Origin of the sequence: Empedobacter tilapiae (assembly GCF_004785645.1) — a bacterium.
In the GTDB taxonomy this organism is placed as follows: Bacteria; Bacteroidota; Bacteroidia; order Flavobacteriales; family Weeksellaceae; genus Empedobacter; species Empedobacter tilapiae.
Genome location: NZ_SRPE01000004.1, coordinates 1 through 57,671 on the forward strand (window position 1 = coordinate 1; position 57,671 = coordinate 57,671).

At 31.2% G+C, this 57,671-nt stretch carries 57 protein-coding genes and 1 rRNA gene (1 of these 58 running past the window's edge); 29 read left to right on the forward strand and 29 right to left on the reverse strand.

Features of this window, described 5'->3' with window-relative positions; translation table 11 throughout:
• Positions 1-102 precede the first annotated feature (102 nt).
• Positions 103-211, forward strand: a 5S ribosomal RNA gene (gene rrf / locus E4J94_RS05910).
• 729 nt (positions 212-940) lie between these two features.
• Here rrf and lysS read toward each other — a convergent pair.
• The 12 genes from lysS to ruvX form a co-directional block, all read right to left on the reverse strand.
• Complete coding sequence (gene lysS, locus E4J94_RS05915; protein WP_135834939.1) at positions 941-2,641, reverse strand: lysine--tRNA ligase; 1,701 nt, start codon at positions 2,639-2,641, stop codon at positions 941-943.
• Positions 2,642-2,748: 107 nt separating this feature from the next.
• Entirely contained in the window at positions 2,749-3,729 is a 981-nt protein-coding gene (locus tag E4J94_RS05920; RefSeq protein WP_135834940.1) for a hypothetical protein, read from the reverse strand.
• 76 nt (positions 3,730-3,805) lie between these two features.
• Positions 3,806-4,744 carry a hypothetical protein gene (locus E4J94_RS05925; protein WP_135834941.1) on the reverse strand — a complete coding sequence of 313 codons (939 nt, stop codon included), beginning with the start codon at positions 4,742-4,744 and terminating at the stop codon, positions 3,806-3,808.
• A gap of 31 nt (positions 4,745-4,775) precedes the next feature.
• On the reverse strand, positions 4,776-6,152 hold the full coding sequence (rmuC, locus tag E4J94_RS05930; protein ID WP_135834942.1) for a DNA recombination protein RmuC: 1,377 nt from the start codon (positions 6,150-6,152) through the stop codon (positions 4,776-4,778).
• Positions 6,153-6,257: 105 nt separating this feature from the next.
• A complete protein-coding gene (locus E4J94_RS05935; protein WP_135834943.1) occupies positions 6,258-6,779 on the reverse strand; it encodes a CvpA family protein in 522 nt (173 codons plus the stop codon).
• Positions 6,779-7,939, reverse strand: coding sequence for a cysteine desulfurase family protein (locus E4J94_RS05940; protein ID WP_135834944.1), 1,161 nt, complete (start codon positions 7,937-7,939; stop codon positions 6,779-6,781). The genes E4J94_RS05935 and E4J94_RS05940 overlap by 1 nt, the downstream gene beginning before the upstream one ends.
• 86 nt (positions 7,940-8,025) lie before the next feature.
• Complete coding sequence (locus tag E4J94_RS05945) at positions 8,026-8,835, reverse strand: DUF4846 domain-containing protein (RefSeq protein WP_135834945.1); 810 nt, start codon at positions 8,833-8,835, stop codon at positions 8,026-8,028.
• A 19-nt stretch (positions 8,836-8,854) separates the two neighbouring features.
• Entirely contained in the window at positions 8,855-10,846 is a 1,992-nt protein-coding gene (gene uvrB / locus E4J94_RS05950) for an excinuclease ABC subunit UvrB (protein ID WP_135834946.1), read from the reverse strand.
• A gap of 337 nt (positions 10,847-11,183) precedes the next feature.
• Entirely contained in the window at positions 11,184-11,948 is a 765-nt protein-coding gene (mazG, locus tag E4J94_RS05955) for a nucleoside triphosphate pyrophosphohydrolase (protein ID WP_135834947.1), read from the reverse strand.
• A gap of 11 nt (positions 11,949-11,959) precedes the next feature.
• Positions 11,960-12,556: a DUF5606 family protein gene (locus tag E4J94_RS05960; protein ID WP_135834948.1), complete on the reverse strand. Its 597-nt coding sequence runs from the start codon at positions 12,554-12,556 to the stop codon at positions 11,960-11,962.
• Between the two features lie 20 nt (positions 12,557-12,576).
• Positions 12,577-13,152 (reverse strand): peptide deformylase, encoded by a 576-nt coding sequence (gene def, locus E4J94_RS05965; protein WP_135834949.1) that lies wholly within the window; start codon positions 13,150-13,152, stop codon positions 12,577-12,579.
• A gap of 43 nt (positions 13,153-13,195) precedes the next feature.
• The gene (gene ruvX, locus E4J94_RS05970) at positions 13,196-13,609 is read right to left on the reverse strand and encodes a Holliday junction resolvase RuvX (protein ID WP_135834950.1); all 414 of its coding nucleotides are present in this window, start codon (positions 13,607-13,609) and stop codon (positions 13,196-13,198) included.
• A gap of 91 nt (positions 13,610-13,700) precedes the next feature.
• Here ruvX and E4J94_RS05975 point away from each other — a divergent pair, with 91 nt between their 5' ends.
• Together E4J94_RS05975 and E4J94_RS05980 are read left to right on the forward strand one after the other, a co-directional pair.
• Positions 13,701-14,516: a 2,3,4,5-tetrahydropyridine-2,6-dicarboxylate N-succinyltransferase gene (locus tag E4J94_RS05975; RefSeq protein ID WP_135834951.1), complete on the forward strand. Its 816-nt coding sequence runs from the start codon at positions 13,701-13,703 to the stop codon at positions 14,514-14,516.
• Positions 14,517-14,642: 126 nt separating this feature from the next.
• On the forward strand, positions 14,643-16,496 hold the full coding sequence (locus tag E4J94_RS05980) for an LTA synthase family protein (RefSeq protein WP_135834952.1): 1,854 nt from the start codon (positions 14,643-14,645) through the stop codon (positions 16,494-16,496).
• Between the two features lie 52 nt (positions 16,497-16,548).
• Here E4J94_RS05980 and E4J94_RS05985 read toward each other — a convergent pair whose 3' ends face one another.
• From E4J94_RS05985 to E4J94_RS05995, 3 genes are read right to left on the reverse strand one after another with little or no spacing between them, the layout of a single operon-like run.
• Positions 16,549-16,935, reverse strand: coding sequence for a hypothetical protein (locus tag E4J94_RS05985; protein WP_135834953.1), 387 nt, complete (start codon positions 16,933-16,935; stop codon positions 16,549-16,551).
• A complete protein-coding gene (locus tag E4J94_RS05990; RefSeq protein WP_038332359.1) occupies positions 16,935-17,156 on the reverse strand; it encodes a VF530 family protein in 222 nt (73 codons plus the stop codon). Before E4J94_RS05990 ends, E4J94_RS05985 begins: the two co-directional genes overlap by 1 nt.
• Before the next feature lie 51 nt (positions 17,157-17,207).
• The gene (locus E4J94_RS05995; RefSeq protein ID WP_135834954.1) at positions 17,208-18,152 is read right to left on the reverse strand and encodes an ADP-ribosylglycohydrolase family protein; all 945 of its coding nucleotides are present in this window, start codon (positions 18,150-18,152) and stop codon (positions 17,208-17,210) included.
• Positions 18,153-18,361: 209 nt separating this feature from the next.
• Between E4J94_RS05995 and E4J94_RS06000 the strand changes: the two genes are divergently transcribed.
• From E4J94_RS06000 to E4J94_RS06020, 5 genes are all read left to right on the forward strand, one after another.
• Positions 18,362-19,249 (forward strand): DnaJ C-terminal domain-containing protein, encoded by an 888-nt coding sequence (locus E4J94_RS06000; protein ID WP_135834955.1) that lies wholly within the window; start codon positions 18,362-18,364, stop codon positions 19,247-19,249.
• 4 nt (positions 19,250-19,253) lie between these two features.
• Complete coding sequence (locus E4J94_RS06005) at positions 19,254-19,511, forward strand: chaperone modulator CbpM (protein ID WP_135834956.1); 258 nt, start codon at positions 19,254-19,256, stop codon at positions 19,509-19,511.
• A gap of 67 nt (positions 19,512-19,578) precedes the next feature.
• Positions 19,579-20,493, forward strand: a complete 915-nt coding sequence (gene rlmF / locus E4J94_RS06010) for a 23S rRNA (adenine(1618)-N(6))-methyltransferase RlmF (protein ID WP_135834957.1) — start codon at positions 19,579-19,581, stop codon at positions 20,491-20,493.
• Positions 20,494-20,594: 101 nt separating this feature from the next.
• Positions 20,595-21,089: a c-type cytochrome gene (locus E4J94_RS06015; RefSeq protein ID WP_135834958.1), complete on the forward strand. Its 495-nt coding sequence runs from the start codon at positions 20,595-20,597 to the stop codon at positions 21,087-21,089.
• Positions 21,090-21,166: 77 nt separating this feature from the next.
• Positions 21,167-22,300, forward strand: coding sequence for a carboxypeptidase-like regulatory domain-containing protein (locus tag E4J94_RS06020; protein WP_135834959.1), 1,134 nt, complete (start codon positions 21,167-21,169; stop codon positions 22,298-22,300).
• A 26-nt stretch (positions 22,301-22,326) separates the two neighbouring features.
• On the opposite strand, the gene E4J94_RS06025 is transcribed toward E4J94_RS06020, so the two are convergent.
• Positions 22,327-23,406, reverse strand: a complete 1,080-nt coding sequence (locus E4J94_RS06025; protein WP_135834960.1) for a TerC family protein — start codon at positions 23,404-23,406, stop codon at positions 22,327-22,329.
• 110 nt (positions 23,407-23,516) lie between these two features.
• Between E4J94_RS06025 and E4J94_RS06030 the strand changes: the two genes are divergently transcribed.
• Genes E4J94_RS06030 through bshA form a run of 3 tightly spaced genes read left to right on the forward strand, consistent with a single transcriptional unit; the run spans position 23,517 to position 27,558 of the window.
• Complete coding sequence (locus tag E4J94_RS06030) at positions 23,517-25,271, forward strand: glycoside hydrolase family 3 protein (protein ID WP_246034266.1); 1,755 nt, start codon at positions 23,517-23,519, stop codon at positions 25,269-25,271.
• A gap of 44 nt (positions 25,272-25,315) precedes the next feature.
• Entirely contained in the window at positions 25,316-26,398 is a 1,083-nt protein-coding gene (locus E4J94_RS06035) for a serine hydrolase domain-containing protein (protein ID WP_246034267.1), read from the forward strand.
• Positions 26,399-26,421: 23 nt separating this feature from the next.
• Complete coding sequence (gene bshA, locus E4J94_RS06040; RefSeq protein ID WP_135834963.1) at positions 26,422-27,558, forward strand: N-acetyl-alpha-D-glucosaminyl L-malate synthase BshA; 1,137 nt, start codon at positions 26,422-26,424, stop codon at positions 27,556-27,558.
• A 364-nt stretch (positions 27,559-27,922) separates the two neighbouring features.
• On the opposite strand, the gene E4J94_RS06045 is transcribed toward bshA, so the two are convergent.
• From E4J94_RS06045 to E4J94_RS06055, 3 genes are all read right to left on the reverse strand, one after another.
• Positions 27,923-29,464 (reverse strand): acyl-CoA carboxylase subunit beta, encoded by a 1,542-nt coding sequence (locus tag E4J94_RS06045; protein ID WP_135834964.1) that lies wholly within the window; start codon positions 29,462-29,464, stop codon positions 27,923-27,925.
• Between the two features lie 189 nt (positions 29,465-29,653).
• On the reverse strand, positions 29,654-31,099 hold the full coding sequence (gene accC, locus E4J94_RS06050) for an acetyl-CoA carboxylase biotin carboxylase subunit (RefSeq protein ID WP_135834965.1): 1,446 nt from the start codon (positions 31,097-31,099) through the stop codon (positions 29,654-29,656).
• A gap of 5 nt (positions 31,100-31,104) precedes the next feature.
• Positions 31,105-31,590, reverse strand: a complete 486-nt coding sequence (locus E4J94_RS06055; protein WP_135834966.1) for an acetyl-CoA carboxylase biotin carboxyl carrier protein subunit — start codon at positions 31,588-31,590, stop codon at positions 31,105-31,107.
• A gap of 421 nt (positions 31,591-32,011) precedes the next feature.
• On the opposite strand from E4J94_RS06055, the gene lon reads away from it, so the two are divergent.
• Positions 32,012-34,450 (forward strand): endopeptidase La, encoded by a 2,439-nt coding sequence (lon, locus tag E4J94_RS06060; protein WP_135834967.1) that lies wholly within the window; start codon positions 32,012-32,014, stop codon positions 34,448-34,450.
• 67 nt (positions 34,451-34,517) lie between these two features.
• On the opposite strand, the gene E4J94_RS06065 is transcribed toward lon, so the two are convergent.
• The 4 genes from E4J94_RS06065 to rlmD are packed head-to-tail and all read right to left on the reverse strand — an operon-like array spanning position 34,518 to position 37,447.
• A complete protein-coding gene (locus tag E4J94_RS06065; RefSeq protein WP_135834968.1) occupies positions 34,518-34,757 on the reverse strand; it encodes a hypothetical protein in 240 nt (79 codons plus the stop codon).
• 15 nt (positions 34,758-34,772) lie between these two features.
• Positions 34,773-35,459 carry a DUF6048 family protein gene (locus E4J94_RS06070; RefSeq protein WP_135834969.1) on the reverse strand — a complete coding sequence of 229 codons (687 nt, stop codon included), beginning with the start codon at positions 35,457-35,459 and terminating at the stop codon, positions 34,773-34,775.
• Positions 35,413-36,012: a DUF6452 family protein gene (locus E4J94_RS06075; protein ID WP_135834970.1), complete on the reverse strand. Its 600-nt coding sequence runs from the start codon at positions 36,010-36,012 to the stop codon at positions 35,413-35,415. Before E4J94_RS06075 ends, E4J94_RS06070 begins: the two co-directional genes overlap by 47 nt.
• Positions 36,013-36,028: 16 nt before the next feature.
• Entirely contained in the window at positions 36,029-37,447 is a 1,419-nt protein-coding gene (gene rlmD / locus E4J94_RS06080) for a 23S rRNA (uracil(1939)-C(5))-methyltransferase RlmD (protein ID WP_135834971.1), read from the reverse strand.
• A 280-nt stretch (positions 37,448-37,727) separates the two neighbouring features.
• On the opposite strand from rlmD, the gene cysD reads away from it, so the two are divergent.
• Genes cysD through E4J94_RS06095 form a run of 3 tightly spaced genes read left to right on the forward strand, consistent with a single transcriptional unit; the run spans position 37,728 to position 40,833 of the window.
• Positions 37,728-38,636 (forward strand): sulfate adenylyltransferase subunit CysD, encoded by a 909-nt coding sequence (gene cysD / locus E4J94_RS06085; protein WP_135834972.1) that lies wholly within the window; start codon positions 37,728-37,730, stop codon positions 38,634-38,636.
• A 51-nt stretch (positions 38,637-38,687) separates the two neighbouring features.
• Complete coding sequence (locus tag E4J94_RS06090) at positions 38,688-39,923, forward strand: sulfate adenylyltransferase subunit 1 (protein WP_135834973.1); 1,236 nt, start codon at positions 38,688-38,690, stop codon at positions 39,921-39,923.
• A gap of 4 nt (positions 39,924-39,927) precedes the next feature.
• Entirely contained in the window at positions 39,928-40,833 is a 906-nt protein-coding gene (locus E4J94_RS06095) for a sulfite exporter TauE/SafE family protein (protein WP_246034268.1), read from the forward strand.
• A 58-nt stretch (positions 40,834-40,891) separates the two neighbouring features.
• Here the strand turns inward: E4J94_RS06095 and E4J94_RS06100 are convergent, their stop codons facing one another.
• Positions 40,892-41,674 carry a hypothetical protein gene (locus E4J94_RS06100; protein WP_135834974.1) on the reverse strand — a complete coding sequence of 261 codons (783 nt, stop codon included), beginning with the start codon at positions 41,672-41,674 and terminating at the stop codon, positions 40,892-40,894.
• Positions 41,675-42,026: 352 nt separating this feature from the next.
• Here E4J94_RS06100 and E4J94_RS17580 point away from each other — a divergent pair, with 352 nt between their 5' ends.
• The 3 genes from E4J94_RS17580 to E4J94_RS06110 all read left to right on the forward strand — a co-directional run bounded on the left by E4J94_RS17580 (position 42,027) and on the right by E4J94_RS06110 (position 44,629).
• The gene (locus tag E4J94_RS17580) at positions 42,027-42,182 is read left to right on the forward strand and encodes a hypothetical protein (RefSeq protein ID WP_168801832.1); all 156 of its coding nucleotides are present in this window, start codon (positions 42,027-42,029) and stop codon (positions 42,180-42,182) included.
• A gap of 63 nt (positions 42,183-42,245) precedes the next feature.
• Positions 42,246-43,949, forward strand: a complete 1,704-nt coding sequence (locus tag E4J94_RS06105; protein ID WP_135834975.1) for a tetratricopeptide repeat-containing sensor histidine kinase — start codon at positions 42,246-42,248, stop codon at positions 43,947-43,949.
• Between the two features lie 14 nt (positions 43,950-43,963).
• The gene (locus E4J94_RS06110) at positions 43,964-44,629 is read left to right on the forward strand and encodes a response regulator (RefSeq protein ID WP_135834976.1); all 666 of its coding nucleotides are present in this window, start codon (positions 43,964-43,966) and stop codon (positions 44,627-44,629) included.
• Positions 44,630-44,666: 37 nt separating this feature from the next.
• Here the strand turns inward: E4J94_RS06110 and E4J94_RS06115 are convergent, their stop codons facing one another.
• From E4J94_RS06115 to E4J94_RS06125, 3 genes are all read right to left on the reverse strand, one after another.
• On the reverse strand, positions 44,667-45,323 hold the full coding sequence (locus E4J94_RS06115; RefSeq protein ID WP_135834977.1) for an SCO family protein: 657 nt from the start codon (positions 45,321-45,323) through the stop codon (positions 44,667-44,669).
• Positions 45,316-45,612: a YHS domain-containing protein gene (locus E4J94_RS06120; protein WP_135834978.1), complete on the reverse strand. Its 297-nt coding sequence runs from the start codon at positions 45,610-45,612 to the stop codon at positions 45,316-45,318. The genes E4J94_RS06115 and E4J94_RS06120 overlap by 8 nt, the downstream gene beginning before the upstream one ends.
• A 69-nt stretch (positions 45,613-45,681) precedes the next feature.
• Complete coding sequence (locus E4J94_RS06125; RefSeq protein ID WP_135834979.1) at positions 45,682-46,047, reverse strand: hypothetical protein; 366 nt, start codon at positions 46,045-46,047, stop codon at positions 45,682-45,684.
• Between the two features lie 194 nt (positions 46,048-46,241).
• On the opposite strand from E4J94_RS06125, the gene ppk2 (E4J94_RS06130) reads away from it, so the two are divergent.
• The 4 genes from ppk2 (E4J94_RS06130) to rplS all read left to right on the forward strand — a co-directional run bounded on the left by ppk2 (E4J94_RS06130) (position 46,242) and on the right by rplS (position 49,170).
• A complete protein-coding gene (gene ppk2, locus E4J94_RS06130; protein ID WP_390891517.1) occupies positions 46,242-47,048 on the forward strand; it encodes a polyphosphate kinase 2 in 807 nt (268 codons plus the stop codon).
• A gap of 17 nt (positions 47,049-47,065) precedes the next feature.
• Positions 47,066-47,890, forward strand: a complete 825-nt coding sequence (ppk2, locus tag E4J94_RS06135; protein WP_135834981.1) for a polyphosphate kinase 2 — start codon at positions 47,066-47,068, stop codon at positions 47,888-47,890.
• Positions 47,891-47,900: 10 nt separating this feature from the next.
• Positions 47,901-48,704: a polyphosphate kinase 2 gene (ppk2, locus tag E4J94_RS06140; protein WP_135834982.1), complete on the forward strand. Its 804-nt coding sequence runs from the start codon at positions 47,901-47,903 to the stop codon at positions 48,702-48,704.
• A gap of 115 nt (positions 48,705-48,819) precedes the next feature.
• Positions 48,820-49,170: a 50S ribosomal protein L19 gene (gene rplS / locus E4J94_RS06145; RefSeq protein ID WP_019975296.1), complete on the forward strand. Its 351-nt coding sequence runs from the start codon at positions 48,820-48,822 to the stop codon at positions 49,168-49,170.
• A 99-nt stretch (positions 49,171-49,269) separates the two neighbouring features.
• On the opposite strand, the gene E4J94_RS06150 is transcribed toward rplS, so the two are convergent.
• Positions 49,270-50,214, reverse strand: coding sequence for a cupin-like domain-containing protein (locus E4J94_RS06150; RefSeq protein WP_317129213.1), 945 nt, complete (start codon positions 50,212-50,214; stop codon positions 49,270-49,272).
• 1 nt (position 50,215) lies between these two features.
• Complete coding sequence (locus E4J94_RS06155) at positions 50,216-51,457, reverse strand: NAD(P)/FAD-dependent oxidoreductase (protein ID WP_135834983.1); 1,242 nt, start codon at positions 51,455-51,457, stop codon at positions 50,216-50,218.
• 88 nt (positions 51,458-51,545) lie between these two features.
• Here E4J94_RS06155 and E4J94_RS06160 point away from each other — a divergent pair, with 88 nt between their 5' ends.
• The 7 genes in view from E4J94_RS06160 to E4J94_RS06190 are tightly spaced (at most 50 nt apart) and all read left to right on the forward strand, a layout consistent with a single transcriptional unit that may run on beyond the window.
• Complete coding sequence (locus E4J94_RS06160) at positions 51,546-53,051, forward strand: HAL/PAL/TAL family ammonia-lyase (protein WP_135834984.1); 1,506 nt, start codon at positions 51,546-51,548, stop codon at positions 53,049-53,051.
• Between the two features lie 10 nt (positions 53,052-53,061).
• The gene (locus E4J94_RS06165; protein WP_135834985.1) at positions 53,062-54,174 is read left to right on the forward strand and encodes a WG repeat-containing protein; all 1,113 of its coding nucleotides are present in this window, start codon (positions 53,062-53,064) and stop codon (positions 54,172-54,174) included.
• A gap of 22 nt (positions 54,175-54,196) precedes the next feature.
• A complete protein-coding gene (gene fabG / locus E4J94_RS06170; protein ID WP_135834986.1) occupies positions 54,197-54,928 on the forward strand; it encodes a 3-oxoacyl-ACP reductase FabG in 732 nt (243 codons plus the stop codon).
• Between the two features lie 5 nt (positions 54,929-54,933).
• Positions 54,934-56,160 carry a beta-ketoacyl-[acyl-carrier-protein] synthase family protein gene (locus E4J94_RS06175; RefSeq protein WP_135834987.1) on the forward strand — a complete coding sequence of 409 codons (1,227 nt, stop codon included), beginning with the start codon at positions 54,934-54,936 and terminating at the stop codon, positions 56,158-56,160.
• A 1-nt stretch (position 56,161) separates the two neighbouring features.
• Entirely contained in the window at positions 56,162-56,410 is a 249-nt protein-coding gene (locus E4J94_RS06180; protein WP_038332291.1) for an acyl carrier protein, read from the forward strand.
• Positions 56,411-56,415: 5 nt separating this feature from the next.
• Positions 56,416-57,285, forward strand: coding sequence for an LpxL/LpxP family acyltransferase (locus tag E4J94_RS06185; RefSeq protein WP_135834988.1), 870 nt, complete (start codon positions 56,416-56,418; stop codon positions 57,283-57,285).
• Positions 57,286-57,335: 50 nt separating this feature from the next.
• On the forward strand, positions 57,336-57,671 hold the beginning of the coding sequence (locus tag E4J94_RS06190) for a dialkylrecorsinol condensing enzyme DarA (RefSeq protein ID WP_135834989.1). 576 nt of this gene lie beyond the right edge of the window; only the first 336 of its 912 coding nucleotides appear in the window; the start codon lies at positions 57,336-57,338; the stop codon falls past the right edge of the window.

Genomic DNA, 57,671 nt, shown 5'->3' on the forward strand with positions numbered 1-57,671 from the left:
ATAGAGAAGGTTAGTTAATCTTATTTGGATTAAGAAAGTAATACCAGATTGTATAATAATAATGTCAAGATATACTAGGAACTAAAACCTATTTAAAAATATTAGGGTGACTATAGCTGCAGGGCTCACCTCTTCCCATTCCGAACAGAGAAGTTAAGCCTGCCTGCGCCGATGGTACTGTTACTTACGGGAGAGTAGGTCGTCGCCAGTTTTTATTAAAAGCCTCAAGTGAACAACTTGAGGCTTTTTTGTGTTTATACTTTTTTGTACAATGTATTAAGTATTAAGTATTAAGTATTGAACATCTTATAACTCTCAGAACTCAAAACAAGAAGCTTCCTATGAGTCGATAAGAGGCTTCTAATTAGTCAACGAGAAGCTTCTTCTTAATAAAAAAAGGAAGCTTCCTTTATAATTCTCAGAACTTACTTGTTTAGAAGGTTACGGGTATAGATTAGTTCACGGAAGGGCATCGGTGAGTTGTTCAAAGGGCATCGGCGAGTTAACGGATGGGCATCGGTGAGTTCACGGATGGGCATGCGATGATTGTCCGATGAGCTTAGGAGTAAAAGAATGGTTTTTTTGTATTTCTGCTCGAAAGGAATTGAGTGTGTTGGGTAGTTAATTGTGCATTCTTTACAGGTGGAACTTTATAATAAAGTTCATTATAAGATTCAAATTCATAATTATTAAAAGTCTTACGAACTAAATATAATATATAAGTTGCAGAAAGTACCAAAAATAGAAAGGATAGAAATATAAATATTTTTTTCATAATTAATTTTATTAAAATATCCATTGTAGTATCTTTCATAGATACTTTTACATGTGGTATTCAATCAGATTCATTATCATAAATATATGAATTAAAAAGAATTACACATACAAAAAAAGCCCAACCAAAGTTGAGCTTTTAAAATATAGATGAAAGGGTAATAATTTACTCTCCTAAATATGCAACCGTTTTGGCATCGCCGTTTACAGTTACTTTAGTCAAGTTATATTTTGCTAAATTTTTCATTGATTTATCCCATTTTTTACCGCTTAAAGCAGCTTTGGATTTTAATTCATTCAAATCAATGTTTTCGTTAGCTTTTAAAATTTCAATAATTTGAGTTTCTTCTTCTGTCAATTCGTAAGCTGGTGCAGCTTTTTCTGGACGCATTTGAGGGAAGAATAAAACTTCTTGGATAGATGGATTATTTGTTAAGAACATAATCAAACGGTCCATTCCAATTCCTAAACCAGATGTTGGAGGCATTCCATACTCTAATGCACGTAAGAAATCTTGGTCGATAAACATTGCTTCGTCGTCACCTCTATCAGCTAAAGCCATTTGTGCTTCAAAACGCTCACGTTGATCTATTGGATCATTTAACTCAGAATATGCGTTAGCAATTTCTTTTCCACAAACCATTAATTCGAAACGCTCAGTTAATTCTGAATTATCACGGTGTTTTTTAGTCAATGGAGACATTTCTTTTGGATAATCTGTAATGAAAGTTGGTTGAATGTAGTTTCCTTCACATTTTTCACCAAAAATTTCATCGATTAATTTTCCTTTACCCATCGTCTCATCAACCTCGATTCCCATTCCTTTAGCAGCCTCGAATAATTCTGCTTCAGATTTTCCATCGATATCAAATCCTGTGAAATCAATAATTGATTGACGCATTGTTACACGTTTGTAAGGCGCTTTGAAATCAATTTTATGTTCTCCGAAAGTTGCTTCAGAAGTTCCATTAACAGCGATTGCACAATGTTCTAATAATCGCTCTGTGAAATCCATCATCCAGTTGTAATCTTTGTAAGCAACGTAAATTTCCATTGCTGTAAATTCTGGATTATGCGTACGATCCATTCCTTCGTTACGGAAGTTTTTAGAAAATTCGTAAACACCATCAAAACCACCAACGATTAATCTTTTTAAATATAATTCGTTCGCTATTCTTAAATATAATGGAATATCTAATGCATTATGATGCGTAATAAACGGACGAGCTGCTGCACCTCCAGGAATCGATTGTAAAACTGGAGTTTCGACTTCCATGTATCCACGATCGTTGAAGAAGTTACGCATTGCGCTGAATAAGCGTGTACGTTTTAAGAAAATTTCTTTTACTTGAGGATTTACAACCAAATCTACATAACGCATACGGTAACGTAATTCAGGATCTGTAAAAGCGTCAAAAACATTTCCTTCGTCGTCTGTTTTTACAATTGGTAATGGGCGTAAAGTTTTTGATAACAAGGTTAATTTTGTTACGTGAACAGAAATTTCGCCAACTTTAGTTTTGAATTCATATCCTTCAATTCCAATAAAATCTCCGATATCCATCAATTTTTTGAAAATTGTATTGTACTCAATTCCTTCTTCAGAAGAAGAAATATCATCTCTTGAGATATAAACCTGTATACGACCTTCGCTATCTTGTAGCTCAGCGAAAGAAGCTTTTCCCATTACACGAACACTCATCAATCGTCCGGCAAGCTTGACAACCTTTCCTTCTTCGTACTTTTCCTTAATTTCTTTAGAATTAGAAGTTACCACGAATTCTTCGGCAGGGTAAGGCTCAACGCCTAAGTCTCTTAATTGTTGTAGTTTTTCTCTACGAATAATTTCTTGTTCAGACAATTGCATAGTGAATATAATTTATATAAAATGAAAGCAAAATTATGAAAAATAATCTTGATTAACGAAGTTTTTATAATTTAAAAAAGTAAGAAATATCAGTATTGATGCGAGTTTTAGTCTACTAACTCAAAACGACGCTCTAATGTGTAATCAGTATCTTGAAATTTAACCTTTTTTGTTTCGATACTATAAGAAATCCAACCGTTATCCTTGATACGCGAAGTCGTTTTGACGTAATATTTTATATCGTCTTTCAATCTTTTTTCAGAAGGTTGTTCAGTACCCAATTTTGTTGCTAATTCTTTTAAATATGTGTACCAAGAATTGGCTAACCAATCTTTATCCGCTTCCTGAAAACTTGACATAATGTAATTTGTTTGCGAAATTCCAATCTCATTTAACTTCAATTCTGTTGTAGCAGGAGTAGGAGAAGTGCTGAACAAATTGTCCATATATGATTGATAAACAAATGGTGCATTTTCTAATGTAAAATTACTTTTTCCGTAAAAATGATGATATTGACGAATATCTTTATCAAATAATTTGACAATATTTTCTTCCGTAGAATATTGTTGAAGATTCTTTTTGATCAATGCAATTGCAGTAGGATTATCTAAGTATTTATTTTCTAAATCTTCTGAAGATAAAATAAGCTGTTTTATTGTTTTATCTAAATCTGTATAACTCAAAAATCTTCCATCTTGATCAACTTTAAAAGAAATAGAAACATTGTTAACTAAAGAAAAAGGATTATTTAAAAATGATTTTGAATTAAATTGAACATTTCTAAAACTCCACTTTACAATGGTTTCATTTTGATAAATATTTTCAACCTGAATAATAATGTTATATGTATATTGTTCTTGATGCGAAATCGTATCATCTTCCAATTTCACCTCACTTGTTGTTACATTATATCGTTTTTCGTTTCCAATATTCCAATATGTTTTAGGGAAAATAATCGTTTCTTGTGGCGCATTAAAAATGGTATCATTTTTAACGACTGGCGAAATTGTATCTTGAATAGGATCTTGAGCGAATATTTTTATTGAAAAAAATAGAAAAAGCAGATAATATGTAAAGTTAATTTTCATTTAAATACGATCAATCTTAGTCAAAATTAAACCAAATTATTCTAAAAAGGTCTTTATATCACTAAAAAATAAAATTTTAATCATTTAATAGTTTTATACTTAGATGATTGACTGTTTTTTTAGCACCAATGTTTAAACTAAACATATATTCTGACTTTAATAAGATAGAATTTAAATTATATGTATTTTCATATTTCACTTTTAATTCTACTGTTTCCGAATATTTTTTGATTTCTCTTTTTACTTGTTCTTGCGACAAATTCAATTTTGCATCATTCAGCATATAATACGCCATTTCTTCCCATAATTTCTCAAAATCATCTTTACTTAAATTTTGATCAGAAGCAATAGTATAAGTACCTTTTTCTTTGTCAATATTTTTTAAATAAGTATTTGTTGTAGAAGAGATAGGAAATCCAAAAATATTTTCTTGAACAGATTTTCCTTGATAATTTTCTCCTAATCGAAAATATTGTCCATTAAAATAATTAAAGACATGTATTTCTTGTTCAAAAACATATGGAACATAGGTCTTAGATTTCACCATTTCTTCGATATACGCAATATTTGCTTTATAATCATCCGATTTTTTGCGCTGTTTGCCGAGTTTATCGGTTATTTTAAGCAATTTTTCTTCAATCTGAGGAACATTTAATAATTCCAAAAATTCTCCAGAAGTATTTGTTGTGAATTGGTATTCAATTCCTTCTGAATTATTAATAAAGTCACGATAAAATTCATCAGGATCATTAGATTGATTTTTACCGTTAACAAAAGTATACTTATTAGCAAAATCATTCTTATCAACCAGTTCCATAGATTTATTGGATAGATTGATAACTTTAGAAATTGTATCATTTACAGAAATCGAAAAGTTACGATCTGTAAATGAATAATTATATATTTTATTTAATTCTAAATTTGGTTTTACCTGAACAGATTTTTCTTCGAAATTTACCTGCGCAAAAATAGCAGGAGAATATAGTAAAATCAACGTAAATAGGGTTGTTTTCATTCTCGTAAATAGTTGTACAAATATAGAATGATTATTGAATATCCGCGTTATTTATTGAACGAATCATTGTATCAATTGGCTTAGTTTCTGAAATTTCTTTTTCCATTAGAGTTCCACCTATTTCCTTGAGCTTTTTAACCTGAGGAATAAAGCGATTTTCCAGAGAACCAATAGCTTTGTTATAACTCTGAGTTGCTTGATTAAGATTATGTCCAACAGTTGCTAAATGCTGTATTAAAACATTTACACGATTATATAATTCTATTCCAGCATCACGCATTTGATAAATATTTTCAGCAACATTTAATTGTTGCCAACTAAAAGCAATTGTACGAAGCATCGTAATTAAAGTAGTTGGTGTTGCAATAATTATTCTATTGTTTAATGCATCTTCTATCAAAGTTCGCTCCAATTCTAACGCTGCACCAAAAGAACTTTCAATTTGTAAATACATTACTACATAATCTGGTGTTTCTGAGTATTGATTCCAATAAGCTTTTGAGCTTAAATTTTTAAGATGTTCTCGTACTGCTTTTGCGTGTAATTGTAAATGTTGTTTTCTCAAATTTTCATCTTCTGTTTCGAAAGCTAGCATATATTGGTTTAAAGGAACTTTAGAATCAACAATAACTTTTCTATTTCCAGGAAGATTAACGATTAAATCTGGACGAAGCAAACCATTTTCAGATTGAACAGAAGTTTGCTCTTCAAAATCACAAAAAGACGACATTCCAGCAAATTCAACTACTCTACGTAAACCAATTTCTCCGTATTTTCCTCTTGTATGTGAAGTTTTAAGTGCAGAAACTAATGTATTAGTTTCTTTTTGTAATTTATCGGTTGTTCCACGCATAGAATCTAAAAAAACTTTAATTTCTGAATAAGCTCCTTCACGAGCTTTTTCTATTTCATTAATTTTTCCATCAAATTTATTTAAGCTTTCATTCAATGGTTTGATTAACGAATCGATGGCTTGTTGACGTTTTTCTAAATCATTTTTAGAATCGGAAAAATGTTTATCTAAAGTTGTTTTTGCTAAATCAAGAAATTGTTCATTATTACTTCTCAAAACTTGCGCAGAAAGTGCTTCAAACTGCTCTTTTAATCGTTCATTTGTTTCTAGCATAAACGATTTTTGTTCTTCAACAGCTTTTATTGTTTCTTGATGACGAACACTTAATTCTGTATTTTTTTCGCGCTCTTTTTGCCATTGATCCAAATTGAAATTAGCATCATCTTTTATTTCGATAAACTCATTTTTTAGTGAATCATATTGTTTTTGAAGTTCTTGGTATTTAATTTCATTTCCGATAATTGCTGAATTAGCTTTTGATTTTGAATATAAAAAACTGATAAGAGCTCCAATTATAAAAAAAAGGATTGCTGTCAGAATAATTGTGCTGTTCATAATCTTAAAATTTAAACAAAGGAACAATTTTATACGACATGAAGTGTCGTTAGTGAATATTATTTAAATAAAAAAAGGATTTACTTTTAATAAATCCTTTTTATGTTATTTGATAGAATCTTGAGATTCATTTCTTAAGTTATCTTTTGTTTCGAAGATAGAATTCTTGATAATTTGAGAACTATCATTCAAAATTGGTAAAATCTGACTTTTTTCTTTTGTGTCTTTAAAACCTAATTCTAAAACTGGATCGATATAATATAAAATACTTGAGGTTAATAGCAAAGAAATTATTAATCCCAAAGCTGCACCTCCAAATCGATTGATGATTCCTAAACCAACAGCTTCTACTGTTTTTTGTGTTAAACTTGAAGCTAATTTAATAGTAAAAAAAGCAATTCCAAATGTAATAACCAATGCAACTAATGAAGTTAAACTATCTGCAACAATATTGTAAGAATCGACATAAACTTCAATAAGTTGATAGAATTTAAAACTTAACCAAATTGCGACAAAAAAACCGACTAAACCAATTAATTGAGAAATAAAACCTTTGAAAAATCCATTAATAAAACCAAAAGCTAATGCAATTAAAATCAGAATATCAAGTTGATTAAAATCTGTCATTAAGCGTTTTGTAATTGATGTTTTTCTGCTATTTTTTTCAAAGTATCAACTAAGATATTAATATCTTCTTTTGTTGTTTCATATGAAAAAGAAACACGTAAAGGAGTCATTTGATTAATTTCTTCTTCTGTGTATAATGTTTGCATTACTAATGAAACTTTTGCCGCACCTGAACTACATGCACTTCCTTGAGAAACAGCAATTCCAGCCAATTCTAATTCGAAACCAATTAATGTATCGTGAAAAGGTAATTTGATGCTTAACAAAGCATATAAACTTTTGTTTAAATCTTCTGATAATCCATTGAAAGAAACGCCAGGAATAGCTTCTTTTAATTGGTCAATTGTATATTGTTTAATTTCTTTGATATGATTAACATGAGTGTTTAATTCGTCTAATGCTAAATCTAGTGATTTCGAAAGACCTACAATCCCATATACATTTTCAGTTCCAGAACGTAAACCTCTTTCTTGTCCACCTCCTGCGATTAAAGCTTTGATATGTGATGCTTTTTTAGCATATAAGAATCCTGCACCTTTTGGTCCGTGAATTTTGTGTGCTGAGCAAGAAGCGAAATCCATTCCTAAATCTTGAAAATCTAAATCATAATGTCCAACTGTTTGTACAGTATCAGTATGAAATAAAGCATTATTTTCTTGACAGATTTTAGAAATGTATTTAACATCTGTTAAATTTCCAATTTCGTTGTTTGCATGCATTAAAGAAACTAAAGTCTTTTTAGATTGATCTTTTAATAAATCTTCTAATTGAGTATAATCAATATCTCCATTTTTTTGAACATTTAAACGGATCACTTCAACTTTTCCGCGATGTTCTAAATCTTTAATACTTTCTTGAACACATTTATGTTCCATATCTGTTGTAATGATACGTGTAACATCAAGATCATTTACACAAGAGCGGATAATTGTATTATTAGATTCAGTTCCACAAGAAGTGAAGTAAATTTCAGCAGGAGAAACGTTTAATCGTTGAGCAATATTTTTTCTTGACATCTCAATCAATGCCTTGGCTTCCCTACCAAATACATGTGTAGAAGATGGATTACCAAAAACATTTTTCATCACATTAGCCATTTCGTCAACTACTTCTGGACGAATAGCTGTTGTTGCTGCGTTGTCTAAATATACTCTTTGCATTATCGATTATTTTACTGTATTATTGTTTACATTAGGGTTTTGAACAACAAATTTAAGTAAAATGTAATGATTGGAAAAGTAAATTGTTATTTAAAACGCATTAAATCTGAAGATAAAAATCTCCATTCAGGAGTTAGTATTACACCTTCTTTAGCAATGTACCAAGGAGAAATTAAGTCGTTGCTAGGATTAGTAATGATTTGAATGTCTTGACTTGGATAATAACTTTGTGCTAAAATATAGATTTTATTTCCCATTTCATCTTGAGCAAGATCCATTACAATAACAGCATGACTTTTGATATTTCCTTTCTGGAAAAAAACATCTCCAATTTGTAATTCTTTGAATTGAATTGGTTTTAAAAGTTCAGAGATTGTGGTAGAGTTTGTGTTTTCGAGATAATATTGAGAATATTCCAAGTATTTTGAATAAGAATTATCACCTTTCACGTATTTTGTATATGGAGTTGGTTTGGATGAAATTTTAGCCAATTTATCCATTTCATTATATTTTTTTGAACGATAAAAATATTCTAAACGTAAACTCATAATTGCATTAGCGTTAAATTGAACATTTTTTTTCGGTTGTTCTAAATCTAATACTCCAATATAAATATTAGGGTTTGGTTTTCTTTGTCCATCAAATGTATAAACAGGCGTACTATTATTTTTGAGAGAAATATTGTTTAACCATTTTCCAAAATCGTTATAGTTCTGATTTCTATTAAAATTTGGGGGAGTATCAAATTTTTTAAAAATCTTTAACTCACGGGGATGAACAAGATTATATTCTTCGTTCTCTATTAATTCATTGTTACTAGAAGATTTAAGAATATGAGTATTACAAGAGGTAAGAAAAGAAAATAATATTAAAAATGTAAAACTTGAAAATTTCATTGAAACTAAAAAAAACTTGCTATTCTTTGGTTAAGAGTTGAATTTGATCTCTCAACTCAGCTGCTTTTATAAAATCTAAATTTTTTGCAGCTTTTTCCATTTCCTTCTGCAATTTTTGTACCAATTTTTCTTTATCTTCTGTAGAATAATTTTCGTTAATTTCTGCTGCTTGTTGAATTAAATGTTTTTGTTCGTATGGGTTTTCTTCAAATTCTGCTGCGGCTAAACTTAATTTAGTAATTTTTTTGTTTAATGCTTGTGGTACTTTATTGTGATCTTTATTGTATTTCATCTGAATTTCACGACGACGATTCGTTTCATCAATCGTTAATTGCATACTATCTGTAATTCTATCCGCATACATAATTGCTAATCCATTGATGTTTCTAGCTGCACGGCCAACTGTTTGTGTTAACGAACGATGACTTCTCAAGAAACCTTCTTTATCGGCATCTAAAATTGCAACTAAAGAAACTTCTGGTAGATCTAAACCTTCTCTCAAAAGATTAACTCCAACCAAAACATCAAATAAGCCAGCACGTAAATCAGCCATAATCTGAACACGTTCTAATGTGTCGACATCGGAGTGAATGTATCGACAACGAACACCATATTTTGTTAGGTATTTTGTTAACTCTTCTGCCATTCGTTTGGTTAAAGTTGTGACTAAAACACGTTCGTCTAATTCAACTCGCTTATTGATTTCCTCCATCAAATCATCGACCTGATTTTGTGTAGGACGAATTTCAATAATTGGATCTAATAATCCTGTTGGACGAATGACTTGCTCTACAACAATTCCTTCCGATTTTTCTAATTCATAATTCGCAGGCGTTGCCGAAACATAAATCACTTGATTTTGCAAAGCTTCAAATTCTTCGAATTTTAACGGACGATTGTCCATTGCGGCAGGAAGCCTAAAACCATATTCTACTAAATTTTCTTTACGCGAGCGGTCTCCTCCATACATTGCATGAACTTGCGAAACTGTAACGTGCGATTCATCAATCACCATTAAATAATCTTCGGGGAAATAATCTAACAAACAGAACGGACGAGTTCCTGGATCGCGACCATCTAAATATCTCGAATAATTCTCAATTCCAGAACAATATCCCAATTCTTTAATCATTTCCAGATCGAATTCAGTACGTTCTTGCAAACGTTTTGCTTCGAGATGTTTTCCTATTTCATGATAATATTCAACTTGCTTACCTAAATCAATCTGAATATCAGCAATTGCGCCATTCAAAGTGTCTTTAGAAGTTACAAAAAGATTAGCAGGATAAATATTAATTTTATCTAATTTAGTTGAAGTTTTACCTGTTTCAACATTAAAAACAGAGATTTCTTCGATTTCATCACCAAAGAAATTAATTCTGATTCCATCATCCGCATAAGCAGGAAAAATATCTAATGTATCACCTTTAATTCTGAAATTTCCACGTTGAAAATCACCTTCTGTTCTTGAGTATAAAGCCTGAACTAATTTATGTAAAAAAGCCGTGCGAGAAATAATTTGCTCAGTTTCAATCTGAATCACATTTTTATGAAATTCTGTAGGATTTCCGATACCATATAAACACGAAACCGAAGCTACAACCAAAATATCGCGTCGGCCAGAAAGTAGGGAAGAAGTTGTACTTAAACGCAGTTTTTCAATTTCTTCATTTATTGATAAATCTTTCTCGATATATGTTCCTGATGAAGGAATATAAGCTTCTGGTTGATAATAATCGTAGTAAGAAACGAAATACTCGACCGCATTATTCGGAAAAAATTCTTTGAATTCCATATACAACTGAGCCGCCAAGGTTTTGTTATGAGCCAAAACCAAGGTTGGACGTTGAACATCTTGTACAACATTAGCAATTGTAAATGTTTTACCAGAACCTGTAACACCTAAAAGTGTTTGATAGCGATCATTGTTTAGAATGCCATTTGATAATTCTTCAATAGCTTTTGGTTGATCACCAGTTGGTTTGAATTCAGAATTTAATTGAAACTGCATTCTACAAATTTACAAATTATTCAGATAAAAAAGATTGTTATGAATTGTGATTTAAAATAGAAGTTTTTAAAAAATAAAAAGGCGACTTTAAGTCACCTTTTCATCAAAACCACAAAAAAATGAGAAAACTGTTTACTTAGTAAACAAACTTCCTTCCATTATTACAAGCTATTGCCCGCTATAACCATTGCAAATATATGTCGGTTTTCTGTGCGTGCACAATAATTTGTAATACTTTGTTTTATTGGTGTCGATAAAAGATATTTATAATAGTGTTAAAACGCCTGAATATAATGTTTTCTTGAATTTGAATAAATTTTATAGTGTCAATTTTACACTAGCGAATTTTCGCTAAATTCCATAATTTATCTAATTCGGCAATGGTTAAATCTGCTATATTTTGATTCTTTTCTTTAGCGATTTCTTCTAATTTTTGAAAACGAGTGATAAATTTTTTGTTCGATCGTTCTAAAGCATCTTCAGAATTGATACCATTAAATCGTCCATAATTAATCAAAGAAAATAAAATATCACCAAATTCCATCTCTTTATCTGTTGGATTTTGTTCTTCTTTGAATTCATAAATTTCTTCAATAATTTTATCAAAAACTTGATCAGAATTTTCAAACTCAAATCCAACACCTTTTACTTTGTCTTGAATTCGGTAAGCTTTTATCATTGCTGGGAGAGAAGTAGGAACGCCAGAAAGTACAGATTTGTTACCTTCTTTTAGCTTGATTTGTTCCCAATTTTGAAGCACTTCTTCTTCTGTATTTGCTTCTACATCGCCGTAAATATGTGGATGACGATGAATTAATTTGTTACAAATACCATTTAAAACATCAGCAACATCGAAGTTGTTTTGTTCTGATGCAATTTTAGAATAAAAAACTAGGTGAAGAAAAACATCACCTAGTTCTTTTTTTATTTCATCTGAATCTTTTTCGATGATAGCATCCGAAAGTTCATAAATTTCTTCTATAGATAACGTACGCAACGTTTCCATTGTTTGTTTACGATCCCACGGACATTTTTCACGCAATTCATCCATTATATCCAACAATCTTTCGAAAGCTTTTAATTGATCTTTACGTGTATTCATCTCTAATTTAATTATTCAGCGTCTTTATCTTTTTTTGCTGTAGTTTTTTTAGCAGCAGTTTTTTTAGCAGGTTTTTCTTCAGCATCTTTTTTGTCAGCAGCCTTTTTAGCAGGAGCTTTCTTTTTTGGTTTTTCTTCCACAGCAACCTCTTCTGTAGCTGTTTCAACTTCAACTGGAGTTTCTTGTGCTTGTTGAGCAGCTAATGCAGCTTCTACTGCAGCTAAGTCGATGTTTAATAATCCGTTTTTATGTAAGATATTATACCATTGGAATAATTTTTTTAAATCAGAATCATAAACTCTTGAATCGTCATATTCTGGTAAAACTTCTTCCATATATTTACGCAATTCTGCTCCAGAAGATTTGTGATCGATTGTTTCACCTCCATTTTCTTTTTTATAAATTCTGAAGAAAACTTCTGCTAAAGGATATTCTTGTGAAACACCGTAAATCGCAACGTTGTCTAATAAACTAACATTATAGTTAGATGCGATTGAGATTTTTTTACCTTTTTCTAAATCTTCAACAACGAAACCACCTCTTGTTTGAGAAATTAAACGGTATAATCCTGGTTTTCCTGAAATTGCGATAACTCTTGATAAATCCATATTCTATTATGTTTAAGGGTCTATGAAGGGAATTTCATTTTGTAACTCGTGTTTACTTTCCCTTTTGTTATATTTTTTAATTTATTACTTATTAATTTCTTTTTAAAGCTCGAAATATAGTCAATAAAAAGCTTTCCTTCCAAATGATCGTATTCGTGTTGAATAACTCGAGCGCGAATATCCGAAAAAGTTTCGGTATGTTTGACCCAATTTTCATCAAAAAATTCTAAAGTAACCGATTCTGGACGTGTTACATCTTCGTGAATGTGAGGAATACTTAAGCATCCTTCAGTAAAAGCCCATTCATCTCCTTCAGAGCTATTGATTTTTTTTGGGTTGATGAAAACACGTTTGAAATCTTTCAATTCATCTTTTACATCATCATAATCTTCATCTTCTTCGAAAGGTGAGCAATCAACAACAAATAAACGTATATCTTTCCCGATCTGTGGTGCAGCAATACCAACTCCATTAGAGTCGTACATTGTATCAAACATATTCTCGATCAGTTCTTGTAAATTTTTATAATCTTGATCTATTTCTTGTGAAACTTTACGCAAGACAGGGTCTCCGTAAGCTACAACTGGTAATACCATTTCTGATCTTTTTTTATTAATTTAACGGCAAAGATACAATTTGTTATAGTTTATGTGATAAAAATGATTGTAAAATTATTACAGCACTCACTTTATCAACCATACCTTTTTCTTGACGTTTTTTCTTTTTTATCCCTCCAACAAACATTGCTTGTGAAGCCATTTTAGAAGTAAACATCTCATTTTCACGATGAACTTTAATCAACGGAAATTGTTCAGAAAATTTTTTCAAAAAAGGTTGAATTTTATTTTCAATCTCATTTAATTCTCCCGAAAAACGAACGGATAGTCCAACTACAAGGTCAGAAACGTTTTCTTTCTCGATATATTGTTTCAAGAAATCCATCAATTTTGATGTATCAATAGTATCCAATGGCGAAGCTATAATTTGTAATTCATCGGTTACGGCAACGCCTGTTCTTTTTCCTCCGTAATCTAACGCTAATATTCGTGACATTTGGCAAATTTAAAAAAACGATTCAATAATAAATAATCTCTATGAAATCCCTTGATTATAATTTTTATATTTGTGGCTATTATTAATAAAGATGGAGAATTTAAAACAAATCATAGAAAATGCTTGGGACAATAGAGAATTGTTACAAGAAGAGGCTACACAAGCAGCAATTCGCGAAGTAATTGAATTAATTGATAATGGGCAATTACGTTGTGCAGAACCAGTTGGTGAAGATTGGCAAGTAAATGAATGGGTGAAAAAAGCTGTTGTAATGTATTTCCCAATTCAGAAAATGGAAACTTTAGAAGCTGGAATTTTTGAATACCATGACAAAATGGAATTGAAACGTAATTATGCTGAAAAAGGAATTCGTGTCGTTCCGAATGCTGTAGCTCGTTATGGTGCGTATATTTCTTCAGGAGTTATTTTAATGCCTTCTTATGTAAATATTGGAGCTTATGTGGACGAAGGAACAATGGTTGATACTTGGGCTACTGTAGGTTCTTGTGCACAAATTGGAAAAAATGTTCACTTATCTGGTGGTGTAGGAATTGGTGGAGTTTTAGAGCCATTGCAAGCTGCTCCAGTAATTATCGAAGATAATGCATTTATCGGATCTCGTTGTATCGTTGTAGAAGGAGTTCGCGTAGGAAAAGAAGCAGTTTTAGGAGCAAATGTTGTGTTAACAGCATCAACTAAAATTATTGATGTAACAGGGAATGAACCAGTTGAAATTAAAGGATATGTTCCTGCTCGTTCAGTAGTTATCCCAGGTTCTTATACGAAAAAATTTGCTGCAGGTGAATATCAAGTTCCTTGTGCATTAATTATCGGAATTCGTAAAGAATCTACAGATAAAAAAACATCATTAAACGATGCATTACGCGAGCATAATGTAGCGGTTTAATTCAAGGAAATAATATATAATTATTTAGAACGATTTCTTTTTAAATTAAGAAATCGTTTTTTTTATGTTATATTTTGGTTAAGTTTTTATATTATCAGATTTTTGCCAACTATTTGGCAGAAAATCATGAATAAATCAAAAACATTACGTACAGTATTTATCCAACGTTTTATATTCGTTTTGGCTATTTATCAAATTGTTAGGATTGGATTTTACTTTTACAACCAATCCTTTTTTCCTGAAATAAATGCTCAAGTTTTTGTTGGCGGACTCTTGTTCGATCTTTCCGTTTTAGGATATATCAATATTCTTTTTGCTATTTTTCATTTGCTTCCTAGTAAATTTCAACAAAATAAAACCTATCAAAATTTCTTATTTTACAGTTTTTTTATTGTAAACGGAATTTTTATTTGTCTGAATTTTGTCGATTTTGAATATTTCCGATTCGTAGGAAGAAGAAGTTCTTTTTCGATGATTACGGCGGAAGGAATGTCAAACGAAATTGGAGGATTAATTGTTTCGTATTTTGTTGATTATTGGATGATTCCTGTTTTTGTCGCTTTAACTTTCACTTTATTTTGGCTTGGTTTAAAGCAAATAAAATATCGAAACGTTAAAACATCTTCAAATTTCATTTCAACCGCGAGTTTATTATTCATGGTAATTTTACTTTTTACAGCTGGAAGAGGAATCGATAGAAAACCTTTAAGCATTGTCGATGCTTCTAAATTTGGACCAATCGGAACTTCGGCTTTGGTTTTAAATACTCCGTTTACCGTTCTTAAAACCTTGAGTAAAAAAGAAAGCCTAAAAGAAGTAAACTATTTTAGCGAAGAAGAAGCGAATACTATTTTTAATCCAATTCAATCTTTTTCGTACGAAAATTCAAATAAAAAGAATGTTGTTTTATTGATTTTAGAAAGTTTTGGAAGAGAAAATATTCAACGCGGACAAACTCCTTTTTTAGATTCGTTGATTCAAAAAAGTTATTTTTTCGAAAATGGATTTGCGAACGGAAAATTATCTATCGATGCAGTTCCTTCAACTATTTCAAGTGTTCCAAGTTTAATGAACAAAAGCTTTATTTCGTCGAGTTATGCTGTGAATAATGTTTATGGATTACCGAAAATATTGAAAGATAACGGATATAATACTTCTTTTTTTCACGGGGCTTTTAATGGAAGTCAAAATTTTGATCAATATGCAAGTGTTGCCGGATTTGATCATTATTACGGAAAAAACGAATATAAAGGATCTGAATCGTTCGATGGAAAATGGGGCGTTTTTGATGAAGACTTTTTACAATTTTTCGCTAAAGAATTAACGACTTTTAAACAACCTTTTTTCACAACCTTATTCACGATTTCGTCGCACGCACCTTTCACAATTCCTAAAAAATATAAAGGAAAGTTTCCAAAAGGAACAACCGAAATTCACGAATCAATTGCATATACAGATTCTGCTTTAAAGAAATTCTTTGAATCTGCAGAAAAAATGCCTTGGTTCAACAACACCATTTTTGTCATTACAGCAGATCACACTTCATCTACAGGCGAAGAATCAGAATACAAAAACAATGTAGGGAAATTCAGAATTCCGATTTTGTTTTATGTTCCAAACGATGCTTCTATGGTAAAAATAGACGAAAATAACTTTCAACAAATCGATATTTTGCCAAGTTTGGTCGACTATCTTCAATTAAATACTAAACTAATTTCGTACGGAAAGTCGTATAAATCTGAACAAGATTTTGTTGTGAATTATCTAGATAATATTTACAATTTAGAAATGGGAGATTATTATTTAGCTTTCGATGGAACAAAATCATTAGGACTTTATAATTGGAAAAAAGATACGCTTTTAAAAGATAATCTAATCAAAAAAGAACCTGAAACGAAAGAAAAAATGGAACGTTTCATAAAAGCATACATTCAATCTTTTAATCACAGAGTTTTGAAAAATCAGCTGACGATTCAGTAAAATTTTGATATTTATTGAGCCATAAAGACTTTAATGCTTGTCATTTTAAAATTTATTCGTGAAAATTAATATGATAAACATCGCTTTTATTTCGATTTATTTTTCGGTATTCAAATCCTCCGGCTTGCGGAATAATTTCGACCAAATCAAATGATTGACAACTTTTTGGTAAACCATTGAAAATTAAAGTAAAATTAAGAGAAGAACCTTCTTCAATATACGTCCAATTTGGATACATTGTAATTCCATCTGCAAAAACCAATTGACAACGTTTTCCTGATTGATTATCAATAATAAAAGTAGAAGGCCAAATACGTGCAGCATTTGCATATTCATCTGCCGTCATACAACAATGTATAATAACCTGATTTTCTTCTTCAATATTTGTTAAGAGTTCAAAATCAATAAAAATCTTTTTTTCAAGAATAGTTGCACTCATTATTTTGCAATTTTTTTGATGTACAATTCTTCTACTTTTGCACGTGCCCAATCTGTTTTTCGAAGAAATTTCAACGATGATTTCAAACTTGGATTATCATTAAAACATCTGATGTTAATTTGATTTCCCAAACCTTCCCAACCGCCATAATAAATCACTAATTCTTCGATAATATCGTCTAAACGTTTTCCGTGTAATGGATTATTTTTTTGACTTTCCATTTTGCAAATTTACGAAAATGTTTTTGGTGAATTTAGAATAGTTCAACCTTTCTAAAATTCATATTTCTCTTCCAATTGTTCTGCTAAATGTAAAATATCATCCACTCGCGCCAATTTCTCAATCCAATTGGTTGGAATTGTTTCTATATCGTAATAAATACCTGCAATACCGCCAGCAATGCAAGCAATTGTATCGGTGTCATGACCTAAATTAACAGCTTTCAATACGCAATCTTTATATGAATTTGTATTCAACAAACACCAAATAGAAGCTTCTAAACTATCAATTACATAACCAGTTGATTTAATTTCATCTTCTTTTAAATCAATTAGTTTTCCGTTTAAAATTCGTTCGAAATATTGAAATTCATTTTTATAAATTTCATTTTCTTCTAAGAATAATTTTAACCAAAAATTTGTATTCAGATAAGCTTCTTCTAAATTTTCAGAATCCAAAACATTCAACGCAAATTCAATATAATAAATACACGCCAAAACAGAACGATTGTGCGCATGCGTGATAGAAGAAACTTCTTTGACGATTTCGCAACGTTCATCAATCGATAAATCTTTCGTGAAAATTGCTAAAGGAAGAATACGCATTAACGATCCATTTCCATTATCCGATTCAGCTGTAGAACCAGCTTCGGTTGGATTTTTTACAACTCGTAAACGATTTATTGCTTTTCGTGTAGAAATTCCCACATCAAAGACTTCTCCGTCAGCTGTCCAATAACCTTCATGCATCCACATCTGAAATTTTTCTGCAATATCGTTCACATCATAACCATTACATAACGATTCTGCTAGACAAAACATCATTGAACTATCGTCAGAAAAAGTGCCTGGAGGCATATTGTATGTTCCATAACCCATCATATCTGTGACAGGATTTTGTTGTAAATATTGCCTGCTTTTAAATTCAACAGGAACTCCTAATGCGTCACCAACCGCCGATCCAATTAATATATTTTTCGAAAAATTTCTTCTATTCATAACTTTCTTTTATAAATGAAAAATAACTGATTTTTTTGAATATATCCAAATTATTTTAAAAATTTCATGAATTAATCATAATAAATTTATCTTTTTTGGATAGAATATTAAAAAGTTTAAAATAGATAAAAAAGTATAAGTCGTATTGTCAGTTTTGATTAAATTGGAACTGATTTTGATTGAATTAAGGCACAAACTTATTAATTACTATGGCTTTTATAGATTATTATACAACATTAGGTCTGCAAAAGACCGCATCACAAGATGAGATAAAAAAAGCTTATCGAAAATTGGCGCGTAAGTATCATCCCGATCTTAATCCAAATAACGATGATGCTGCACAGAAATTTAAAGAATTAAACGAAGCAAACGAAGTGTTGAGTGATCCAGAAAAACGTAAAAAATACGATAAATATGGAGAGAATTGGCAACATGGAGAAGAATATGAGAAAGCTCGTCAGCAACAATATCAATATAGTAATAGTGATTTTGATGGAGCAGAAGGTTTTGGTGATTTCGATGGTTATTCAGATTTTTTCAGTTCGATGTTTGGACGAGAAGGTAGAAGTAGATCAACAGGTTATAAAGGACAAGATGTTAATGCCAGTTTGACACTAAATTTGACAGATACATTGACTTCGCATAAACAAACTTTTGCGGTGAATGGTAAAAATATTCGAATTACAATTCCAGCTGGAGTAGAAGATGGACAAACGATTAAGATAAAAGGTCACGGTGGAAAAGGTTATAACAATGGTCCAAATGGAGATTTGTATATCACGTTTCATATCGAAAATAATACATCGTTTGAGGTCAATGGAGCAGATTTATCTACAATTATTGACATCGACTTATACGATGCAATTTTAGGTGGAGAAGCAATGATTAATACACTTTCTGGAAAAGTGAAAGTTCCAATAAAAGAAGGAACAGAGAATAATAAAAAGGTTAAATTGAAAGGAAAAGGCTTACCAATTTATAAGAAAGATGATCAATTTGGAGATTTGTATGTGACATTTTCAATAAAAACTCCAACTAATTTATCAGCAGAAGAGAAAGAAATATTCGAGAAATTACGTTCACTTAAAAAAGCTTAAAACCATGAAAAATGTAACAATATCTGTTATTCAGTTTAGTAAATATCATCAGATTGAACCTCAATTCGTGATTGATTTGTACAAAAATGATTTGGTTGTTTTGCATGAACGTAACCAAGAATATTTTATTGAAGAAAATGATTTGAAATTAATCGAACGATTTATTGAATTTCATTATAATTTGGGCGTTAATATAGAAGGTTTAGAAGTGATTCATCATCTTTTGAAACAAATCGAAACGCTACAAAAACAATTAAAATAAACGAATTCAAAAACAACCTTTGCAGAAAACTGCAAAGGTTGTCTTATTTTTGCATAAATATTTTTGTATGGATACTCCCGAAAAGAAGAGTAAATTAAAAAAATTACATTCGCGCAATCGTCATTTAGCGCCTTATAATTTCGAAAAATTGTGTGCGATTTATTTGCCACTTTCTAAATATATCAAACCCAATAAAGAAAACGAACCAACGATTAATTTCTCGGATAGAGAAGCTGTAAAAGCGCTAAATAAAGCGCTGTTGAAAACATATTATGACATCGATTATTGGGAATTGCCAAAAGATAATTTGTGTCCGCCGATTCCTGGCCGAGCCGATTATATACATTACGTTGCAGATATTTTGGGCGAAAGTTTTGATGGTGTAATTCCTCGTGGAAAAGATGTAAAAGTCTTGGATGTTGGTGTTGGTGCAAATTGTATTTATCCGATTATTGGAAATTACGAGTACGATTGGAATTTTGTTGGTGCAGAGTTAGATTATGCCTCTTTCAAAAATGCAGAAGAAATTGTCAAGAAAAATGCTCGATTACGTAACAAAGTTGAGATTAGAATGCAGTTTAATCCAAACAATATTTTCAAAAATATAATTAAACAAGGTGAGAAATTTGACATTACAATTTGTAATCCACCATTTTTTAGATCAAATCAAGAAGTGATGGAACAAACAATGCGCAAACTGAAAAACTTGGGGCAAAAATCTGATCAAAAACCAATTCAAAACTTTGGTGGAAATAATTCAGAGCTTTGGTGTAGAGGAGGAGAGCGTTTATTTATAACTAAAATGATAAAAGAAAGTGCCGATTATAAACATCAAGTGAAATGGTTTACAACATTGGTTTCTAAGAAAGAAAACGTTCGGATTTTAGAAGGTATTTTGAAACGTGAAAAAGTAAGAGATTACCGAATTGTAAATATGCAACAAGGAAATAAAATTTCGCGTTTATTGGTTTGGAGATTTTAATAATAAGTTATTAAAGGTTCTATTTAAAATTGTTCCAAATTTTTGAATACTTTCATTAGGTTTAAGATTTGTTTTACCTTGTATAGACAAAATTATTACAAATGAAAACAAATAGAATAATAGCTTCTTTGGGAGTTTTAGTGTTGATGTTTAGTATCTTTTCGTTTACAACTTCTCGTCAAATTGACACAGGAAAAGCGATTTCTAATTCAGAATGGAAAAACTTAAAAGTGTTACCACAAAATATTTCAGAAGATAGTTTGAAAGGTTTGATGCGTGGATACAATGCTGCATTAGGAGTTAAATGTAATTATTGCCATGCAGAAAATCCTGAGACTAAAAAGATGGATTTTGCAAGTGATGCAAAAAAAGAAAAAGAATTTGCACGTCATATGATTGTGATGACACGTGATATAAATGCTAAAAATTTCAATTGGGAAAACTCAAAAAATCCCGAAATGATTAATGTTGTAACATGTGTAATGTGTCACAGAGGAAATGAAAGTCCTACAAAATCATTGAAAGAGGCAGCTGAACTAAAAAGTGTTTCTGAAGTCACGAAGCCTTTGAAAGAAGAGATTAAAAAATCAAAATAATAGAAATCTCATACATTTATAAAACTCCTCTTTTTTTGAGGAGTTTTTTTATTATCTTGTTTTTATAAAATTAAAAGATGAAATCGAGACAGGTTTATACATTGGTATTAATATTTTTTACAACATTTCTTTATGCGCAGAATGTTTTCAAAGGAATTGTAACGGATGAAAATTTAAAACCAATTGATCATGCTATAATTTATGTTGATGGTTCAACGTTGAAAACTGAAACTAATCAAAAAGGAGAGTTCGAAATTAATTTACCAAATGGACAATATAATTTGATTGTTAGAGCTGGTTTATATGAGAATTTTATTCAGTTTATTGATTCTAACCAAAACCATTCCATTAAAATAGTCTTAGAACCAGAGAAAATATTGTTAGAAGAAGCAATAGTTCATTCAATTTCGAAGGAAGATTGGAAATATTATCTTCAAACTTTTTTGAGATTATTTTTAGGAAATAATGAAGCTGCAAAAAAATGTAAAATCGAGAATGAAAAAGATTTACGATTTAGCTATGATAAAATAACAAAAGAGTTAAGAGCAACTTCTAAAAATCCATTGATTATTTCGAATAATTATTTAGGTTATAAAATTGAATATGATTTGATTGATTTTAATGTTAATTATAAAACAAATTATGTTTTAACACTTGGAACAGCATTTTTTAAAGAGCTTAAAGGGAATTCTTCACAAATAAAAAAATGGAAACTAAATAGAGAAAAATCTTATTTAGGAAGTGTGACTCATTTTATGAAAGCTATTTATGATAATAAGCTTGAGGAAGAGGGATATGATGTGAAGCGATTAGTGAGAAAAGAAAATCCAGATTATATAAAATTCAAAGAAGAAACTTTATTAGGAGGGAGAATTGTAGGTAAAGTACCTCCTAAAATAATTACTTATTTAGTGAATCAAAAGGTGGATTATGATAGCTTGAAAATAATTGATAGTAATAATAATCAGTATCTTAATTTTAAAGGTTTATATTCTGTAGAGTATAAAAAGGAGAAAGAAGATTTAGATTATGCAAAACAAAATGGACAACATTATATTTCGAATCAGCTTTCCATTTTTGCAATAAAAGATGATTTATTAAAAATTGAAGAAAATGGAACATATTATCATCCTGCAAATTTGATTGTAGAAGGTTATTGGAGTTGGGAGAAAATAGCCAATATGGTTCCTATGGATTATAAAATAGAATAAAAAAGTCGCTCAATAAGCGACTTTTTTTATTTAGAAATCTCTGATTTATTTGAAATTAAAGACCAAATAATTGTTGTTAATAGAACTCCACCAATTATTGATAATGAAACAGTTGATTCGAAATGATAGAATGGCATGATAATCATTTTAATTCCGATAAAGCTCAAAATAATTGCTAAACCATAATGCAGTTTATTGAATTTATCCATCGAGTTTGCCAATAAGAAATACAATGATCGTAGTCCTAAAATTGCAAAAATATTAGATGAATATAGAATAAAAGGATCGTCTGGAGCAACAGCGAATATAGCAGGAATACTATCTACAGCGAAAACCAAATCGGTTACCTCAATTACCATTAAAGCGACAAAAAGAGGTGTTGCCATTTTAATTCCGTTTTGAACAGAAAAGAATTTATCTCCATCAAAGTTTGGTGTAACCTTAAAGAATTTGTGTACCAATTTAACACCAAAATTTTGCGATAAATCTTGGTTTTCATTATCATCGCTTGATTTCCATGATTTGATTCCAGCAACGATTAAGAAGAATCCGAATAGTGTTAGCACAACATTTGGACGGAAGAATTGTTTTGCTTCGAAATTTGCATGAGTCGCTTCATCACCAAGATTAAAGTGCCAATCTCCAATAGAAAAAGCTGGTAAATAAGTCATTTTAATTAATTCAACTCCTGCAAAAATAAAGATTGCTCTAAAGAATAAAGCTCCTAGAATTCCCCAAAAAAGAACTTTGTGTTGATATTCTTTTGGGATTTTGAAGAATCCGAAGACAAGTATAAATACAAATAAATTATCGACGGATAAGGCTTTTTCTATCCAATAGGCAGCTTGAAATTGCGAAAATTTATTTAATGCAAATGCATGGCCATCTGCTTCTTTGAAGACGAAATAAATTACACCACTAAAAATCATTGCTAAGGAAATCCAAACGATTGTCCAAATAAGTGCTTCTTTGTTCGAAACTGCGTGTGCATTTTTATTAAAAACACCTAAGTCTAGCAGTAACATAATAATTACTGCGACTCCAAAAACAGTTATTAGTCCAGGATGATTTAACATACTATCCTGCACAACACTGAAAATACTCATATAATTTTATTTAATTTGACAATTTACTATAAATTTACCAATCCTAATTGATAAGCTTTTAAAAAATGTTTCTACAAAAGAAAAAACGCACAAAATTAATTTATTCCAGAATGAAAAGAGTTATATCATACGTATTCTTAACAATTATTTTACCTATTGCTTCAAAAGCACAACAAATTTCGCCGTTATACAAAGATTCTATTCAGATGAAATGGGTTGACGAGAAGTATAATTCTATGTCATTAGAAGAGAAAGTAGGTCAGTTATTTATCGTTGCAGCTTATACAAACAGAGATGCGGTGCATGAAAATGATATTCAAAAATTAATTGAAGAAGAACATATAGGAGGATTAATTTTTATGCAAGATCAAGCGGCTCATCAAATTGAGTTGACAAATAAGTTTCAATCCATTTCTAAAATTCCATTGTTAATTGGAATGGATGCAGAATGGGGATTAGCAATGAGATTGAAAGAAGTAGAGCGTTTTCCTTGGAATATGACGCTTGGTGCTTTGCGCGATAATAAAATGGTCTATCAAGTTGGAAAACAAATTGGTATACAAGCGAACAGAATGGGCGTTCAGTTTAATTTTTCACCTTCGGTTGATGTCAATGTTAATCCAAATAATCCAATTATTGGAAATCGTTCTTTTGGTTCAAATCCTGATCGCGTTGCAGAAAAAGGAGTTGCTTATATGGATGGAATGCGTGCGCAAAACGTATTATCGTCTGCAAAACATTTTCCTGGACATGGAAATACAGACCAAGATTCGCACAAAGTTTTGCCTTTAATTCCAGATAATAAAGCAGATTTAGAGAAATATCACATTGCACCTTTCAAGAAAATGATTGATGCAGGTGTGCAGTCAATTATGGTGGCGCATCTAAATGTTCCAGCTTTAGAACCAGATCCAAAAATGCCTTCAACTTTATCTAAAAATATTATTACAGATTATTTAAAAGGTGAGTTACAATTCAAAGGAATTGTGATTACTGATGCATTAAATATGGATGGAGTAGCAAAAATGTTTCCTGCTGGTGATGTAGATTATAGAGCATTTGTAGCTGGAAATGATATTCTGTTGTTTTCGCAAAATGTACATGTTGGGAAACAAAAAATTATTGATGCAATAAATAAAGGTCAAATTTCTGAAGCGCGTTTAGAAGAAAGTGTGAAGAAAATTTTGATGGCGAAATATATAACAGGTTTAAACGAAATTAAAACTTTAAATCCTACAAATGTTTTAGAAGATTTAAATTCTCCTGAAAATTTAGCTTTAACAACTAAGATTTTTGAAAAAGCTTCGACAGTTGTAAAGAATGAGCATAAAGTTTTACCAATTAAAAAATTGAATCAAAAGATAGCTTTTATTCCCCTTGAACAAACAGATTATGATCAATTTTTGACACATTTACAAAAATATACAAATGTTGAGTTAGTGAAGATTTCAAATCTAAATCAAATCAATTTATTGAATGATTATGATGTGATTATTTCGGGAGCGTTTTTATCGAATGAAACGGTTTACAAACCATATAAATTATCAGATAATTCAAAAGCAATTTTGAAAGCGTTACCAAAAGACAAAAAGAAAATCTTTTCGTTATTCACAAGTCCTTACGGTTTGAAAGATCTTGATTTATCAAATTTAGACGCGGTTACAGTTCATTATCAAAATACAAAAGATGCGCAAGCAGCTGCTGCACAAGTTATTTTTGGAGCAATTGATGCAGATGGAACGTTTCCTGTAGATATCAATCAAAATTTGAAAGAAGGGCAAGGAATTGTAACAAAACATATAAAACGTTTAGGATTTACTGCACCTGAAAATGTGAATTTAGGAAAAAAAAACTCTCAGAAATAGATAGACTTGCAGAAGAAGCAATTGCAAATCATTACACGCCTGGAATGCAAATTTTAGTCGCGAAAGATGGGAAAATTGTGTATGATAAAAGCTTCGGAACACAAGATAAAAATTCTTCAAAAAAAGTGAAGTGGACAGATTTATATGATGTCGCTTCAGTAACAAAGGTGACGGCGACGTTGCCTTTGTTGATGTTGGAGGTAAACGAAGGCAAGTTAAACCTTGATCAAACAATTGGAGAAATTGATAATGATGCGAAGAACTCGAACAAATCTTCTTTAAAAGTTCGTGAAGTATTAGCGCATCAAGCTGGTCTTAAGCCTTGGATTGGCTTTTACAACGAAACTGTCAATGTAAAAAATGCGCGATTATATTTAGATTTCTATTCGAGAAAGCAAGATGAAGAACATCAAATAAAAGTTACGGATAACATTTTTATCATCAATTCTATAAAAGATACGATTTATGAAGATATTTATAAATCATCTTTAGGTCGTAAATCATACGAATACTCTGACTTAGGCTATTATATTTTCAAGAAGAAATTAGAAAAGGATTTTGGGAAAGATTTGAATCAACTAACGCAAGAGAAATTTTATCAATCATTGGGAATGTATCGCACAACATTCAATCCAAAAGAAAAATTTAGTTTAGAAGATATTATTCCAACCGAATACGACAAAACATATAGAAATCAATTGATACATGGTTTTGTACACGATCAAGGAGCTGCTATGATGGGCGGAATAGCTGGTCATGCTGGTTTATTCTCCAACTCGATTGATTTGGCAAAATTGATGCAACTATATTTGAATGGTGGAGAATATGGCGATGAGGTTTATTTGAAGCCAGAGATAGTGGCGGAATTTACAAAACAACAATTCAAAGGAAATCATCGTGGAGCTGGTTTTGATAAAATGCAAATAAGGTCTAAAATAGGTCCGTCAGTTGAAAGTTTTGGTCATACAGGTTTTACAGGAACAATGGTTTGGGCTGATCCTAAATATAATATAGTGTATATTTTTCTTTCGAATCGTGTCAATGAAACAGTCGAGCCAAATTATCTTTCCATTAAAAAAGTAAGAGAAAATATTCGACAAGTAATTTATGAAGCAATTTTACCTTAAATTTGTCTAAATAAAAATCGCGAATGAAAATAGGAATTGTATGCTACCCAACTTACGGAGGAAGTGGGATTGTGGCAACAGAACTGGGAATGGATTTAGCAGAAAAAGGTCATGAAGTACATTTTTTTAGCACAAATGTTCCTGCGAGATTAAACATCAAATTACCAAATATATACTTTCATCGAATTCATGTCGAAACGTATCCATTGTTTCAATATCAACCATACGATTTGGCGTTGAGTACAATTTTATATGATAAAGTTTTGCATTACGAATTAGATTTGGTTCATGTACATTATGCGATTCCGCATGCGTATGCAGCATATTTTACAAAACAAATGTTGGAACGTAAAGGGTATAAGTTACCGATTGTAACAACTTTACACGGTACTGACATAACGCTGGTAGGAAAACATCCTGTATATAAAACGGCTGTTGAGTTTTCAATAAATGAATCTGATGCGGTAACATCAGTTTCCGAAAGTTTGAAACAAGATACACTTTGTGCATTTGACATTACAAATGAGATAGAAGTTGTACCAAATTTTATTGATAACGATCAATATTTACCAGAGAAATGTGTGTGTTGTCGTGATAATTTTGCACAACCAAAAGAGAAGGTTATTTTGCATACCTCAAATTTGAGAAAGGTAAAACGTATTGAAGATGTAATAAGCACATTTAATTTAATTCAGAAACAAATTCCATCAAAGTTGATTATTGCTGGAGAAGGACCAGAATGGGAGATGGCAGATCAAATGATTCAAGATTTAGGAATTCAAGATAAAGTGAAAAGTCTTGGAATGGTAAGTGATTTGAATGATGTGTTGAAAGCAGCAGATTTATTCCTTTTACCATCAGAACAAGAAAGTTTTGGTTTGGCTGCTCTTGAAGCAATGGCGGCAAGTGTTCCTGTTATATCATCAAATGCAGGAGGAATTCCAGAAGTAAATATTGATGGAGTGACTGGCTTTGTTTGTCCTGTAGGAGATGTCGAAATGATGGCGCAAAAAGCAATCTATATCTTAGAAGATGAAAAACGTTTGGCAGAGTTTAGTTATCAAGCAAAAGAACAAGCAATAAGATTTGATAAGACGAATATTCTTCCACAATATGAAGAATTATATCACAAAGTAATTTCAAAATCTAAAATCGGGTAAATCCCGATTTTTTTTGTAAAATAGATATTTCAATCGATAGGCATCGGTGAAGTCACGGATAGGCATCGGCTAAGTCACGGATAGGCATCCGTTAAGTCACGGATAGGCATCGGTTAAGTTATCGATATTTATTGAGATTATTTATACAAGTAAAGACAAGTAGATTCATTAGAATTCGTACAAATGAAAGAATAGCTATTGTATAACTTAAAGCTTTTATTGTATTGATTTATAGTATATATTAAATAGATTATTACTAATAAGAGATGTTTTATTGAATATAATATTGTTCCTTTTTTATTCATTAAAAAACCGCTCAACTTTCGCTGAACGGTTTTTCATATAGAATATAACTTCCAAAAAATTACAACGGAATGTTTCCATGTTTGCGATTTGGTGTTGCAACTTCTTTGTTTTCTAACATTTTAAAAGCTTTGATTAATTTACGACGAGTATCTTGCGGGAAGATTACTTCATCAATAAATCCACGTTGCGCAGCGCGGTATGGATTAGCAAATTTTTCGGCATATTCTGCTTCTTTCTCTGCCAATTTATCTGCTGGATCTGCTGCCTCTGCAATTTCACGTTTAAAGATAATTTCTGATGCTCCTTTTGCTCCCATAACTGCAATTTCTGCACCTGGCCAAGCAAAATTCATATCAGCACCAATGTGTTTTGAGTTCATCACATCATAAGCTCCACCATAAGCTTTACGTGTAATTACCGTTACTTTTGGAACAGTAGCTTCGGATAAAGCGTATAATAATTTGGCTCCGTGAATAATAATTCCATTCCATTCTTGATCTGTTCCTGGCAAGAATCCCGGAACGTCTACTAATACTAATAGCGGAATATTAAATGCATCACAGAAACGTACAAAACGAGCTGATTTTATTGAAGAGTTTACATCTAAACATCCTGCCAAAAACATTGGATTGTTTGCTACAATTCCAACTGATTTTCCTCCAATACGAGCAAAGCCAACAATAATATTTTCGGCATAATTTTTATGAATCTCGAAGAACGAATCCTCATCAATCACATTGTTAATTACATCGTGCATATCATAAGGTTTGTTCGCGTTATCAGGAACAATCGTATTTAATTGCTCGCGTAATTCATCACCCAATTCAAAAGGTAAATCTTCAACAACCTCTTGATTATTCTGAGGAATATAGCTTAATAAACGTTTTACATCTTCTAAACACTCTACATCGTTAGCTGAAGTTGTATGTGCAACTCCCGATTTTGTAGAATGTGTTGAAGCTCCACCTAATTCTTCAGCCGAAACTGTTTCGTTTGTAACCGTTTTTACCACATTTGGTCCCGTAACAAACATATAAGAAGTGTTTTCGACCATCATGGTAAAATCGGTCATTGCTGGAGAATAAACAGCCCCGCCAGCACAAGGTCCCATAATTGCAGAGATTTGAGGAATAACACCAGACGCTTGTACGTTACGGAAGAAAATATCTGCATAGCCACCCAACGAACGAACACCTTCTTGAATACGCGCTCCACCTGAATCGTTTAATCCAATCATTGGTGCACCCACTTTCAACGCCATATCCATTACTTTACAGATTTTCTCTGCATGCGTTTCAGATAAAGCACCACCAAAAACCGTAAAATCTTGAGCAAAAGCATATACCAAACGTCCGTTTACAGTTCCGTAACCTGTAATAACTCCGTCGCCTAAATAATGTTCTTTATCTAAACCAAAATCTTTGGTACGGTGGGTTACAAAAGCTCCGATTTCTTCGAAAGAACCTTCGTCAAAGAAATACTCGATGCGTTCGCGAGCAGTTAATTTTTTTTTCGCGTGTTGAGCTTCAATACGCTTTTCACCTCCGCCTAATTGTGCTTCGGCTAGTTTTTTATTTAAAATATCGAATTTTGTATTCATAGTTTTGTTTTTTTACTTCCACAGATATTTAACTAAATAATAATGCCTGTTCTTTGAAAGAATTTGTCAAAAGTTTTGAGAGAATGTTTGATATGAGATTCCGAAACAAGTTCGGAATGACTATTATTGTCAAGCTGAACTTGTTTCAGCTTCTCATCCTCTTTATCTGTGAATCTGTGGCGAATCCATTTATAATTTCGTTGGTACACGTAAAACCTTTTGATCTGCTAAATAGTGTTGTAAAGCAACTAAAGCAGCAACTTCGGCTTCTTTCGCTTGATTTTCTTTGATGATATCTGCGCTATAGAATTTCTTAACGAAGTTGGTATCAAAATTTCCAGAAACAAAAGCTTCGTGTTCAAAAACAAACGTTCCGAAAGGTAGTGTTGTGCTAACGCCTTCTATTTTATAATCTTGAATTGCTTTTAACATCAACTGAATCGCCTCGTTACGATCTTTACCATAGGTAATCAATTTCGACAACATGGGATCGTAATAAATCGGCACATCCATTCCTTGTTCAAAACCATTATCTACACGAACACCTTCGCCTTCCGGTAAAATATAGGTTTCTAAGTTACCAACCGATGGCAAGAAATCGTTTAATGGATCTTCGGCATACACACGTAATTCAAGTGCATGACCTTTGATTTGTAAATCTTCTTGTTTGATTGGAAGAACTTCGCCGCGAGCTACATGAATTTGCAATTCAACCAAATCCATTCCAGTGATTAACTCTGTAACAGGATGTTCAACCTGCAAACGCGTATTCATTTCTAAGAAATAGAAGTTTTTGTTTTCGTCTAATAAAAACTCAACCGTTCCGGCTCCAACATAATCACACGATTTTGCCACTTTTACAGCAGCTTCGCCCATTGCTTTACGGATTTCTGGAGTTAAAACAGCCGAAGGGGCTTCTTCTACCACTTTTTGATGACGACGTTGAACCGAACATTCACGCTCGAATAAATACACTACATTTCCGTGCGTATCTGCCATAACCTGAATTTCGATATGGCGAGGAGAACCTACATATTTTTCGATAAAAACCGATCCGTCTCCAAAAGCCGAAGTCGCTTCAGAAATAGCGCGTTGCATTTGAGATTCGAAATCTTCTTCTTTCTCAACCACACGCATTCCTTTTCCACCACCACCAGCAGAAGCTTTAATCAAAATTGGGAAACCAACTTCTTTCGCTACTTGTTTTGCTTCGTCAATATCTGTAATCGCATGATCTAAACCAGGAACCATCGGGATATCGTAAGCTTTTACGGTATCTTTTGCTGCTAATTTATCTCCCATCACTTCAATTGCGTGCGATTTTGGTCCGATAAATGTAATTCCGTTTTTCTCTGCTAATTCAGCGAATTTTGAATTTTCGGATAAAAATCCATAACCAGGATGAATTCCATCAACGCCTAATTCTTTACAAACTTCGATGATTTTATCACCCAATAAATACGATTGATTCGACGGTGCTTCGCCAATATAAACAGCTTCATCAGCAAATTTTACGTGAGGCGATTGTCGATCGGCAACCGAATAAACAGCAACGGTTTTAATACCCATTTTCTTTGCTGTTTTCATAACGCGTAGTGCAATTTCACCACGGTTAGCAACTAATATTTTTTTCATTATGATTATTCGAATTCAATTAATAATTGACCTTTATCTACTGCTTGTCCTTTTTCAACAGCGATAGATTTAATAACTCCGGCACGAGGCGAATCGAAACTATTTTCCATCTTCATAGCTTCTAAAATCAACAAGTTGTCTCCTTCTTGAACTTCTTGACCTACTGCTACGTTAATTTCTAAAATCAATCCTGGCATTGGGGCTTTAATCGCATTTACTAATTTGGTTTTTCCTACTTCAAATCCCATTTCCTTGATCAATTGATCTAAATGATTTGCGATAGAAACCACATATTCGTTGTTATTCACAACCACTGTATATGTTTTGTTGATGAAATCGGTGTTCACAACTTCTGCATGATACGAAGTATTGTTGTGTAACACATGAAAGTTTTTTTGATCTAAGCTTACCGCATCAACGGCAAGCATTTGCTCTTCTGTAAACTCGAAATTATGTTCTTTATTTACAGAAACTTTAAGTGTGTTGTTCATTTTTATATTTTTTTCAAATCATAGAATATAAAGCTATTAAAAAAAATACTTTTCTTGCGGTAAAACTAAATTTAATCTATTTATTTAAAATGTCTTACAGTATTTTAAACAAAAAAAAGGAAATAAATAAATATTTGATTGTATTTATGTCAAATACGTAAAAGGAATTAAGCTAAAATATATTTAGATATTGAATCTACATCCTACTATTCTATCCAAAACCATCTTATTTTATTTATCTTCATTATAAACCTTTGTTGAAAAACTGACAATTAATTTTATTGGCATAAGGTTTGACTTAATTATACTCGCTTTTCGAAAAGCTTTAAACAAGAACTATTTCTTGTTTATTTTGATATTAATGAAAAGCTTTCGTCAGCTAAAAATGGTTTTACTGACACTTTGAACGTACAAAAAAATTATGAACATAGACAATTTGTCATTAGCACAAGTAATGGAAGAAGAAATCGAATTAATTCCTTTGATGAGTAAAGACGAAGAAAGTAAGCTTAGTAAACAAGATATTTCTTCGGTATTGCCTATATTATCGTTAAGAAACACAGTCTTATTTCCAGGAGTGGTTGCACCAATTACTGCTGGTAGAGATAAATCTATACAGCTCTTAACACAAGCTTATAAAGAAGATCGTATAATTGGTGTGCTTTCGCAGAAAGAAATTTCGGTAGAAGATCCAGGAAAAGATGATTTATATACAGTTGGTACAGTTGCAAAAATTATGCGAATGATAAAATTACCAGATGGAAACATTACGGTGATTTTACAAGGTATGAAACGTTTCAAAATCAAAGAATTTGTAACTGAAGATCCTTATTTTAAAGCAGAGGTTGAAATTTTAACTGAAAAAGTTCCAACTTCTCGTAACAAAGAGTACCCAATAATTATAGAGTCGATTAGAGATTTAGCTTTTCAGATTGTAGAAGAAAACCCAATGTTGCCTTCGGAAGCTGCAGGAGCTATAAAAAGCATTGAAAGTAATACATTTTTAATCAACTTTGTAGCATCTAATTTAACATTGAGTTTAGATGAAAAACAATTGTTGTTAGAAATTTCTGATATGAAACTTCGCGCAATGGAAGTGATGCGTTTTATGAATGTTGAGCTTCAGAAATTGGAGTTGAAAAATACAATTCAGAATAAAGTTCGCAAAGAATTAGATCAACAACAAAAAGAGTATTTCTTAAATCAACAAATCAAATCGATTCAAGAAGAGTTAGGAGGAAATTCGACAGAAGAAGAAATAAATGAAATGCGCAAACGTGCTTTAACGAAAAGTTGGAGTGAAGATGTAGCCAATCATTTTGATAAAGAAATTAATCGTCTTTCTCGTCTAAATCCGCAAATGCCAGAACATAATATTCAGCGTAATTACCTTGAATTTATGTTGGATTTACCTTGGAATACCTTGACAAAAGATAACTTTGATATCAAGAATGCAAAGAAAATTTTAGATCATGATCATTATGGTTTAGAAGATGTGAAAGAACGTATTTTGGAGCATCTTGCAGTCTTGAAATTGAAAGGAGATATGCGTTCACCAATTCTTTGTTTATATGGACCTCCGGGTGTTGGTAAAACATCGTTGGGGAAATCTATTTCAGAAGCGATTGGGCGTAAATATGTACGTATGTCGTTGGGTGGTTTACATGATGAATCAGAAATTCGTGGTCACCGTAAAACCTATATAGGAGCGATGCCAGGACGAATTTTACAATCAATCAAAAAATCAGAATCTTCGAATCCAGTTTTTGTTTTAGATGAGATTGATAAAATGACAGCGAGTGCGCATGGAGATCCTTCATCAGCAATGTTAGAGGTTTTAGATCCAGAGCAAAACTCAACTTTTTATGATAATTTCTTAGAAATTGGCTATGATTTATCGAAAGTGTTTTTCATTGCGACTGCCAATAATATTGGAGATATTCCAAGTCCGTTGCGTGATCGTATGGAGATGATTAATATTGCAGGTTATACAATCGAGGAGAAATCTGAAATCGTAAAACGTCACCTTTTACCAAAACAATTGTTAGATCATGGTATGAAGGAGAAAGATGTTGTTTTGGGTAAAAAAGAAATTGAGTACTTAATTACAGGTTACACACGCGAATCTGGAGTTCGTAAATTGAATCAGAAAGTTGCGAAATTGGTTCGTTCGGCTGCAAAACATATTGCGTTGGAAGAAGAATTTAATGCTAAATATTCAATCGAAGATATTTCGAAAATCTTAGGACCTTCTATTACGCCAGATCAATACGAAAACAACGAAGTTTCAGGTGTTGTGGTTGGTTTAGCTTGGACAAGTGTTGGAGGAGATATTTTGTTTATCGAATCTATTTTATCAAAAGCGAAAAATGGTGGACTTTCGATTACAGGAAATCTTGGAACTGTGATGAAAGAATCGGCGACAATTGCGTTAGAGTATATCAAAGCGCATGCAGATGAATTAGGTATTAAACCAGAAGTTTTCGAAAATTATAAAGTTCATATTCACGTGCCAGAAGGAGCAACGCCAAAAGATGGTCCATCTGCCGGAATTACAATGTTGACGTCTTTGGTTTCGTCTTTTACACAACGTAAAGTAAAAGCTAAATTGGCGATGACAGGAGAAATTACACTTCGTGGAAAAGTTTTACCAGTTGGTGGAATTAAAGAGAAAATTTTGGCGGCGAAACGTGCAAATATCAAAGAAATTATTTTGTGCGAAGATAACCGAAAAGATATTGAAGAAATTAAAGCAGAGTATGTAAAAGGAATGACTTTCCATTTTGTAAAAGAAATGAAAGAAGTTTTGGAAATTGCTTTAACAAATCAAAAAGTAAAAGGAGCAAAGGTTTTGGATTAATTTAAAATCTTCTCAAAACAAAAAAAAGGAACTCAATTAGAGTTCCTTTTTTAGTTTGTATATAAATCTATAACCAAACAAATTTTTTAGCCTTTTCACTTTCAGGATCAAACCATTCATCACTTATTTCTTGAAAAATTGGTTTTCTATTTTGATCTATTTTAATTTGAATCAAATCTCCGATAGGTGCTCCATGTAAATATCTTAATCGGCCTAAAGAATCGAATTTTATTTTTTTATCATGAAGTAACTTTTCATATTTAGGAAAAAGAGAAATGTTATCTTTTGTTATTCTAATTTGATTCATAACAAAGTTTTAATCTTACTTTATCTTATAAGCAATTCCCCAAAAAATAGGCATATTAAATGGTCCACTGTATTTTCCATAACCAGGAATAACCAAAGGATCAATTCCTTGATCTTTTTTACCACCAATATAAGCTGCAGGATGCAAAGCTAATTCACCATAAAAATTCTTGAAAATCTCTACACGTCCTCCAACAACAGCTTCTATCCAATAACTGCTTACATTTGCTTTAGGTAAACTTCCTTTGTTGATGATTTCATTTGATTGTAAATCTCTGATAGGATAACTATTGATTGTTTGCGAATATTTAGAATAAGCAATTCGTCCACCAATGTAAATTCCGTTCGATTGATTTTCGACATCTTGTGTCACAAACCAGTTTGCACCAAGTTTTGCAAAAACACCGTCAACATCAACATCCCAGTTAATTTCATTGAACTTATTTTTTTCAAAACCAGCTTCTATAACAGCATGCCATTTATTATTGATTTGGTAAGAAGCATAAGCACTAACACCTTTTTTATCGTTGAAAGCGCTTAGAACAGGATTGAATAAATCTACACCGATAAAAATATCATGGGGTTTTTTCTTTGGAATAGAATCTGTAAACGAAACTTTTGTCGAATCAGTTTTATTTTCTTGACCAAATGCAAAATTAATTGCGCTCGTCAGCAAAAAGCTTAATAATAGTTGTCGAACCATCTTTAATTTCAGTATTTACAGTTTCTATATTTTTTATCCAATTTCCAGCTCCATTTGCAGTTTTCGTTACCAATTTTACATCAACACCTTTAAAGGTTAATCCAAAACCACAAGCTTTAGAAGTATAGGCATTTCCGATTGTATCGTATTTCAAAATCAAACGATCGCGTTTTGCAGGAATAACAGTAACCTGTCCCGTCTCAGTATCTTTAACCTCTCTATCTTTACCTTGTGCAATCGTATAATAAATTTCTTTTTTCTTATTATTACGAATTGGAGCAGCAAAAGAAGATTTCATATTTACAGAACCTTGATCAATTAATATTGTGTCTTTACTTGTTCCAGTTGGGATAGAATCTTTTAAAACATAAGCCCAATAGAAAATAGAATCTTCTAGTTTCGTTGTTTTGTCTATATTATAGTAGATATCTGCAACCATGCGCGGAACTTCGCCTTCGTCTGTACAAATATCATCATCTTCGCAACTATATAAAACAAAACTTGTCAAAATAGCGACGATTGTAACTGATAAGATGGTTTGAAATTTTTTCATTTTCAAGAATTGAATTTTAAATTCGCTCTAAAAGTACAATATTTTCTACATGATGCGTTTGTGGAAACATATCAACTGGCTGAACTTTAACAATTTTATATTGATTTTTCATCAATTCTAAATCGCGGGCTTGTGTAGCAGAGTTACATGAAACATAAACAATACGTTTTGGATTCATGAACAAAATATTTTCAACTACTTTTTTGTGCATTCCATCGCGAGGAGGATCAGTAATCAAAACATCTGGAATTCCGTGTTCGTTGATGAAATCTTGATTCAACACATCTTTCATATCACCACAATAGAAATCACAATTATCAATTCCATTAAATTTTGCAGCTGCTTTTGCAGCATCAATTGCCTCTTGAACAGATTCTACACCAACTACTTTTTTCGCTTTTTTCGAAACGAATTGTGCAATTGTCCCAGTTCCTGTATACAAATCATATACTAACTCATTTCCAGTTAAACCAGCAAAATCGCGTGTTAATTTGTATAATTCGTAAGCTTGTTCTGGATTTGTTTGATAAAAAGATTTTGGACCAATTTTAAAATTCAAATCTTCCATCTTTTCCATAATATGATCTTCTCCAGCAAAAACTTCGATATCTAAATCATAAACAGAATCGTTTTGTTTTGGATTAATTGCATATAATAAAGAAGTAATTTCTGGGAATTTATCTTTCAAGTTTTGTAAGAAAGCTTCACGATTTTCTTTTTCTTCACGGAAGAATTGAACCAAAACCATCACTTGTCCATTCTGAGAAGTACGAATCATTAACGTTCTCAACAAACCTTCTTGATTTTTTAAATCGAAGAAATCTAAGTTATGTTCTAATGCAAAACGTTTTGCTTCGACACGAATCACATTCGAAGGATCGCGTTGTAAGTGACATTTCGTAACATCCAAAACTTTAGACCAAGCACCAGGAATATGGAAACCAACTACATCACGATCGTCAAACTCTTTACCTGATTGAATTTCTTCTAACGTTAACCAACGTGCATTAGAAAAAGTAAATTCTAATTTATTGCGATAAAAATATTGTTCTTTAGAACCTAAAATTGAAACAATTTCAGCCTCTAAATCTTTAAAACCTCCAATGCGGACCAAATTATTAACCACTTCATCGTGTTTAAATTTAAGTTGCGCATCATAACTCATATCTTGCCATTTACAGCCACCGCAAACACCAAAATGTTCACATTCTGGCTGAACGCGATAAGGTGATTTAGTATGAATTTCGATTGCTTGTCCTTCTAAATAACTGCTTTTTTTCTTCAAAATGTGTACATCTACAACATCTCCAGGAATGGCACCTTTTATTAGAACTGTTTTTCCTTCCTCTGTTTTACCAACCGATACACCTTTTGCACCACCACGTAAAACTTCTATATTATTTAATATGATTTTTTGTTTCGCTTTTCTTGACATTTTGCAAAGGTAATGAAGTCGTAGAAATATTCAATTTTTTATCTTTTTTTGGAATCAATCTTTGTATTTTAAATATTATTTCTATTTTTACATCATAAAATCTATCGGAATAATAGATTAATAATTTGTATGAAAAATTTTGGATTTAATATATCGATATTTATGAATAATTCTTCAAAAGTAGAGGAATATGTTGTGATGTATTAGTATGAGAACAATAGATTATAAACTCCTCCAAAATTTTGAGGAGTTTTTTATTGTCAAAAAAAAGTTAGAAAGAATGTCAAGTCAAGAAAAAAATTATTTAAATCAACTAGAAGACGAAGCAATCTACATTTTGAGAGAAACAGCAGCTCAATTTGAGCGTCCAGCGTTGTTATTTTCAGGAGGAAAAGATTCGATTGTTTTGATTCATTTAGCTTTGAAAGCCTTTCGTCCAGGTAAATTCCCTTTTCCTTTGGTACACGTAGATACAGGACACAATTTTCCTGAAGCGATAAAATTTAGAGATTATTTGGTCGATAAAATCGGTGAAAAATTGATTGTTACTTCTGTAGAAGATGCGATTAAAAAATATAATCTGAAAGAAACTGCTGGTCGTTTTCCTTCTCGTAATGCCTTACAAACGTATGCTTTGTTAGATGTGATCGAAGAAAATGAGTTTGATGCATGTATCGGAGGAGCGCGTCGTGATGAAGAAAAAGCACGTGCAAAAGAGCGTATTTTCTCAGTTCGTGACGATTTTGGTCAATGGGATCCGAAACTTCAACGTCCAGAATTGTGGAATATTTTGAATGGAAGAATTGAAAAAGGACATAATGTTCGTGTTTTTCCGATTAGCAATTGGACAGAATTAGATGTTTGGAATTATATCAAACAAAATAACATAGAATTACCAAATTTATACTTTGCTCACGAGCGCGAATGTATTGTCTTCAATGATAAATTAATTGCTACTTCAGATTTTATTCAGCCAAATGCAGACGATGAGGTTGTGGTAGAAAAAGTACGTTACAGAACGGTTGGTGATATGACGTGTACAGCGGCTGTACCTTCGGATTCTTCTACGATTGACGATATTATTACTGATATTATCAATACAAGAATTAGTGAAAGAGGACAAACTCGTTTGGATGATCAATTGTCAGAATCAGCGATGGAAGATCGTAAAAAACAAGGTTATTTTTAAGTCAAAATTTTTTTAAACAAAATTCTACAATATCTATAGGAATTAAGTAAAATGAATACATTAAAATTTATAACAGCAGGAAATGTAGACGATGGTAAAAGTACTCTAATAGGGCGTTTACTTTACGATTCAAATAGTATTCACACCGATCAATTGGGTGTTTTAGAAAAACGTAAATCAAACGAAGAGGACGAAATTGATTTGTCTTTGATTACAGATGGTTTACGTGCCGAACGCGAACAAGGAATTACAATAGATGTAGCATACAAATATTTTTCGACTACAAAACGAAAATTTATTATTGCAGATGCGCCTGGACATGAGCAATACACGCGAAACATGATTACAGGTGCTTCAAATTCAGAGTTGATTATTATTCTGGTTGATGCACGAAAAGGAATTACTTCTCAAACAAAACGTCATGCAAGTATTGGTTCGTTAATGGGAATTAAAAAAGCAATTATCGCGATTAACAAAATTGATTTGGTTAATTATTCGCAAGATATTTTCGAAACGATAAAAAATGATTTTCAACAAATTCAAAATCAATTGAATTATGATGAAGTGACTTTTATTCCAGTTTCTGCTTTGGTTGGAGATAATATTGTCGAAAAATCTGCGAAAACGCCTTGGTACAATGGTGAAACATTATTGCATCAATTGGAAACAGTTTCGATTGAAACAGATAAAAATTTAGCAGCTCGTTTTCAGGTTCAATGGGTAATTCGTCCAAAAGATGAAGAACATCACGATTATAGAGGTTATGCGGGACAAATTTTGAGTGGAGTCTATAAAGTAGGTGATTCTATCAAGGTTTATCCATCAAATATCGAATCAAAAATTGCTAAAATAGAGCGTCATTTAGAAGAAGTTCATCAAGCTGAAGCTGGCGAAAATGTTGTTTTTCATCTCGAAAATAATATTGATATCAGTCGAGGAGATACAATTGTAAAAACTTCCGAAAAACCGCAAACGACAAACGAACCTAAAGCGTGGATTTGTTGGTTAGACAATAATGCATTGCAACAAGGAAAAACGTATGTGTTGCAACATCGTTTTCATTCAGTTCGTGCAAAAATAAAAGCAATCAATCAGCAATGGAATATCAATAATTGGGAATTTATTCCATCTGAAGAAATCAAGCTAAATGATATTGGACAAGTGGTTTTAAAGACAAATCAACCTTTGTTTTTCGATTCTTTCAAAGAAAATATTCATACAGGAAATGCTATTTTGATTGATGAAACGACGAAAAATACAGTTGCAGCTTTGATGTTTATTGATTAATCAAATGAAAAATAATTTAACTTCTTCATTCAAAGGAAAAAAAAAATCAAAAAAATATAAACGATTAGTTACTGAAATTACTTTAATTTTCTTTGCTTTATTCATAGGATATGCATTGTCTTCAATCATAAGTTTTTCAGAAGCAAAGGATTTTGTGCTTCATATTCCGAATGTTTTTTACATTATGTTAGCGGTTGGTTTTTTCGCGCAAATGGTCGACGGAGCAGTTGGTTTAGGTTATGGCGTAACTTGTTCTACGAGTATGATGCTATTCGGGGTTAATTTACCTTCAATAAGCGGAAGTATTCATACAGCTGAAATGTTTTCGAGCGGAATTAGTGGTTTTTCGCATTATAGATTTGGAAATGTAAACAAAAAATTATTGTTAGCATTGGCTATACCAGGTGTTATTGGAGCTATTTCTGGATCATTGTTATTGGTTTATCTAGGAAATAAATATGAAACAATTACCTACGGAATCTTAGCTTCCTACACGCTAATCATAGGAATTCGATTAATCATTTTAGCATTTAGAAAAAAAATAGAACGAAAAAAAGTAAAACGAGTTGGGTTTTTAGGGTTTACAGGAGGATTTTTAGATGCTTTTGGAGGAGGAGGTTGGGGGCCAGTTGTTACATCAACTTTATTAGCAAAAGGAAAAAAATCAAACTTAGTGGTAGGAACAGTTAGTTTAGCTGAGTTTTTTGTGACACTTTCAGCGTCTTTAACCTTTTTTGCAGCCTTAGGTGTAAGCCATGGATTTATCATTGCTGGTTTAATTATTGGAGGTGCTTTAGCAGCGCCAATTGCGGCAAAATTAGCAGGTAAAATCCCTCAAAAAGTTGCTATTTTGGCTGTTGCTTTTCTAGTTATCATATTTAGTATTCGTATTCTTTTTAAAATTTTCTAAAATTTCTATATCATTTTTAATAATCAAAACACTCTTCATCTCGTATGTTGAGTGTTTTTTATTGTTCATTTTTCAGGACATATTTTGTCAAAATATATTTCGTGACAGGTTTCAATGTTTTACCATTTTCGGGATGTAAACCATAATTGGTGAAAAATTCTACTTCTCCATTTATCTTCGTATACCAAACTTTATCAAGTGCATTTTCTATATTTAAAGTATCAGGTTTTGTGATTTTCTTCAATTGAAAAACAGTTTCGTTATATGGAACAGCATTCATTTGTAGCGAAGTTTCTTCGCACTCAATTTCTTCATAATGATTTTCTTTCCAAACCATACAAGATGAATTTTGATTGATTGAATTAAGAAATAAATTACCTGCAACCAAAGCAGTTGTAACTCCGCCTCCTATAATTATTTTATTTTTTTGAAGTTTTATTTTTTCAAAGAAATTACTCTTTTTTGATGAAAGATTAATTATTGATTCTTCTTCAGAAATATTATCATCTAGTATTGGTTCTATGGATGCGATTTCTTCTACATTAACTTCTTTTTCTTCACTTTTTTTCAGCTGATTTTTTTGATTAAAATCTCCAAAATTTTCATAATCGATATAATGAGCAAGAGTGTTTAATGTATCAATAGAGATATTTTTTTCATTGATTTCATTTTTCTCTAAAGATTCATAATATCTCGAAATCGTTTTTGTGCTAATCGAGAAATTATAATCATCAATAAAAATTGTATTTAGATAAGTTGATATCGCATTCTTGCTTGAGCTACCACAATCTCTTTTTGCTTTCTCAAAAACTTTTTCGAATAACTGTTTTTTCGTAGACATTTCACTTTTAATTCTTTTACAAAATAGACAAATTTTAGTCAAAATAAATTACGGTTTCACGTAAAATGGGATGTCTAGTAATTGTCCAAAACTTGTCCATTGTTTGTCTAACAGCGACTTTGTGTACTGTATTTACTTTGCAATAGAAATCAAAACAAAAACAAAATAATTTGATTTCTGAAAATATAGTATTGAAAATAGTTGAGGTCAACTGAAGGGAAGCATTTTTCCTTAACTGTTTTCATACTACAAAACTTCCCATTAAAGAAGCGCTTCTTTTTTTCCGTGTAGACTACTTGCAATCTGTTTTGCGAGGAAGAACACTTATGTCAAAAAAATAAAATTTAAAATTATGTTAGAATTATTATTCGCTTTATTGGGATTCTTTTTTCCAAATCAAAATACAAACACAATATCAAATAATCAGCAACAAATTATTCAAACATCAACAGATTTTGTAGATGGAGATACAAATGGAGAAACAGGTAATACTCCTCCAAAAAAATAAACTTGAAACGGATAGAGAAATCTATCCGTTTTTTCTTTAGCTTTATTGAGTAAATATGATGTTTTGAAAAGAAGTTTATTTTTTGGTTTAATTCTACTAATTTTTTCATGTCAATCAACTCAAGATAGCCAAGCTGAAGAGAATATAAGTTCTAATAATGAAGTTTATGATACCGCTTGGAAGTTCTATGAAAAAGAAGAAAGTGATAGTGCTTATGCTTATTTTAATCAAGCGAAGTATATTTTTTTTAAACAGAATAATAAATCTCAAGCGGCGAAGTGTCTGATTAACATGGGATATATTTCTAAGGATAAAGGTGATTTTTTTGGAAGCCAAGAATTAACTATAGAAGCAATAAAACTCTTAAATTCTAAAGAAAAAGATAAAAGAGAAATCTTGTCTAGTGCTTACAATAGTTTAGGACAGAGTACACATAATTTAGGAAATTATAAAGAAGCAATTCATTACTATAAGAAAGCGATAGAGTATTCTACTGATGAAACAGTGTTTATTATCAATGAAAACAATATTGCAAATAGCTACCGTTATAACGAACAATTTGATGAAGCAATAGAGATTTATCAGGATTTATTGAAGAATAAAAAGATAATTGAAAGCCCAAAAGAGTATGCTCGTGTTTTGGATAATTTAGGCTACACTAAATGGTTACAAAATAAGCATCTAAATGTTGAAGAAGATTTAAATAAGGCATTAACAATTCGATTGAATGAAAATGATTTATGGGGGCAAAATGCAAGTTATGCACATTTAATAGATTATTATTCTAATGTAGATTATAAAAAAGCTTTGGATTATGCTTATAAAAGAAAAAAAATTGCTTTCGAAAATAATAGTGTGGATGATCAATTAGAAGTTTATCAGCAACTCATTTTATTAGAAAACCCTACAAATTCAAAAAAGAATTTTGAAGCTTACCAAAAGTTAAACGATAGTATTCAGCTTGTCCGTAGTAAATCCAAAAATCAATTTGCTTTAGTACGTTATGATTCAGAGAAAAACAAGGCTGATTTTTTAAAGGCTGAAGCTGAAAATGAAAAGAAAAAAAATGATATTTTAAGGCTTTATATACTTATCGGCTTATTGGTTGTACTGTTTGGATTTGCCTATTTCCTGTACAGAAAACGCAAACAAAAATTAGAACAAGAAAAAGTTTTGTTAGAACAAGAGAAGGTATTAGAAGTTAAAAAAACAGAACTTAAATATTCAAAAAAAGTGCATGATAAGGTAGCAAATGGAATTTATCATGTAATGTCAGATATCGAGAATCAGTCTGAATTAAAGCGAGAAGAAATTTTAGATAAATTAGAATTAGTTTATGAAATATCTAGAGATATTTCTTATGAGAAGATTGATAATTATCAACAAGATAATTTTGCAGATATATTATCTCAATTATTAAGTTCTTATGATTCAGAACAAGTGAAGATTTTTCTTATTGGAAATGAAAATAGTATTTGGAAAAAAGCATCAGCCAATGCTAAAACAGAAGTTTTCTTAGTATTGCAAGAGTTACTTACTAATATGAAAAAACACAGTGAAGCTTCACGAGTTATATTAAATTTTAAAGAAGAAAATCAGCAAATTATTATCAATTATTCTGATAATGGAATAGGAATTTCTGAGTTAAAACTAAAAAATGGTTTAAAAAATACGGTTTCACGTATTTCTAGTTTAAATGGAGACGTTATTTTTGAAACAGAGAATATAAATGGTTTAAAAATCATAATTACATTTCCTATTTCATAACCTAATATAAAAATATGTTTAAAAAAGTATTGATTGCAGAAGATTTTGAGAGTTTTAATATTTCAGTTCAAAAAGTTTTAAAGGATTTAAATGTCGAAAATCCTGATTATGCTTTCTATTGTGATGATGCTTTTTTGAAAGTTAAAAAAGCATTGCATGATAAACAACCTTATGATTTGTTGATTTCTGATTTATCATTTGAAGAAGATCATCGAGAACAGAATTTAAAAGGAGGAAGAGAATTGATAGAAGCTGTGAAAGCAATTCAACCAGATTTAAAAGTAATCGTTTTTTCAGTAGAAAAAAAAGCAGATATGGTAGATAATCTATTCCAAAATTATAAAATTGATGGATTTGTAGCGAAAGGAAGAGAAGATTCCAAAGAACTAAAAAAAGCTATAAAAACAGTTTTTGAAGGAAATATACATATCGGGTTAGCTATGAAACAAAATATCAAACATAAAAATACATTTGAATTTACATCATATGATATTACCTTAGTTTCTCTGCTCTCTAATGGAGTTTTGCTAAAAGATATTCCATTTCATTTGGTAGAAAAAGAAATAAAACCTTCAAGTAAAAGCAGTGTGGAAAAAAGATTAAGTATACTTAAGGAATCTCTACAAGTAACAAGTAATCATCAATTGGTAGCTTTTTTTAAAGACTTAGGAAGTATTTAAATAAAAATAAGCGTCAACTTTTTGTTGACGCTTATTTTTATTCTGCTAAAAGTTTTTTGATATCTTCTTTTAAATAATCAATTTCAGGATGATACTTTCCTCCAAGAGAAGGTTCTTTTCCTTCAGAATCTTTGTAATTTAATCCTGAATAAAACAACATTGGAACACCAGATTTGCTATACCTACTTCTTATATTTCCTTGCTTATCTATCAAAGCAAGTTTTCCACTATGATTCAAACCTTCAGCTGTTGTTTCATCTTTTCCAACATAAATATTGAATTTATCCGAAAGTTGCTCAATTTCTTCACGATCAGCTGTTAAATAAAACCAATTTGGAGATTTTACTCCAATTTGTTTCGAATATTCTAATAAGCGTGCAGGTGTATCTCGTTTAGGATCAATTGTGATAGAAATAAAACCAAGATTTGAATCGTTAATATCATCTTCTATTGAGCGTAAATTATTACTCATTACGGGACAAATAGTAGGACAACTTGTAAAAAAAAACTCTACAACATATACTTTTCCTAACATATCACGATCTGTAATTGTTTGATTATGTTGATTAATCATCGAAAATTCAGGAACTTTCATCACATTATATAATTTATCTTTTGGTTTGTTTTTTAACCAAAAAACAGTTCCAATTACACCTAAAATAATAATTACTATTGCGATTAATTGCTTATTCATGAATATGTTTTTCAGGATTTTTTAAAAATTCTTCTTTGCACATTGTCGAACAAAAACCATATGTCTTTCCTTGGTAAGTTGCTGTATCGCTTAAGTGATCAGCAGTTTTCATTCCACAAATAGGATCAAATTCGTTTACAACAGCAATATCTAGCTTCTTTGCAGCTTTCATTTCTTCGTGAGAAACATGTTTTACTTCAAAATTCTCTTGTTTTGGTTGCTCTTTGTTACAAGAAAATAATGCAAATCCTACTACGATTAAAGCGAATATATTTTTTAAGTTTTTCATTTTAAATTGTTTATTTATTTTTAATTAATTGTTTCTCTGATTTTGTAAATCAGAATATAGATAAAAAAATTAAACAATTGGTGGATGAAAAACTAAACGAATAATATAGTTAGAGCTAATATCTTGATAATGATCAGTTGAAGATTTATTTTCTTGTGTAAAATACTTTTTAGGAGAAATAATTTGTTTTTGAGGAACAATCGCATCTAAAATTTTGACCGAATTTTTTATAAAATGGTTTTCGGGCTGATTTTTTTCACTTTTCGAAACTTCCTCTTTCAAATAACAAAAACCATTACAAAGTAATTCAGGTTTCTCTCGATTTTCACAAAGTTCATTTGCGATTTCTTCATAACTCAAAACATAATCTATCATCGGCATTAAAGGACGGAATGCGATAGAAAATATGAGTGATATGAAAAATAATATGCGCAAAAAACTAATTTATTGACAAATTTAACCAAATTGATTGAGGTTGAATATGATAAAATTTATGATTTTAAAAGAAAGATTTATCATAATCTTCACTTTTATGTTCTGTAAAATTTTTACCTTAAAAAAGATTTTACAATCTATAAATATTTATGAAAAAAAGTAAGATTTTAGATTTTACAACAACAGAAGAATTGATGAGATTTTTAATTGAAAATCAAGAAGAAAATCCTCTCTATAAAAATGTGATAAAGAAGTTTGAATACGAAAATGAGTTACTAAAACTGCAATCAGAATTAGTAAATCTTCAAAATTGGATTTCGACAGAAAAGAAAAAAGTTGCAATTATTTTCGAAGGACGAGATGCTTCAGGAAAAGGAGGAACAATTCGCCGTTTTCGCGAGCATCTTAATCCGCGTTCTATGCGTGTTGTTGCATTGAATAAACCTACAGAAGTTGAGCAAAATCAGTGGTACTTCAATCGTTATATCAAAGAATTACCAAATGCTGGAGAAATTGTTTTTTTTGATAGAAGTTGGTACAACAGAGCAGTTGTAGAACCAGTTATGGGATTTTGTACAGAGCAACAATATGAGCAATTTATGGTGCAAGTTTCGGAATTTGAACATATGTTGTACGAATCAGGGACATATATTATCAAATTGTGGTTTTCTGTGACGAAAGAGGAGCAGCAAGCACGTTTTGATTCGAGGTTAAATAATCCGCTTAAAAAATGGAAATACAGTCCAGTTGATGCAAAAGGGCAAGAGCTTTGGGACGAATTTTCGCATTATATCAATCAAATGTTTACGCGGACGCACAACTCTTTTTCGCCTTGGATCATTGTCAACGCAAATGATAAAAATGCGGCAAGATTAGAATCTATTCGTTATGTGCTTTCTTTGTTTAATTATAAAGGAAAAGAAGATGCTGAAGTAAATTTAATGGTTGATCCAAATGTGATTGAGCGTTATTATCGAATGGTAAAAGAACTGAATCATTAATTTTAAATAGTAAGAAAATGGAGTTAAAACCGAAAGATTTAAAATTAATCGAAACCAAAAAAGGTCTTGTTGGACTTTTGCAATCTGATCATGGGAAATTGAATTTTGCAAAAGCCTTGCGTACTGTAAAATATGAAAATAGGATAGAGCAATTACAAGAAGAGTTGATAAAATTACAAACTTGGGTAGCCGAAAATAAACGAAAAGTAGTGATTGTTTTTGAAGGTCGAGATGCAGCTGGAAAAGGTGGTGCTATTCGTCGAATTGTAGAACATTTAAATCCTCGTGAACATAGAATTATAGCACTTCCAAAGCCTAATGAAGTAGAACGCGGACAGTGGTATTTTCAACGTTATGTTCGTCAACTTCCTCGTGAAGGAGAAATAGTCTTTTTTGATCGTTCTTGGTATAATCGTGCTGTTGTAGAACCTGTTAATGGTTTTTGTTCTAATGACGAATATGAAACGTTTATGAACGAAGTGAATGATGTAGAAAAAATGTGGATTAATTCAGGTATATATTTAATAAAAATTTATTTTTCTATTACAAAAGAACAACAGGCAAAACGATTTAATGATATTATTAAATCTCCAATTAAACGTTGGAAGTACAGTTCTGTAGATCAAAAAGCACAAGATTTATTTGATGTTTATTCAGCTTATAAAGATGTAATGTTTGAGAAAACAAATACAAAAATTGCTCCTTGGAAAGTAATTGATGCAAACAAAAAGTACAAGGCTAGAGTAGAGGCAATGGAATATATTTTATCTAAAATACCGTACGATGATAAAAATAAACGTATTTTGAAACATCAAAACTTAGAAGAAGAGAATTATAATTAGACCTAAAACTATGGCTGAATTTGATTTAAATGATTTAGAAAAAATTAATAATAAACAAGAAATTATTGATTTTTTGGTTGAACATGATATTATAAAAGAAAAGAAGTTCAAAGAACAACTCGCTTATGAGAAGGAATTAAAAGAACTTCAAGAAAAATTGTTAGAAATACAATCTAAAGTTATTCAAGAGAATAAACGAATATTAATCATTTTTGAAGGTAGAGATGCAGCTGGAAAAGGAGGAGCAATTTCGAGAATAACAGAATTTCTAAATCCGAAAAAATATCGTGTTGAAGCATTACCAAAGCCGACTGAAATAGAACAAGGACAATGGTATTTTCAACGATATTTTAAAGAATTACCAAATGCAGGTGAAATTGTATTTTTTGATCGTTCTTGGTATAATCGTGCTGTTGTAGAGCCAGTTTTTGGGTTTTGTACGGAAGAGCAATATTCAAAATTTATGAGACAAGTTGTAGAAGTAGAACAGCTTTTACAAGATGATGGAATTATTCTGATTAAAATTTTTCTTTCAATTTCGAAAGAAGAACAAGCAGAACGTTTACAAGACAGAAAAGACGACGAAATGAAACAGTGGAAATTAGGTTCATTGGATCAAAAGGCGCAAGAATTGTGGGATGCTTATACCAATTACATTGACAAAATGTTTCAACAAACAGGAACAGAAAGTTCGTCTTGGCTAGAAATTGTGACAGATGATAAAAAAGCAGCTCGACTTTTAGCGATGAAATCAATTATTTCTAAATTAGAAAATCAAACTTTTGAAAATGAATTAATAAAAAATCATTCATAAAAGAAAGAGAATCATTTGTATAATCAAGATTTTTGATTAATTTTGCACCCACATTGTTCAACCTCTGACGAAAGACGTTTAAGTTGCTCAATTCAAATAAATTGAAATTATAATAATGGAAAATTTAGTAAAATACGTACAAGAGAAATACGTAGCTAAAAAAGAGTTCCCAGCTTTCGCAGCAGGTGATACTATTACAGTTTATCAAGAAATTACAGAGGGTGGAAAAACTCGTGTTCAGTTCTTTAAAGGGGTTGTTATCCAAAGAAGAGGACAAGGAACTACAGAAACTTTCACAATCCGTAAAATGTCTGGAGATGTTGGTGTAGAGCGTATCTTCCCAGTTAACATGCCTGCGTTACAAAAAATTGAAGTAAACAAAAAAGGTAAAGTTCGTAGAGCTCGTATCTTCTACTTCAGAGCATTACGTGGTAAAAAAGCTCGTATCAAAGACGCTGCTTACTAAAAACTGCTTTTTTAGGAAAAATATAAAATCCGTTCGAAATTTTCGAACGGATTTTTTATGCTTTTTATTGAAATAATAGATTAGAATACACAACGTATTTTAAATTTTATAATGTGAATGACTTTTCTTTACAGCCCATTTTTCTTTAAAATTAATCCATTTTGATTTAAATAATTTACGCATTAGCTTGTCTGTATAGCGCATAATAAATACATGATAAACTGTATTTAAAACTTGAAAAAATTCATTCGGAAAAGCGCGTAAAGACATCGAAAAACCTGCTTCTAAATAACGATTATAATGCCAATAACCACGTGGGATAAATAAAGCATCGCCATGATTCATCACAAAATCAAAACCTTTTGCATGTTTCAAAGCTGGAAATTTTTCGTAATCAGGATAATCATAATCAATTTCATAAATCGTATGTACCGAAAGAGGAACTTTGTATAAAGCTTCTGATTGTTTTGGGTCAAATAATAAAATTCGTTTATCTCCTTGAAATTGAAAGTGAATAAAATCAGTCATATCAACATCATAATGCATTAAAACTTTGGCTTCACTTCCTCCAAAAAATAATGTAGGCAAACGTTCAAAATATTTTAAACCAAGATCAGGATAAGTAAAATTTTTAAGTAATTCAGGAATTTTATCTTTGATGATAAAGAAAAAAATCCTCAAATCAGAGGGCTCTTTTTTGATCAAATCTACATATTCATTAAACTTCATATGTGTTGCAGGAGTGTCCGAACTTTTATTAGCATCAGCAGGTTTGCTATCGTATAAAGGCACAATTTGTTCTCCAGCTTTTTCTTTGATATAATCGAGATTCCATTTGTCAAAATCTTTCCAATTCTTTGCATAACCTTTCAATAACAAAGGTTTTCTCTTTTTGAGATAATTTTTGATAAACTCTTCTTTAGAAATCGCTTCAACTGTATCAATAGACTGAAATTGCATGTTTTTTATAGTATAGGATTTCTCAAAAATAGATAATCCAATTGAATTTGATACAAAAAAGTCAACATATTGTTGACTTTTCATTTTATTCTTTTTCTTTAACCATTCGGATTAAATGTGCCATATTTTGAATTACGCTATAGTGTTTTTTAACAAAAGGATTTTCTTTATTCCATACATATCCTGCTAAAACAGCACAAATTTTTTCTTTAACATCAGGATTTTCGGGTTGATGAAAAAATAATTCTTGCAAATTTCCAGTGTACCATTCTTGCACATAAGTGGTAAAAACATCGATTCCGTCCTTCATATAATCTTCGTAATCGGTCTGCCAATCTACTTTTTCTCCATTTATTTCTTTAACAGCAAGTTTAGCGGCTTTCAAACCACTTTCTGTTGCAAAACAAACACCAGATGAGAAAACAGGATCTAAAAATTCAGTACTATTTCCTGTTAAAACATAACCATTGCCAAACATTTTAGTAACCGCAGCTGAATAATTTTTTAACCAAATTGGATCAAATTCAAATGGTAAATTTCCAAAACGGTTAACATAAAAATCGGATTTTTGAATTGCATTTTGTAAAGCTTCAGTTGTATCTTGATTGGTTGATAATTGATTGATATAATCTGTTGGGCCAACGATCCCGACACTTGTTTTTCCATTTGAAAAAGGAATTACCCACAACCAAACTTTAGTTTCGATAATATCAAAAGAAATTTGAGTTCCTTCTCGACCTTCTGGTCGACGAACATCATCAATATGTGAAAAAATTGCTGAATGAGGATTTAGTTTTGAAGGACTATCAATATTTAATAATCGTGGTAATACACGACCATAGCCACTTGCATCAATTAAAAACTTCGCATTAATTTGATAGGTTTCTCCATTTTGTTTTTTAACAGTCGTAATCGATTTTTTTCCTTCGAATTGAACATCAATTACTTCTTGATTAAAACGTAAATCTGCTCCTTTTTCTATAATAGCATCAGCTAAAGTCATGTCAAAATCAGCGCGCGGAACTTGCCAAGTCCAATCTTGACCTTTTCCAAATTTTTTACTGAAATCGAAAATACAAATCTGTTCGCCTCGAATAAATCTTGCGCCAGGTTTCACTTCAAAGTTTTGTTTCTCCAAATAAGGCAACAAACCAGCTTCTTCAAAATGATCCATCGAGCGAGGAATTAAACTTTCACCTACAACAATTCTGGGAAATTGCGTTTTTTCTAAAACAATAACCTTAATGTTGTTTTCTCTTAAATAGGCTGCTGAAACTGATCCCGAAGGTCCTGCACCAATGATTAAAACATCTGTATTTTCAATCATGACTTTTTGTATAGTTTTTTAATTATTTTTGCAACTGATTGAAGGAACAAATAACCAAAATCGATAATTTTTTTACCTAATCAATAACATGACAAAATTAACAATTGACACTATAGAAAACATACTTTTTGAGAATAAAAAAATGATTCTAAATAAGACAACTCTTGATGGTGTAGAGAAGAGCTTTCTCTTTTTAAAAGAATTTTCAAAAAATAAAATAATTTATGGTGTAAACACGGGGTTTGGACCAATGGCACAATATCGTATTGAAGATGAAGATACGATTCAGCTTCAATATAATCTAATTAGAAGTCATTGTACGGGAATTGGAGAGCCTTTGACTTTGGATCAAACAAAAGCAGCGATTATTGCTCGTCTTAATACATTGTCTCTGGGGTATTCGGGGATTCATCCTTCAGTTTTGGTATTGATGCAAGAATTAGTAAATCGCGATATTTTACCGGTAATTTATCAGCATGGAAGTGTAGGCGCGAGTGGAGATTTGGTTCAGTTAGCACATTTAGCTTTGACATTAATCGGAGAAGGAGAAGTTTTTTATAAAGACGAAATCAAATCAACGAAAGAAGTTTTTGAGCTAGAAAATCTTCAACCAATAGAAGTTCATATTCGAGAAGGTTTATCAATTATGAACGGAACTTCAGTAATGACAGGAATTGGAACGGTAAATTTGATTAAAGTGAATCAATTAATTAATCTTTCGATTACGTTAAGCTCCATGATGAATGAAATTGTACAATCTTTTGATGATCATTATTCAAAACCGTTGAATGAAGCAAAACAGCATATAGGTCAACGTTATATTGCGAATAAAATGTCAGAATTTTTGAATGATAGCAAATTAGTCAAAAAACGTGCAGATGAAATGTATCAAGAACGTAATGAGAAAATTTTTGAAGAAAAAGTACAAGAATATTATTCGTTGCGTTGTGTTCCTCAGATTTTAGGACCAATTTACGATACATGGAATGCTGCGAAAGAAGTAGTAGAAAACGAAATAAATTCTGCAAGTGATAATCCAATTATTGATGTTGAAAATCAAACTGTTCATCATGGAGGGAATTTTCATGGTGATTATGTTTCGTTAGAATTGGATAAATTAAAATTGGCTGTAACACGTCTATCGATGTTGAGTGAACGTCAGTTAAACTATTTAGTCAATCCAAAAATTAATAATATTTTACCACCTTTTGTTAATTTAGGAACACTTGGTTTCAATTTCGGTTTACAAGCGGCTCAATTTACGGCAACGTCTACAACGGCTGAAAATCAAACGCTTTCTACGTCAATGTATGTGCATAGTATTCCAAACAATAACGATAATCAAGATATTGTGAGTATGGGAACAAATGCAGCGACGATTTGTGCAAAAGTGATTGATAATACCTTCGAAGTGTTAACAGTTCAGAGTTTGGCTGTCGTACAAGCGATAGAATATTTACAAATACAAGATAAGTTATCATCAAAAGGAAAAGCTTTTTATGATTCGATTCGTAAAATTGTTCCAGTATTTAAAGAAGATGAGGTGATTTATCCTTATCTTAAGGAAGTTAAAAAATATTTACTAAAATTTTAAAAATATATTGATGAGAAAATATCTTTTATTATCATTTTTAACTGTCTCTTTTGGAATATTATCTGCACAGAAATTAGCATTAGTAAAAACAAAAAATAAAATTGGATTTATTGGTGAAAATGGACAATATTTAATAGAACCTCAATATTCTGACGCAAAGGATTTTTCAGAAGGACTTGCTGCAATTAAAAAAGGAAATCTTTGGGGATTTATTAATAAAGAAAATCAGTGGGTAATAGAACCTATTTATTCCAATGCAAAGAAGTTTAATTCGGGAATAGCAATGGTTGAGATTGATAAAAAATGGACATACGTTAATACAAAAGGTGAACAACAAAATTATCCTTTAACCGATAAAATATATGACTTTAATGAAGGAGTTGCATTTATCCGAAAAGGAGATTTGGTCGGTTTAATTGACTATAATGGAAATGTACTTGTTGAGCCAGCATATCATGTTATTAGGACTTTTATAAATGGATATGCGAAAGTAGCCTTGAACAAAAAGTGGGGTGTAATTGATACAAAAGGAAATTTGGTTGTCAACTTAGAATATGATGATGTTGGTGAATTTAATCAAGATGTTGTTTGGGCAAAAAAGGGAACTGATTTTGGAATTGTTTCTAATAATCAATTTATAGCTATAGAAGGAGTAGATTTTATAGGGAATTTTAACTCTGCTTCATACACTTTTGCTCGAAAAAATCATAAGTTTGGTTTTATAAATAAAAAAGGAGAGTGGATAATAACACCTATTTTTTCTAATGCAAAATCATTTTCTAATGGGTTGGCTCCTATTGAAGATAAAGGGAAATGGGGATTTATTAATGAACAAGGAGAAGTCGTTATTCAACCAAAATATAATAATGCAGAAGTTTTTAGTGAAATAGGATTAGCTCCAGTAAAAGAAGGTAGTAAATGGGGATTTGTCAATAAAGAAGGTAAATTAGTCATTCCTGCTTTGTATGACATCTCTGTAAGTTTCGGATTTTCACAAAAAGATAAAGGGTTCAATGGTAAATTAGCTCGAGTAAAGAAGCAAGGAAAGTGGGCTTTTCTTGATGAGAATGGAAATGTATTAGCAGATCAATGGTTTGATAATGCTGAACTTTTTAATGATTAAAAAAAAATAGATTTTATAAAGCATGAAATGTGCAATTGTAACAGGTGGTTCTCGTGGAATTGGAAAAGCAATTTGTTTGAAAATTGCCGAAGAACATGATTATCATCTTTTGATAAATTATAATTCGAATGAAGCTGCTGCGTTAGAGACTTTGAAAGAAGTTGAAGCATTAGGAGGAACAGGAGAAATTTTAAAATTTGATGTGGCTGATGCAAATCAAACGCAACAAGTTTTAACCGAATGGACAGAGAAAAATACAGATGCAATTGTAGAAGTTATTGTTAACAATGCTGGTATTACGAAAGATAATTTGTTTATGTGGATTTCGCAAGAAGATTGGTCAAATGTGATTAATACAAGTTTGAATGGTTTTTACAATGTAACTCATTTCTTTATTAATCCATTATTGAGAAATAGATTTGGAAGAATTGTCAATATAGTTTCTGTTTCTGGATTGAAAGGAACGCCAGGACAAACAAATTATTCTGCTGCTAAAGCAGCTGTGATTGGAGCGACCAAAGCATTGGCACAAGAAATAGCAAAACGTAATGTAACGGTGAATGCTGTTGCACCAGGTTTTATCGAAACGGATATGACAGATGAATTGAATCAACAAGAGTTAAAAAAGCTGATTCCAGCAAATCGTTTTGGAAAAGCGGAAGAAGTTGCTGATTTGGTAAGCTTTTTGGTTTCTAAAAAATCGAGTTATATCACAGGAGAAGTTATTAATATAAATGGAGGAATTTATTCTTAGATAAAATGAGCCAAAGAGTCGTAATAACAGGAATGGGCATCTATTCTTGCTTAGGAACATCATTAGAAGAAGTAACAGAATCTTTGCGTCAAGGAAAATCAGGAATTATTTTTGATGAAGAACGCAAAGAATTTGGTTTTAAATCTGCTTTGACGGGAACTGTTCCAGTACCAGATTTGAAGCCGTTTTTGAATCGTCGACAACGAATTACAATCGGTCAAGAAACAGAGTTCGCTTATATGGCAACTTTAGAAGCGTTGAAAAATGCTAATTTGACGGAAGAGTATATCAAGACTAACGAGGTCGGAATTATATATGGAAACGATAGTGTTTCAAAAGCAATTATTGATGCAATAGATATTGTTCGTGAGAAAAAAGATACTGAATTAATTGGTTCTGGAGCAATTTTCAAATCCATGAATTCTACTATTACCATGAATCTTGCGACTATTTTCGAGTTGACTGGAATTAATTTTACGATTAGTGCAGCTTGTGCGAGTGGTTCGCATTCGATAGGATTAGGTTATATGATGATTAAAGACGGTTTGCAGGATATGATTATTTGTGGAGGAGCGCAGGAGATTAATAAGTATGCAATGGCAAGTTTTGATGGTCTAGGTGTTTTTTCCGAAAATGAAGCAAATCCTACACAAGCTTGTCGTCCTTTCGATAAAAATCGTGATGGATTGGTGCCGAGTGGAGGTGGAGCAACATTGATTTTAGAAAGTTATGAATCCGCAATAAAACGTGGTGCGCCAATCATTGCTGAGGTTTTAGGTTATGGTTTTTCGTCGAATGGTGGACATATTTCTACACCAAATGTAGATGGTCCAGCAATTGCGATGAATAGAGCGTTGAAACAAGCAAAAATTTCGGCAGATGAAATTCAATATATCAATGCACATGCAACTTCTACACCAGTTGGTGATGCAAACGAAGCAAAAGCGATTGACCAAGTTTTTGGAAAAACAAAACCTTTTGTAAGTTCTACAAAATCAATGACAGGACATGAATGTTGGATGGCTGGTGCAAGTGAAATTGTTTATTCTAATTTAATGATGATGAATAACTTTATTGCACCAAATATTAATTTTGAAGAAGCAGACGAAGATTCAGCTAAATTAAACATTGTTAAAGAAACCTTAAATAAAGAATTTGATGTATATTTGTCGAATTCTTTTGGATTTGGTGGAACGAATTCTGCCTTAGTAATTAAAAAAATTAACTCCTAATATGGTGAAAAGTAAAATCGCTGAAAAATTAAACGCTATCTTAATTGATGAATTTGAGGTTGATCCTTCTGTGATTTCAGAGGAAAAAAATATTAAAGAATCTTTAGATTTAGATAGTTTAGACTATGTCGATTTAGTGGTAATCATTGAATCTAATTTCGGTGTGAAATTAATTAAAGAAGATTTTCAAAATATGATAACTTTTGAAGATTTCTATGCAATTGTAGAACAAAAGTTAGAGAACAAATAACAGATATGAAACAATGGGATGGTCGTTCTAAAGGAACGGTCCTGGGATACAAAATATTTGTCAACGTTATGAAAAAGCTCGGAATTAAGTCTGCTTACTCAGTCTTAATTTTTGTAGCTTTTTATTATTTTATAATAGCTTATAGCAGTAACAAATCTATTTACGAATACTTTCGTTATCGACTAAATTTTTCGGTTCTCAAATCAATTTTAAGTGTTTACAAAAGTTATTATACTTTTGGACAAACTTTGATTGATAAAACAGCGATTAATGCAGGTTTGCGTAATAAATATTCGTATGAATTTGATGGAATAGAATTATTGAAAAATCTATTGGATCAAAAACAAGGTGGAATCTTAATCAGCGCACATGTTGGTAATTTCGAAGTTGCTGAACATTTTTTTGCGGACATCGATTTTGATTATCAAATTAATTTGGTTACAACAGATTTAGAACGAAATGTTATCAAAGAGTATTTGGAAAGTATTTCGATGAAACCTTCGGTAAAGTTCATCTTGATTCAAGAAGATTTATCCCATATTTTCGAAATTAATAATGCGCTTAGTCGAAATGAATTAATTTGTTTTACAGGAGATCGTTATTTCGAAGGAAATAAAACGATGTCAGAAGTGCTTCTTGGAAAACAAGCTAATTTTCCTGCAGGACCTTTTTCTATCGCCTCTCGCTTGAAAGTGCCCGTTGCTTTTGTATATGTAATGAAGGAAAAAAATCTACATTATCATTTATATGCGCGTCTAGCAAATTTCAAACATCGTGATGCAAATGCACTTTTGAAAGAGTTTTGCATCAATCTAGAAACCATTGTAAAAAAATATCCTTATCAATGGTTTAATTATTTCGATTTTTGGAAGTAAATTACGCAATAATATGAATTTTCAAACTACTATAAAACTTAAACTTTTACATGAAGACCAACGTATTAGTTGTTTATTACTCTCAGTCAGGACAATTAAAGGAGATTGTTGATCAAACAACTTATGATTTAGTTCAAAACCAAGATATTAATTTAACAACATACAAGATAGAAATGGAAGAGGAATTTCCTTTTCCGTGGGATTTCTATTCTTTTTTTAATGCTTTTCCAGATAGTTTTCTTCAAAAAGAAAAGAAGGTTAAACCAATTCCAACCGAAATCTTGAATCAGAAATATGATTTGATTTTACTGTATTATCAAGTTTGGTTTTTATCGCCATCTATTCCAATAAATTCTTTTTTAAGGGATAAACAAACGCAACAACTT

Bases quoted from the DNA above. Each gene is read 5' to 3' on its own strand.
- lysS (WP_135834939.1), bottom strand. From the start codon at position 2,641: ATGCAATTGTCTGAACAAGAAATTATTCGTAGAGAAAAACTACAACAA.
- E4J94_RS05920 (WP_135834940.1), bottom strand. From the start codon at position 3,729: ATGAAAATTAACTTTACATATTATCTGCTTTTTCTATTTTTTTCAATA.
- E4J94_RS05925 (WP_135834941.1), bottom strand. From the start codon at position 4,744: ATGAAAACAACCCTATTTACGTTGATTTTACTATATTCTCCTGCTATT.
- rmuC (WP_135834942.1), bottom strand. From the start codon at position 6,152: ATGAACAGCACAATTATTCTGACAGCAATCCTTTTTTTTATAATTGGA.
- E4J94_RS05935 (WP_135834943.1), bottom strand. From the start codon at position 6,779: ATGACAGATTTTAATCAACTTGATATTCTGATTTTAATTGCATTAGCT.
- E4J94_RS05940 (WP_135834944.1), bottom strand. From the start codon at position 7,939: ATGCAAAGAGTATATTTAGACAACGCAGCAACAACAGCTATTCGTCCA.
- E4J94_RS05945 (WP_135834945.1), bottom strand. From the start codon at position 8,835: ATGAAATTTTCAAGTTTTACATTTTTAATATTATTTTCTTTTCTTACC.
- uvrB (WP_135834946.1), bottom strand. From the start codon at position 10,846: ATGCAGTTTCAATTAAATTCTGAATTCAAACCAACTGGTGATCAACCA.
- mazG (WP_135834947.1), bottom strand. From the start codon at position 11,948: ATGAATACACGTAAAGATCAATTAAAAGCTTTCGAAAGATTGTTGGAT.
- E4J94_RS05960 (WP_135834948.1), bottom strand. From the start codon at position 12,556: ATGGATTTATCAAGAGTTATCGCAATTTCAGGAAAACCAGGATTATAC.
- def (WP_135834949.1), bottom strand. From the start codon at position 13,152: ATGGTATTACCAGTTGTAGCTTACGGAGACCCTGTCTTGCGTAAAGTT.
- ruvX (WP_135834950.1), bottom strand. From the start codon at position 13,609: ATGTCACGAATATTAGCGTTAGATTACGGAGGAAAAAGAACAGGCGTT.
- E4J94_RS05975 (WP_135834951.1), top strand. From the start codon at position 13,701: ATGGAGAATTTAAAACAAATCATAGAAAATGCTTGGGACAATAGAGAA.
- E4J94_RS05980 (WP_135834952.1), top strand. From the start codon at position 14,643: ATGAATAAATCAAAAACATTACGTACAGTATTTATCCAACGTTTTATA.
- E4J94_RS05985 (WP_135834953.1), bottom strand. From the start codon at position 16,935: ATGAGTGCAACTATTCTTGAAAAAAAGATTTTTATTGATTTTGAACTC.
- E4J94_RS05990 (WP_038332359.1), bottom strand. From the start codon at position 17,156: ATGGAAAGTCAAAAAAATAATCCATTACACGGAAAACGTTTAGACGAT.
- E4J94_RS05995 (WP_135834954.1), bottom strand. From the start codon at position 18,152: ATGAATAGAAGAAATTTTTCGAAAAATATATTAATTGGATCGGCGGTT.
- E4J94_RS06000 (WP_135834955.1), top strand. From the start codon at position 18,362: ATGGCTTTTATAGATTATTATACAACATTAGGTCTGCAAAAGACCGCA.
- E4J94_RS06005 (WP_135834956.1), top strand. From the start codon at position 19,254: ATGAAAAATGTAACAATATCTGTTATTCAGTTTAGTAAATATCATCAG.
- rlmF (WP_135834957.1), top strand. From the start codon at position 19,579: ATGGATACTCCCGAAAAGAAGAGTAAATTAAAAAAATTACATTCGCGC.
- E4J94_RS06015 (WP_135834958.1), top strand. From the start codon at position 20,595: ATGAAAACAAATAGAATAATAGCTTCTTTGGGAGTTTTAGTGTTGATG.
- E4J94_RS06020 (WP_135834959.1), top strand. From the start codon at position 21,167: ATGAAATCGAGACAGGTTTATACATTGGTATTAATATTTTTTACAACA.
- E4J94_RS06025 (WP_135834960.1), bottom strand. From the start codon at position 23,406: ATGAGTATTTTCAGTGTTGTGCAGGATAGTATGTTAAATCATCCTGGA.
- E4J94_RS06030 (WP_246034266.1), top strand. From the start codon at position 23,517: ATGAAAAGAGTTATATCATACGTATTCTTAACAATTATTTTACCTATT.
- E4J94_RS06035 (WP_246034267.1), top strand. From the start codon at position 25,316: ATGCAAATTTTAGTCGCGAAAGATGGGAAAATTGTGTATGATAAAAGC.
- bshA (WP_135834963.1), top strand. From the start codon at position 26,422: ATGAAAATAGGAATTGTATGCTACCCAACTTACGGAGGAAGTGGGATT.
- E4J94_RS06045 (WP_135834964.1), bottom strand. From the start codon at position 29,464: ATGAATACAAAATTCGATATTTTAAATAAAAAACTAGCCGAAGCACAA.
- accC (WP_135834965.1), bottom strand. From the start codon at position 31,099: ATGAAAAAAATATTAGTTGCTAACCGTGGTGAAATTGCACTACGCGTT.
- E4J94_RS06055 (WP_135834966.1), bottom strand. From the start codon at position 31,590: ATGAACAACACACTTAAAGTTTCTGTAAATAAAGAACATAATTTCGAG.
- lon (WP_135834967.1), top strand. From the start codon at position 32,012: ATGAACATAGACAATTTGTCATTAGCACAAGTAATGGAAGAAGAAATC.
- E4J94_RS06065 (WP_135834968.1), bottom strand. From the start codon at position 34,757: ATGAATCAAATTAGAATAACAAAAGATAACATTTCTCTTTTTCCTAAA.
- E4J94_RS06070 (WP_135834969.1), bottom strand. From the start codon at position 35,459: ATGGTTCGACAACTATTATTAAGCTTTTTGCTGACGAGCGCAATTAAT.
- E4J94_RS06075 (WP_135834970.1), bottom strand. From the start codon at position 36,012: ATGAAAAAATTTCAAACCATCTTATCAGTTACAATCGTCGCTATTTTG.
- rlmD (WP_135834971.1), bottom strand. From the start codon at position 37,447: ATGTCAAGAAAAGCGAAACAAAAAATCATATTAAATAATATAGAAGTT.
- cysD (WP_135834972.1), top strand. From the start codon at position 37,728: ATGTCAAGTCAAGAAAAAAATTATTTAAATCAACTAGAAGACGAAGCA.
- E4J94_RS06090 (WP_135834973.1), top strand. From the start codon at position 38,688: ATGAATACATTAAAATTTATAACAGCAGGAAATGTAGACGATGGTAAA.
- E4J94_RS06095 (WP_246034268.1), top strand. From the start codon at position 39,928: ATGAAAAATAATTTAACTTCTTCATTCAAAGGAAAAAAAAAATCAAAA.
- E4J94_RS06100 (WP_135834974.1), bottom strand. From the start codon at position 41,674: ATGTCTACGAAAAAACAGTTATTCGAAAAAGTTTTTGAGAAAGCAAAA.
- E4J94_RS17580 (WP_168801832.1), top strand. From the start codon at position 42,027: ATGTTAGAATTATTATTCGCTTTATTGGGATTCTTTTTTCCAAATCAA.
- E4J94_RS06110 (WP_135834976.1), top strand. From the start codon at position 43,964: ATGTTTAAAAAAGTATTGATTGCAGAAGATTTTGAGAGTTTTAATATT.
- E4J94_RS06115 (WP_135834977.1), bottom strand. From the start codon at position 45,323: ATGAATAAGCAATTAATCGCAATAGTAATTATTATTTTAGGTGTAATT.
- E4J94_RS06120 (WP_135834978.1), bottom strand. From the start codon at position 45,612: ATGAAAAACTTAAAAAATATATTCGCTTTAATCGTAGTAGGATTTGCA.
- ppk2 (WP_390891517.1), top strand. From the start codon at position 46,242: ATGAGATTTTTAATTGAAAATCAAGAAGAAAATCCTCTCTATAAAAAT.
- ppk2 (WP_135834981.1), top strand. From the start codon at position 47,066: ATGGAGTTAAAACCGAAAGATTTAAAATTAATCGAAACCAAAAAAGGT.
- ppk2 (WP_135834982.1), top strand. From the start codon at position 47,901: ATGGCTGAATTTGATTTAAATGATTTAGAAAAAATTAATAATAAACAA.
- rplS (WP_019975296.1), top strand. From the start codon at position 48,820: ATGGAAAATTTAGTAAAATACGTACAAGAGAAATACGTAGCTAAAAAA.
- E4J94_RS06150 (WP_317129213.1), bottom strand. From the start codon at position 50,214: ATGAAAAGTCAACAATATGTTGACTTTTTTGTATCAAATTCAATTGGA.
- E4J94_RS06155 (WP_135834983.1), bottom strand. From the start codon at position 51,457: ATGATTGAAAATACAGATGTTTTAATCATTGGTGCAGGACCTTCGGGA.
- E4J94_RS06160 (WP_135834984.1), top strand. From the start codon at position 51,546: ATGACAAAATTAACAATTGACACTATAGAAAACATACTTTTTGAGAAT.
- E4J94_RS06165 (WP_135834985.1), top strand. From the start codon at position 53,062: ATGAGAAAATATCTTTTATTATCATTTTTAACTGTCTCTTTTGGAATA.
- fabG (WP_135834986.1), top strand. From the start codon at position 54,197: ATGAAATGTGCAATTGTAACAGGTGGTTCTCGTGGAATTGGAAAAGCA.
- E4J94_RS06175 (WP_135834987.1), top strand. From the start codon at position 54,934: ATGAGCCAAAGAGTCGTAATAACAGGAATGGGCATCTATTCTTGCTTA.
- E4J94_RS06180 (WP_038332291.1), top strand. From the start codon at position 56,162: ATGGTGAAAAGTAAAATCGCTGAAAAATTAAACGCTATCTTAATTGAT.
- E4J94_RS06185 (WP_135834988.1), top strand. From the start codon at position 56,416: ATGAAACAATGGGATGGTCGTTCTAAAGGAACGGTCCTGGGATACAAA.